Origin of the sequence: Derxia gummosa DSM 723, from assembly GCF_000482785.1 — a bacterium.
GTDB lineage: Bacteria > Pseudomonadota > Gammaproteobacteria > Burkholderiales > Burkholderiaceae_E > Derxia > Derxia gummosa.
The window spans coordinates 58,998-116,668 of the sequence record NZ_KI519500.1; the positions used below are offsets into that span (position 1 = coordinate 58,998).

Consider the following 57,671-nt stretch of genomic DNA (forward strand, 5'->3'; position numbering starts at 1 on the left):
GCAGCCAGAACCACCAGGCCTCGCGGCGCGGAATGGCGGGGACGGTGGCGGGCGGCGGGGCGGAGGCGATCTGATGGGGTTCCATGGGCGCGACTGTAGCCAGACAGCGATGACGGGCGCCGCCGGCGCGGGATGATGGCGCCCTGCTCCACCGCCCGCCCGCCGCCATGCACCGACTCGAACTGCGCCTGCCCCCGCCCGTCGTCTGCCTGCTCGTCGCCGCCGCGATGTGGTTCGCGGCGCGCCATCCGCTCGGAGCGCCGCCGCCGACCCTCGCGGCGGTGGCGGTCCTGCAATGGCCCTGCGCGCTCGCCGGCGCCCTGCTCGACCTGAGCGCGCTGCTCGGCTTCCGGCGCGCGCGCACCACCTGGCATCCGCACCGGCCGCAGGCGGCGAGCGCCCTCGTCACCGGCGGCATCTACCGCGTCACGCGCAATCCGATGTACCTCGGCCTCGCGCTGCTGCTCGTGGCCTGGGCGCTGCGGCTGGGCCAGCTCCTGCCCTGGCTCGGGCCGCCGCTGTTCGCGGCCTGGATCACGCGCTTCCAGATCGTTCCTGAGGAGCGCGCGCTGGCCGCGAAGTTCGGCGCGGACTGGGTGGCCTACCGCATGCGGGTGCGGCGCTGGCTGTGAGGCAGCCAACCTCGCCTCGCACCCGCCTGCCCGCCTGCCCGCCTGCCCGCCCGAGCCGCGTCGCGCGCGCCGCGACGACCGGCCATGGCCATCACCCACAAGCCGCGCCCGATGCGCGACCATGACACCGGCGCCACCGCGCCCCGATCACCCGAAACACACGCAGCCCCGGGCCGGCCCGCACGCTCGGCCCCGCCCCCCGCCACCGACCATGACCGACGCCACCCAGCAAGACGCCCCGCGCGACACCATCTACAACCGCCTCGGCGGCGCCGAGGGCGTGCAGCGCCTCGTCGACCGCTTCTACGCGCTGATGGACGAACTGCCCGAAGCCTGGGACATCCGCCAGATGCATCCCGACCTGCCGCGCGCCAACGAAAGCCTGTTCAAGTTCCTGAGCGGCTGGTTCGGCGGGCCGCCACTGTTCGAGCAGGAGCGCGGCCATCCGCGACTGCGCGCGCGCCACTTCCCGTTCCGCATCGGACCGAGGGAGCGTGACCAGTGGATGCTGTGCATGCGCGGCGCGCTCGACGAACAGGTGCCCGACCAGGCCCTGCGCGCCGCCATCCACGGCGCCTTCCAGGACATGGCCACGCACATCATCAACACCGAGACGCCCAAGCCACCGCCGCCGCCCGTCATCGACAACGAGCTGGACGTGATCGACGAGCTGTGCCAGCCCGCGAAGCTGAACATCATCGAACTCGGCTGCGGCGCGGCCCGCGTCGCGCGCGACCTGCTCGACCGCTACCCCGAGGCGCGCATGACCTGCCTCGAGGTGGACGCGATCCAGCACGAGAAGAACCTCGCCAGCCCGCGCGAACGGCTGGAGTTCGTGGCGGCCGGCGCCCAGGCCATTCCCTTTCCGGACGCCGGCTTCGACCTCGCGCTGATGCTCAAGTCGCTGCATCACGTGCCGATGCCGCTGATGGCGCAAGCGCTTGCGGAAGTGGCGCGGGTGCTCAGGCCGGGCGGCATGCTGTACGTGTCGGAGCCGATGTACGAAGGCGCCTTCAACGACATCATCAAGCTCTACAACGACGAGGGTGAAGTGCGCGCCGCCGCCCAGGCCGCGCTCGACGCGGCGCTCGAGGCCGGGCTGTTCACCGAGGTGATCTCGGGCCGCTTCGACGCGCCGCGCGGCTACCGCGACTTCGCCGAGTTCGAGGCGCGGATGATGCGGCCGAGCTTCGCCGACCACCGCATCGACGACGCCAAGCTGGCCGAGGTGCGCGCCGCCTTCGAGCCGCATCTCAAGGACGACGGCGCGAAGTTCCTGCAACCGATGCTGGTGCGGCAGTTCCGCCGCGCCGGTGGCGAGGAGGTGAAGTCATGAAGGCCCGCACCCGCCGCCAGCCGGCGCCGCAAGCCCGCGCGCGCGCCGCGCGCCATGCCGCCGCCCTCGCGCTGCTCGGCGCGCTCGCCGGTGCGCCGCAAGCGTTTGCACAAGCCTCCGGCGAGCACGCAACGGCCGGGGCGACGCCCGCCGCGACGACCGCGCCGGCAGCGGTCGCCACCACATCGGGGCCCGCGTCGGGCACCACGCCCGGCACGGCGCCGGGCGGCAGTGCCGGCCATGGCGCGCCCGTGCTCCAGATCTCGCGCATCGCGTCGAGCGACCCAGACCGCGAGCCGGACGAGGTGATCGCCGCGCGCGCCGCCGCCGCGCGCCGCACCGCCGAATCGTCGATCGCCTGCGCCCAGATCCGGCCCTTCTACTGGGAGATCGGCGACCGCGGCAAGGTGCTGGCCTCGGGCCAGATCGGCCGGCTGTTCAGTGCCGAGACCTCGATGCCCGTCGCCTCGGCGTCCAAGCTCGTCTATGCCGCCTTCGTCGCGCAGGAACGCGACGGCCTGCTGAACGCGACCGACATCGCCGCGCTCAGCCTGCGCAGCGGACAGGTGGGTTTTCGCACCTGCCGCCGCGACGACACGGTGCACAGCTGCGCCGCCCGGCCCGACAACGGCCGGCTCGACGAAGCGGCGGTCGGCAAGTTCGCCTACGGTGGCGGCCACATGCAGGTGCATGCCGACAAGACCATGCATCTGGGCGAACTGGACGGCCCGGCGCTCGCGCGCCTCGTGTCCGACTCGCTCGGCCTGCACACGACGCAGAGTGATTTCAACTACGTCCAGCCCCAGCTCGCGGGCGGCCTGCGCACCAGCCCGCGCGTGTACGGCGAATTCCTGCGCCGCGTGCTCGACGGCAGCCTGGCCATTGGCCGCTGGCTCGACCGGCCGTCGTTCTGCACCAGCCCCGCGCTGTGCCCGACCGAGACGCTGCACAGCCCCTACGGCGGCGACGAGGCGCCGCGCTACTCGATCGGCCACTGGATCGAGGACCGCGAGCACGGCGACGGCGCCTTCAGTAGTCCGGGCGCCTTCGGCTTCTATCCGTGGATCGACGCGACGCGCACCTGGTACGGCATCGTCGGGCGCGCGGCGCTCGGCGGATTGCAGTCGGCGGACGAAGACCAGCGCCCGGCGCGCGCGTCGATGGCCTGCGGCCGGGCGCTGCGGCGGGCCTGGGCGACGAAGGAGGCGGAGCTGTAGCGGTCGGCCGTGTGTCGGCGCGCCGCCGGCTGGCGCGCTTGCCCGGAATGACGACCGCGCACGCCCGGCCGCGCCTGGTCGGGCTCGAGGCCGCGTCAGGCCCGATGGCCGGGCGTGAGGCCGGTCCACCACCCCGGCCTCTCAGCCGCGCCGCCCCAGCACATACCCCCGCACCACCAGATACAGCACCCCGCCGTTGAGCAGATGCCACGCCCAGTGCGTGCCCACCGGCCATCTCTCGCACCAGGCGTTGTCCACGGTGCGCAGCGCAAGCGACAGCAGGAACAGCCCCGCCGCCGCCAGCAGCAGCGCCGGCTCGGGCCGTCGCGCGCGCCAGTGCTCCCACCCCAGCCAGCCCACGAAGGCCACCGCCGACGCATAGCCGAGCGAGCCGTTGAGCCAATGCGCCGGCAGGCTCTCGGCCAGCGCCGACGCGGCCACGAACAGCCCGAGCAGCCCCATCACCGCCACGCGCCGCCAGCCCATCACGTCGCGCGCATACGCGCCCAGGAACACGAACTGGAACAGCGCGATCGGGATCACGTCGGCGAGCAGCGTCGCCCGGTTGGCGAACACGTGGAATGCCGCGCTGCCCACGCCGATCACGGCCACCAGCGCGATCAGCAGCGCCGGCATCGGCCCGCCCGCGCGCTCGCGCCGCGCGAGCCGCCACAGCGCGACGGCGGCGATCAGGAAGGCGAGGTTGGACAGCGCGTTGAGCGGCTCGGCCAGCAGGCCGGGCGCGCTGCGCTCGCAATAGAGGTCGATGGCGGTGGTCGGGTCCATGCCGCCATGCTGCCTGCGGCGCGTGACGCCCGCGCCGGCCGGTCAGCGCTCGCCTTCCACCTTCTTCAGCTCGTCCTTGCGGTCGCGCGACTGGTCGGCCCTGGCGAAATCGTCGGTGCCGGGCAGTTGCACTTCGAGCCGGTCGACCGGCGCCATGCGGGCCTCGGCGCGGTCGATGCGGAGCGTGAGCAGATGGCCGCCGCGCTTGCGGTCGGCGGTCAGCAGATGCCAGTGCCAGCCGGGCACGCTCACGCCCTTGGTGAAGGCGGGACTGCGCAGGCCGACGAGCGTGCCTTCCACGTTCTCGAAGCGGAATACCGATTGCGTCTTCACCAGCTCGGCCAGCGGCTTGTAGGGCCGCGTCTGCGGCGCGATGGCGCGCGCCGTCGCCGCGCTGAAGCGCCCGTCGATGCGCACCGCCTGGAAGTGGTTGAGGTTGCCCAGCTTCGCGTCGAGCAGCGTCTCCAGCTCGGTGAGGCTGGCGATGCCTTCGAGCGGCAGGCTGGCGGTCGGGCGGAAGGGCACGACATAGGCGAGCGGCGTGCGGTCGCTGGCGGGCGCGATCTCGACCGTGTCGTCGGAATGCACGTGGTAGGCGCGGCCGTCGAGCACCACGAGTTCGCCGTCGAGCCGGTTGAAGGTGCCGAGGCCGAAGTCGCCCTTGCCCAGCAGCTCGCCGATGCTCAGCTCGCCGTCGTAGGTGCCGGCAAGCAGCGCGTCGATCGTCGAATAGGCGTAGACGGCCGGCGGCTGGCAGTCGCGGCAGGGCGCCGCCATGCCGGCATGGTCGGCGTCGTGCGCATGGCCGGCGTGGTCATGGCCCGGATGGAAGGCACCGCAGCCGGCCAGGCCGAGGCCGAGCGCGACGGCGAGGCCGAGGGCGCGGAGACGGCCGGCGAACGCCGGGCCGGCGGATCGCGGGTTGGTGGCTCGCGGGTTGGTGGCTCGCGGGTTGGTGGCGGGGCGGGACGGGGCCGGATGGGTCATGCGATGTCTCCTCTCGTGGATGGCTGGCGCGCAAGTGTCGGCACGGGAAGCGCGGCGCGTGGTTGAGCGCCGTCACACCCGCCGCGCATCTGCCCCGTTCGCGCGAGGCCGGACTGACGCGCCCGCGCCACGTCGTCCGTCGCGGGCGTCCCGGCGGGGCTGGCCTCAGGCCGCCGCGTGGCGACGCCGGCGCGCCAGCAGGCCCGTCAGACCAAGGCCGATCGGGCCCAGCAGCAGGATTCCGGGCTCGGGCACCGGCGTGGCGAACACCCCGGTCGTGCCGACGGCGGTCCAGCTCGCGCCGCCGTGCACGACCACCTCGACATAGCGCCCGGTCACCGCGCCGAGGTCGAAGGACAGCTGCTGCCAGGCCGAGGTGTAGCCCTCGTACGAAACCACGGGCGTCAGACCGGACCAGTCATTGGCGATGGGCGTGTCGCTCACGTAGATGCCGCGCCAGCTCCAGCCGTCGGGGGCCTGGTCGATGTGCATCGTCAGGGAGGCCAGCGAATGGCTGCTGCCGAGATCGACCTGCATCCAGCCGTAGCCCCAGTTGCCGCTGTTCCAGTCGCCGCCGTTGAAGGCGCTCTGGGCGGTATGGGTCGCGCCGCCCACGTTCCAATAGGAGCTTTGCGAATAGCTGTCCGCGGACAGGCCGCTGGCGATGGACTGGGCCGCGTGGGCGGGAGCAATGGCCGCGGCGGCGGCGAGCAAGGCGGTAGCGATCAGGTTGCGCATGACTTGACGAGATGGATGGGCTGAGGGAGGGCCGCCACGCCCGGGCGGACGGTGGCGGCGCTGGCCTGCCACGCACCCGGCAGGTGGCCGCTTCCGGACGGGCCGGTGACCACTCGCGGACGGGCAGGCAGGTGCAAGTTCCGGCGCCGGCCCGGTCGGAAACGCGGTGCCGGACAAATCGGACCGCAAGCTTCGGACGTGGTCCGTGCAATCCCGCACTTCGCCGTGGCCTGGCGTCATCGCTCATCGCCACCAGCCACCGGCGTGATGACCCGCGCCACATCGCTTACAACTGCACCCTTGCCTCGCGGCCAACATCCGCGCGCGACATGGCACCTCCCTGCCCGCGCACTCCACCGAGCAACGATGAATTCCTTCCTCCGGCAATTGCTGTCCGACGCCAGCCAGCTGGCGCATTCCGCCGACCTGCAACACGCCGCCGACGCGATGCGCAAGGCCTTCGACGGCCTGCTCCACGGCCACCGCGCCGACGCCATCGACGTGACCGCGCACGAACTGCGCGACACGCCTGCCGCCGCCACGCCCCGCGACGGCGCCACGCCGCCGCGCCTCGGCCAGCTCGTCGAGGGCCGCCATGCCGAGGACGGCGGCGCGCGCCGCTACAAGCTCTTCATCCCGGCGGCCGCCGGCACGCGCCCGCTGCCGCTCGTGGTGATGCTGCACGGCTGCACCCAGGACGAGGACGACTTCATCACCGCCACGCGCATGAACGCCGCCGCGCTCGCCGCCGACTGCTTCGTGCTCTGGCCGCGCCAGTCGCGGCGCGCCAACGGCACGCGCTGCTGGAACTGGTACCTGCCCGCGCACCAGAAGCGCGGCGCGGGCGAGCCGGGGCTGATCGCCGGCATGACGCGCGCGGTGATGGCCGCGCAGGCGATCGACCCGACGCGCGTGTACGTGGCCGGGCTGTCGGCCGGCGGCGCGATGGCCGCCATCCTCGGCGCGGAATATCCCGAGCTGTTCGCGGCCGTGGGCGTGCATTCGGGCCTGCCGCCCGGCGCCGCCGACGACGCCACCAGCGCCTTCGCGGCGATGAGCGGCGGCACGCCGGTGCATCACCACCCGGCCCACCTGCCGCCCACGATCGTCTTCCACGGCGACCAGGACCGCACGGTCGCGCCGGTCAACGGCGAGCGCGTCGCGGCGCTCGCGGCCGGCGGTCTGCCCGCCACGCGCGATACCGCCAGCCTCGGCGGCCGCGACGTGACCCGGCGCGTCTGGCGCGACGCCGCCGGCCATGCGCGCGCCGAGCACTGGCTGGTGCATGGCGAGGGCCACACGTGGTTCGGCGGCGAGCCGCATGCGAGCTTCGCGAGCGGCGCCGGGCCGGATGCGACGCGCGAGATGCTGCGGTTCTTCGGCGAGCAGCGGCTGGCGAAGGCGACGCGCGCGGCCTGAGCCGGCGCGCGCCGGCCGGCCATCACTCCGGCACGAACTCGCGCACCTCGCCACCCATCACGAGCCCGCGATAGCGCGGCGGCGGCGCGAGCTTCCAGTCGTCCGAGCGCAGCAGCGCCGCGCCATCGGCCTTGACCACCTGGAGCCGGCCGACCCGGCGCCAGTGCCGGCCCGGCGCAGGCTGGCCCCAGACCTCGATCGCGCCATAGCCCACCGTGACCACGAGCACCTCGTCGGCGCCGTCGCCGTCGAGGTCGGCGAGGCGCGCGACGCACCTGGGCGCCGTGTCGCCGAAGGTGTGGACGCAGGGCGCGTCCCAGCCCTTCGCGCGCAGCTGGTCGTGCCACTGGCCGAGCAGCAACGGCGGCAGCCCGGCGCCCGCCGGGCGCAGCTCGAAGCGCGCGGCGAACTGCTCGCGCGTGACCGCCGCCTGCTCGACGGGGCGGCGCTCAGGGCCGAGCAGCCGGGAGTGATCGCTCCAGGCCAGCGCGTCGGCGGCGCGCTGGTGGCCCGGATGCGCCGGATCGGCGGCGATGCGGCCGAGCGCCGCCAGCCCGTGCCGGCCCGACTCATGGCGCAGATAGCGCAGCTCGCTGTCCTCCGCCTTCGCGCCGATGCGCGCCGACTGGCTCGCGGCCGTCATGCGCTTGAGGTCGAGCAGCGGGCTGTGCACCGCGAGCGCCAGCGCCACCATCGCCGCCGCGCCGCCCAGGTTCACGCGGCGCCGCCACGCGAGCCGCGCCTCGGCATCGGCTGGCAGCGTGGCGAAGGCATAGCCGCCCGCGTAGCCCGCGAGCAGCAGGCAGGCGATGAGGCCGAAGGCGCGGTCCTCGGTCAGCCCGTACTGGCCGATGCGCAGCGCGAAGGCCCAGGCCGCGAGCGCGGGCAACGCCGGCGCCACCCAGGTTGCAAGCCTTTGCAGCCAGGCCAGCGGCGCGGCCTGCGCCGGCTCGTGGGCGAGGTCCTGCCACACCACGTTGTCGAGCGCCACGAGCGCGAAGCCCAGGCTCAGCAGCAGCCCCGCCGCCATGCGCGTGTGCCACAGCGGCTGCACGCCCTGGAACAGCAGCGCCAGCGCGAACATCACCAGCACCGCCTGCGCCAGCGGCGCGAGCCAGCGCAGCACCAGCAGCACGATGCGCCGCACCGCCGCCACCAGCTCGGGCCGGAAGCGCCCGAGCATCAGCGCGAAGGCAAACGCCGCGCAGCTGAACGGATAGGCGAACCAGCGCCGCAACAGCCATTCGCGCGGCCAGCTCAGGCCGATCGCGCCGAACAGCCCCACGAACAGCCCCACCAGCGCCCAGGCCAGCCCGGCGAAGGCGAAGGCCAGCGCCAGCGACGCCAGATTGGCCCAGGCCTCGTCATGCAGCCGCGCATAGCCCTCGGCGCGCGTCGTGCCGCGCCAGCCTGTCACCAGGAAGGGCAGCGCCACGAACCAGGCCGCGCCCAGCGCCAGCCCGAGGAAGAACACCGAACCGCCCTGCGCCGGCCAGCGCCCGTCCAGCGGCGACACCACCCAGCCCGTGTAGGCCGCGCAGCCCGCCATCGCGAGCGCGACGCCGGCCGCGCGGGCCAGCACCGCCAGCGGCCCCACCCGTCCCGACAGCAGACCGAGCGTGACCGGCAGCACCAGCGTGACCGCATAGAGCGCGAGCAGCAGCGGCGGCCGGTTCCACGGCTCGACACCCTGCTCGACCGCGCCATGCAGCAGCGCCAGGGCCAGCCCCTGGGCCAGCGCGAGCGGCAGCAGCAGCCGCGCCGGGAGGGCCGGCGGCGGCGCGGGCGGCGACACAAACGACGGCAAGGACGGATCCGGCATGACGGCCGGCGAAGACGGGCTGGGCAGCAAGGCGGCACTCCGGCAAGGCAAAGCCGCGATGATCGGCGACCGCGCCGCCGCGCGGCGGACTTTCCCGATCGCCCGCGCGCGGCGCCGACATCGCATCGAACCCCTCGCCTGCCGACAATCGCGCTTCCCGTCGCCCTCCCCGACCGCCATGGACATCGCCCGCGCCGTACTCGACCACAACCGCCACCGCGACCCCGAGCGCCTCGCGCTCAAGCTGCGCAAGATGCGCGGCGACGCCTTCGTCTTCCTGCGCGGCACGGCCCATCTCTTTCATGCGCGCGTGCCGCTCGAAGGGCTGTTCACGAGCGCGCCGCCGGTCTGGGCATGCGGCGACCTGCACCTCGAGAACTTCGGCAGCTACAAGGCTGACGACCGCCAGGCGCAGTTCGACATCAACGATTTCGACGAGGCCGCGCTGGCACCCGCGAGCTGGGATCTGCTGCGGCTGCTGACCAGCCTGCGCGTCGGCTCGGCCGGACTCGGCATCAAGGCCAAGGCCGCCGACGACCTGTGCGGCGCGCTGCTCGGCGCCTACGCCGCCGCGCTCGCGGCCGGCAAGGCCGGCTGGATCGACCGCGACACCGCCGACGGCCAGATCGGCCGCCTGCTCGCCGATCTGCGCGAGCGCAAGCGCGCCGACTACATCGGCAAGCGCACCGAGGCCGGCCGGAAGGGCGCGCTGCGCCTGCGCACCGACACCGGCAAGGCGCTGCCCGCGAGCGAGGCCCAGCGCGCCGCCGTGCGGCGCTTCATGGCGGGCTACGCGGCCAACCAGCCCGCCCCCCGCTTCTTCGACCTGATCGACGTGGCGCGCCGCGTCGCGGGCACCGGCAGCCTCGGCATCGAGCGCTATGTGCTGCTGGTGCGCGGCAAGGGCGAGGCGGTCGAGCAGCACTACCTGCTCGATCTGAAGCAGGCGCTGCCGTCATCGCTGGCCGAGCGGCTCGCGGCGCGCGGCGGGCCGGCGCTCGCGCAACCCGCGTGGCCGGACGAGGCGGCGCGCGTGGTGGGCGTGATGCGGCGCATGCAGGCCGCGTCGATGGCCTTTCTGGAAGCGGTCGATTTCGAGGGCCGGCCCTTCGTGCTGCGCGGCCTGCAACCGGCCGAGGACCGCGTGACGCTCGACCGCAAGGCGCAGACCGCCGACGAGCTGCGCGCGACGCTGGTCACGCTCGGCCGCCTGCTCGCCTGGGCCCAGCTGCGCAGCGGCGGACGCCAGGGCTCGGCCTGCGCCGACACGCTCATCGCCTGGGGCGAGGACGCGAGCTGGCATGACGGGATGCTCGACGCGAGCGCGCTGCTGGCCGAGCAGGTGCGCGAGGACTCGGCCGCCTATGACGCGGCCTGCAAGGACGGGCGCATGCCGCTCGACGCGGAGGGGGTGGCTGCGCATTACGCATCGAGCCCGGCGAGCGCGTCGGGCAGCGCGGCATCGAGCCGCGCGAGTTCGAAGTCGAGTTCGTAGCCGCTGCCGGCAACCGGGTCGCCTGCCTTGGCCAGGATGCGGCCCAGGCGGGCGACACGCGTGCCGGTCGCGAGGCTGAGCGCGCGCGCCTGCCGCGCGGCCGCGAGCGCTTCGTCGCGCCGGCCGAGCTGGAGGCAGACCTCGGCGTGATCGCAGACGCGCCAGATGTCGAAGCGCGGCAGGCATTGCGCGGCGGCATCGAGCTCGGCTTCGGCTTGCGCCGCGCGGCCGACCCGCGCCAGCTGACGGGCCAGCTCGTGGTGCAGCCTCGCCTCGTCGGGCTGGCGCTGGACGGCCGCGCCCAGCAAGGCGATCGCCGCGTCGGGCCGGCCGGCCTGGGCGATCAGCCCGGCGGCCTGCAGCGTGATGCGGGGCGTCATCGGGGCTTGCGCATCGGCGGCGGCGGCGAAGGCTTCGACGCCGTCGGCGCGCCCGGCCGCCAGCTCGGCGCGCGCGAGCGCGAGCAGCAGGACCGGCGCCTTGCCGGCGCGCCGGGCGAGCTCGGCCAGCATCGCTTCGGCGGCGGCGCCATCACCGCAACAGCGCATGGCGTCGGCCCAGTCGAGGGCGTCATCGATGAGCTTGGGCGCGAGTTCGGCAAGCGTGTCGAGCGTCGCGCGCGCGACGGCGAAATCGCCTGCCTCGCACAGCAGGCGGGCCTGGCGGCGCAACAGCTTCAACGAATGCGGACGGCGGGCGAGCCCGGCGGTGAGCTGGTCGAGCGCGGCCCGAAAGTCGATGGTGGTGCCGATGTCGGGGGCAGCGGCACGCGGCCCGCCAACCGTCGACGTGGCCGGGCCGGCAGCGGACGCGGTGCCAGTAGCGGCCGCCTTCGCCTCGTCGCGCGCCTGTTGCGCGAGCCAGTCGGCCGCGAGCAGGAAATCATCGATCGCCTCGGGCGCCGCCTCGGTGGCCCGGGCGAGCCGGTCTAGCGCGGCGTCGAGCTCGCCCTGCTCGCGCAGCCAGCGTGCCTCGATGCGCAGCGCGGTCGAGCGGCACGACATGGGCGAGCCACTGCGCGCGGCTGCCGCCGCAAGCGCGCAGCCGGGCGCGCCATGCCGCAGCAGCAACTCGCCATGGACCTCGCCGACCCAGTCGTCACCGGGCGGAGCCGCTGCAGCTGCCGCGCGGGCTACCGCCTCGGCCTCGACGATGCGCCCGAGCGCCTCCAGCGCCCGCACGCGCTCGACGGCGCCGGTTGGATGCAGCGGAAAGCGCGCCGCGAACTCCTCGGCGCAGGCGAGCGCGGCGTCGGCCCGGCCCCATTCGCGCAGCCGCCGGCAGCAGGCACGGACGGCGCCCTCGCGCCCCGGTTCGGCGGCGAGCGCGGCGACCAGCAGGCGTTCAGCCTCGTCATGGCGGCCGAGCCGGATCAGCACGTCGGCGAGGCAGCGCCCGGCCTCGGCCCAATCATCGCGGCGCGCCTGCACCCGCTCGGCCAGCGGCAGCGCGAGATCGGGCCGGTCGAGCGCGAGCAGCCGGTCTGCAATCACGACGAGCAGATCGACGTTGTCGGGCCGGTCGCGCGCCGCCGCCTGCAGATCGGCCAGCGCGGCCTCCGTGTCGCCGAGCGCCTCCTGCACGCGGGCGCGCTCGGCGCGCGCGGCCGGCCCCGCGATCGCGTCGGCGCACCAGGGGCCGAGCAGCGCGAGCGCCTCGGCATGGCGTTCCTGCTCGCGCAGCAGCGCAGCCAGCTCGAGCGCGACTTCGCCCACCGCCGGAAAGCGCCGCGCGAGGTCGCGCAGGGCCGCTTCGGCGCCGGCCGCGTCGTCGCGCCGCAGGTGGACGTTGCGCAGCAGCCGCGCGACCTCCGGGATCAGCACGCCTTGCGCGAGCAGCACGCCGGCCTCGGCCAGCGCCCCCGCCGGGTCGCCGCGCCGATGGCACTGCCATGCGAGATCGAGCCTCAGCTGCGCGGCTTCGGGCGCGAGGTCCAGCGCGCGCCGCAGGGGCGGCCCGGCGGCACGCCAGTCGCCGGCGTCGTTCAGCAGCCGGGCCTGCGCGCGCAGCAGCTCCCAGCGCTCGTCGGCCCTCGGCATCGCGGCCAGTGCGGCGAGCGCGCCTTGCGGATCGCCGCGCCGCTGGCGCTGCCAGCCGCGATCGATCCAGGCCCAGGGGTCGGCCGGATCACAGTCGATCGCGCGCTGATAGCGGGCCTCGACGCCGTCGACGTCGCCGCGCCGCGCGGCGATCTCGGCGCCCAGGCGCCAGAGCGCGGGCAGGTTGGGCCGCAGCGCGCTCACCTCGCGCCAGACGGCCTCGGCGGCATCGGTCTGCCCCAGCCGCAGGCGAGCGCGGGCGAGGTCCATGCGCACCCAGGGATCGGCCGGGTCGACCGCGATCGCGCGCGCGGCGAGTTCCGTGGCCTCGGTCAGCCGGCCCTGGTCGAGCGCGAGCCGCGCGAGCAGGCGCCAGCCCGGCCCGAAATCGGGCGCCAGCTCGACCAGCGCCTCGGCCTCGGCGGTCGCGGCCGCCAGCAGGCCGCAGCGCTTGAGCAGCTCGGCATGGTTGAGCCGGGGCCAGCGGGCGCGCGGCGCCAGATCCACCGCGCGCGCCTGGCAGACGAGCGCGGTCGCGAGATCGCCGTCGCGCTCGGCCACCAGGCCGAGCCCGCGATGGCCGCGGCTGGAGCGCGGATGGCGCCGCAGCAGCTGCCGGAAGCGCTGCGTCGCGAGCCCGGATTGATGCCGGTCGAGCGCGACGAGGCCGAGGTTGTTGAGCGCGCCGATGTTGCGCCGGTCATGCGCGAGCGCGAGGTCGAAGGCGGTCTCGGCGGCATCGAGATCGCGGCGTTCGCGCGCGAGGCTGCCGGTGAAGTTGAGGTAGCGCGAGCCGAGGCGCGGCGGGCCGGCCGGGCGGTGGCGCGGCCGGCCCGCTTCGCGCGCGAGCGCGAGCCTTTCCTCCATGCCGACCGGATCGCCGAGGGCGCGGCAGACCGCCGCCCACAGCACATAGGCATCCTGATGGCGATGCAATCCGCCGTCCGCGAGATGCAGCCGCAGCGCCGCGAGCGTGCGCGCAAAACCGTCGGCCGGCGTGTCGAGCGCATGGAACAGGGTCGCGGCCTGGAACGGGTCGGCGATCTGCAGGCCGGCCTCGGCCGCCGCGCGCAACGCCGCCGGAAAATCGCCCGCATGCCGGAAACGCACCGGCACATCGACGGCGCGGCCCTGACTGCCGCGCAGCCGGATCGTGTACAGCCGGCCGTGCTGCACCACCTCGCCCATGAGCCGCCGCTCGCCGCGCCCCAGCGCCTGACGGAAATAGCGGATCGCACCGCGCACCGACCACGACATGCCCGGCAGCTGCAGATCGACCTGCAGGCGCGGCAGCTCGATGAAGGCCGCGTCGCCGGGGCCGTCGTCGGTGCGGGCAAGGGTCTGCAGACTCACGATCTCGTCGAACAGCTGCTGCGACAGCACCGCGCCGGTGAGTCCGGTCTCGGCCAGGCCGGCCGGCACGTCGAAGGGCTCGACCACGATCGGATCGCGGCGCCATTCGCGCCACACCAGCCAGCCGGCGAAGCCGCCCGCGAGCAGCCCGAGCGCCGACCAGAACACCGCCACGCCGCCCGTGATCGCGTCGGTCCAGCCCTTGAAGGCCGCCGTGCCCTGGGGCGCGGCGGCCGGCGGCGCGGTGACGGTCAGGCGCAGGTCGCCGGCGGCGGTCGCGGCCGATGGGCTTGCCGGGGCGGTCTTGGCCGCCAGGGGCGCGGTCGGCGGCTGCGCGCCAGCCGGCGCCGACACCGCCAGCAGCAGCACGGCAAGCCGCAGGAACACGAGACATGAGGCGCGGAGCGAGGTCATCGGCGGGCGTCCTTCCGGCACGAGGCGGCGGCAAAGGCCCGAAGCCAAGCACGGCCGTCGCGGCGCCGGCAAGGCGGGCCGGTCCGGACGTGGCAGGAGCGCATCGGCGCGCCGGCGGGCGTCACCACGACGGGCCGCCGATGTGGCGCGGACACGGCCCGCAAGGAGAATGCCCGTCCTCACGTCCTGCCCGCGCGTCATGCCCAGCCCCGTCCCCGCCCCACCCCTTCCTTCCTGGCGCGACCTCGCCGCCGGCCTGTGCGTGGCCGGCCTGCTCATCCCCGAGGCAGTGGCCTATGCCGGACTCGCGCGGCTGCCGGTCGGCCATGCGCTCGCGGCGACGCTGGCCGGGCTGCTCGTGTACGGGCTGGCCGGCGGCAGCCGCTTCGCGGTGGTGTCGCCAACGTCGTCGAGCGCGGCGCTGTCGGCCGTGGCGGTGCTGTCGCTCACGGCCGGCGCGCCCGACGGCGATTTCGCGCAAGCGCTTGCAGCGCTGGTGCTGCTGGCCGGCGCGGCGCTCGCGCTGCTCGGCATCGCGCGTCAGGGCCAGCTGTCGGGCTTCGTATCGCGGCCGGTGCTGCGCGGCTTCAGCTTCGCGCTGGCGGTGTCGATCAGCGTGCGCCAGCTGCCCGACGCGCTCGGCCTGCCGCTGCCGCACGACGCGGGCGCCGATCCGCTGCGCACGCTGCTCTACACGCTCGGCCACGGCGCGCTGTGGCACGGGCCGAGCCTGGCGATCGCGCTGGGCACGGCGGCGCTGATCGCGCTGCTGCGCCGGCTGCCGCGCCTGCCCGGCATGCTGATCGCGATGCTGGCGGCGATCGCGGTGTCCGAGGCGCTGGGGCTGCCGGCGCGCGGCGTGGAAGTGGTGGGCGCGATCGCGCCGCCGCGCTTCGCGCCCGCGCTGCCCGCGCTCGATCACGAGCAATGGCTGCGCGCGGCCGAGCTGGCCTTCGGCCTCGTGGTGCTGCTGTTTGCCGAGAGCTGGGGCAGCATCCGCGGCCTCGCGCTGGCGCATGACGACAGCGTCGATGCCGACCGCGAGCTGCGCGCGCTCGGGCTGTGCAACCTGGTTTCGGGGCTGGTCCAGGGCATGGCGGTCGGCGCCGGCTTCTCGGCCAGCAACGCGAGCGCGGCGGCCGGCGCGCAAAGCCGCGCCACCGGGCTGGTCGCGGCGGCGGCGGTGCTCGGGGCCACGCTGTTCGCGCTGCCGCTGGTGGCGCTGCTGCCCCGGCCGGTGCTGGCGGTGGCGGTGATGGGCGCGCTCTGGCATGCGCTGTCGCCGGCGCCGCTGCTGGCGGTGTGGCGCACGCGGCGCGACCGGGCGCTGGTGGCGGGCGCGGTGGCGGCGGTGCTGGCGCTGGGCGTGCTGCACGGCATGCTCGCGGCCGTGGGGCTGTCGCTGGTGGCGGCGCTGCGGCGCTTCAGCCAGCCGGTGGTGCACGAGCTGGGCCGGCTCGGCGGCACGCGCAACTACGTGGTGCTCGACGCGCACGTCGATGCGCACGCGCTGCCCGGCCTGCTGATCCTGCGGCCGGAAGAGCCGCTGTTCTTCGCCAGCGCCGAGCGCGTGGTGAACGAGGTGGCGGCGCGTGCCCGCGCCCGGCCCGGCCTGCGCCACGTGGTGCTGAGCCTGGAAGAAAGCTCCGACCTCGACAGCACCGCCGTCGAGTGCCTGCGCGAGCTGAGGCAGCGCCTCGCGCGCGACGGCCACGGGCTCATCCTCGCGCGCGCCAAGGACCGAGTGCGCGCCCTGCTCGCGCGCTGCGATCCCGAGGGCGTGGGCCGCGCCGACCACATGACCTTCAGCGTGGCCGACGCGGTACGCGTGGCGCGCGGCAACCGCGAGCCGGCGGAGTGAGGCATCAGCCGGCCGGCCGGCCGTCCTCGCGCTCGCGGCGCTGCGCCATCACGCGCCAGAGATTGGTCTCGATCCAGTCGGCCAGGCCGGCGACGCGCTCGGCCGCCTCCATGCCGAGCGGCGTGAGCCGGTAGTCGACGCGCGGCGGCACCACGCCGTGATCGCTGCGCTCGACGATGCCGTCGGCCTCCAGGCCCTGGAGGGTCTGGGCCAGCATCTTCTCGCTCACCCCGCCGATGCGCCGGCGCAGCTCGCTGAAGCGCTGCACGCCGTGGGTGAGCAAGGCGACCAGCACCAGCACGCCCCAGCGGCTGGTCATGTGCTGGAGCACCTCGCGCGAGGGGCAGGCGGCGGCCATCAGCTCGCCGCGAAGCATGCGGGCGCTGAGGGCGGGGTCAGCGGGCGCCGAAGCGGCGACGCCGGCCGGCGCGCCGGAGGACGCGGCCAGCGGCTCGGCCCCTGGCTCGAACGTCGGCTCGGACGCGGTAATGGCGGCGCCGGCCGCGGAGTCGGCGGAGCGGACGGATCGGGACGGGGATCGGGACATGGCGGCGGGCGGAGCGGCTGGAATCCGGCGATGGTAAGTGGCCATGGCGGGTTCAACACTTACCTTTTTGTACGTACTTACGATTGGTAAGCGCAAAGACTAAGCTGCGCCCACCTCAACCGACGGAAGAACCCCATGACCACGATCGCCATCACCGGCGCCACCGGCCAGCTCGGCCGCCTCGTCATCGACGCCCTGCTCGCGCGCGGCGTGCCCGCCGCCAGCCTCGTCGCCGCCGTGCGCGACACCGCCAAGGCCGCCGACCTCGCCGCCCAGGGAGTCGCCGTGCGCGCCGCCGACTACGACCAGCCCGCCACGCTCGACGCCGCCTTCGCGGGCGTGGAGCGGCTGCTGCTCATCTCATCCAACGCCGTCGGCCAGCGCTTCGCCCAGCACTCGGCCGTGATCGAGGCCGCCAAGCGCGCGGGCGTGAAGCTCGTCGCCTACACCAGCCTGCTGCATGCCGACACCTCGCCGCTCGCGCTCGCCGCCGAGCATGTGGCGACCGAGCAGGCGCTGGCCGCCTCCGGCCTGCCGCATGTGCTGCTGCGCAACGGCTGGTACGTCGAGAACTACCTGCTGTCGGTGCCGACCGCGCTTCAACACGGCGCCCTGCTCGGCAGCGCCGGCACCGGCCGCATCTCCTGCGCGAGCCGCGCCGATTACGCCGACGCGGCCGCCGCCGTGCTCGCCGGCGCCGCCGACCCGGCCGGCCAGGTGCACGAACTCGCGGGCGACGACAGCTATTCGCTGGCCGAACTCGCTGCCGAGATCGCCGCCCAGGCCGGCAAGCCCGTCGCCTACAACGACCTGCCCGAAGCCGCGTACAAGGACGTGCTGGTGAGCGTCGGGCTGCCCGAAGGCTTCGCCGGGCTGCTCGCTGATTCGGACGCGGGCGCGGCCAAGGGCGCGCTGTACGACGGCGGCAAGGGCATCAGCGCGCTGACCGGCAAGCCGACCATCACGCTCACGGCGGCGGTGGCGGGCGCGCTCAAGGGCTGAGCATGGCGGCGCGGGCGGCCGGCGCGATGGGCGATCACCCGCGCCAACCGTGCGCCGATCCGCTCAATATCGGCCGGCAAATGCCGTATTCCCGGCGAACGCCCGCGTTCCCGCGCTCCTAGCATGGGTGCATCGGGGGACGGTGCGCGCACGGCCGCATCCGCCCTTGCCTGCCCTTCGCCTGCCGGGAGCGCCCGCATGAGCATCGACATCAAGACCCAGACCACCGGCGCCGGCATGGCCGCGCTGCTCAAGCAGTCGCAGGCCGCCGCCGACGCGACCACGCAGAACCTGCTCGCCACCGCCGCCGGCGCGACCAAGGACAACGCCTCGGTCGCATCGACGCTCGTCAGCCTCGGCAAGTCGGCCGCGAGCGCCGCCAGCCTCACCTACGACATGAGCGGCAGCCTGACGGGCAGCGCGTCGGACGGCGACAGCGGCGTCGCGAGCCTGTTGCAGGGGATGGTGGCGAGCACCGGCAACAGCAGCCTGCCGACGACGGCGGGCGGCTGGGTGGATCTGATCAAGAACCATCCGGACGAGGCGAAGGCGAGCCTCGCGCAGGTGTCGCGTCAGAGCGTGCTGGATCTGCTGAACGCGGAGTGACCAGCAAGCAGCAGTGACGGCGTCACCCGGCAAGCGGGTGACAGGAGGCCGCCTCGGCCTTCATTGCCAGATGTCGCGCATCGCGCCAACGGATTGCGCGAGCGCGCGCAGGCGTTTCCACGCATCGGCCCGCTCGCGGCCGGATTCGGCGTGCAGCTGCTCGACGAGGTTGGCGAGCAGGCTCGTCGGCGCTTCATCGGTCGGAATGTCAAATTCATTCGACACTCACGCCGCCTGCTCCTCCGCCTCCTCCCCCAGAAACCCCCCGCTCTGCCGAGCCCACAACCGCGCGTAGATCCCCCCGCGCGCCAGCAGCTCGGCATGACTGCCCTCCTCCACGATCCGCCCGTGGTCGAGCACCACCAGCCGGTCCATCGCGGCAATCGTGCTCAGCCGATGCGCGATCGCCACCACCGTCTTGCCCTCCATCAGCTTGTAGAGGCTGGCCTGGATCGCCGCCTCGACCTCGCTGTCGAGCGCGCTCGTGGCTTCGTCCAGCAGCAGGATCGGCGCGTCCTTGAGCATCACGCGCGCGATCGCGATGCGCTGGCGCTGGCCGCCCGACAGCTTCACGCCGCGCTCGCCCACATGCGCGTCGTAGCCGGTGCGGCCCTTGGCGTCGGCCAGTTCGGCGATGAAGCCCTCGGCCTCGGCGCGGCGCGCGGCGGCCACCAGCTCGGCCTCGCTCGCGTCGGGCCGGCCGTAGAGGATGTTGTCGCGCACCGAGCGGTGCAGCAGCGAGGTGTCCTGCGTGACCATGCCGATCTGCGCGCGCAGGCTTTCCTGCGTGACGGCGCCCACGTCCTGGCCGTCGATGAGCACCCGCCCCTGCTCGGCGTCGTAGAAGCGCAGCAGCAGGTTGACGATCGTGCTCTTGCCCGCGCCCGAGCGGCCGACCAGGCCGATCTTCTCGCCCGGGCGGATCGTCAGGTCGAGCCCGTCGATCACGCGGCGCGCGCCGCCGTAGCTGAAATTGACGTGCTCGAAACGCACCTCGCCGCGCGTCACCTTCAGCTCGGGCGCGCCCGGCCGGTCGGTGATCGCATGCGGCCGCGACAGCGTGTTGAGCCCGTCCTGCACCGTGCCGATCTGCTCGAACAGCATCGTCATCTCCCACATCACCCAGTGCGAGATGCCGTTGAGCCGCACCGCCATCGCGGTGGCGGCCGCGAGCGCGCCGGTGCCGATGCTGCCGGCGCTCCACAGCCAGATGCCGAGGCCCGCCGTGCCCGCCACCAGCAGCACGCTCAGGCTGTGGTTCACCACCTCCACCGCCGTCACGAGCCGCATCTGGCCATGCACCGTCTGCATGAATTCCTTCATCGCCGAGCGCGCGTACAGCGCCTCGCGCCGGCCGTGGGAGAACAGCTTGACCGTGGCGATGTTGGTGTAGGCGTCGGTCACGCGGCCGGTCATGAGCGAGCGCGCGTCGGCCTGCCTTTCGGACGCGCGCGCGAGGCGCGGGATGAAGAAGCGCAGCGAGGCGAGGTAGCCGAGCGCCCAGAGCGCGAAGGGCAGGCCGAGCCAGAGGTCGAAGCTCGCCGCCACGCTCGTGATCGTGGTGAAGAACACCAGCGCGAACACGAGGATGTCGCAGCTCGTGAAGACGGTGTCGCGCACCGCGAGCGCGGTCTGCATCACCTTGGCCGAGACGCGGCCGGCGAACTCGTCCTGATAGAAGCTCATGCTCTGGTCGAGCATCAGGCGGTGGAAGTTCCAGCGCAGCCGCATCGGGAAGTTGCCGGCGAGCGTCTGGTGCTTGAACGTCGATTGCAGCATCACCGCCACCACGCTCGCGCCCAGCATCGCGCCGAGCCAGCCGAGCGTGTTGCCGTGCGCCTGCCAGAAGCCGGCGGGCGTGGTGCCGGTGGTCCAGTCCACGAGCTTGCCGAGGATGGCGAACAGGATGGCCTCGAACACGCCGATGACCGCGCTGAGCAGCGCCATGCCGGCGATCCACGGCCGCATGCCCTCGGTGCCGGCCCACAAAAAACGCAGCAGGCTGCGCGGTGGCGTGGCCGGCAGCGCGGACGGATAGGGATCGACGAGGCGTTCGAAGAAGGAGGCGACCTTCACGCGGGACTCCGGTGGCGGTTGGCGAAAAGCCCGGCAGCGTAAGCGCGCGGGGATGGCGGAGTCTGCAACAACCCTTTGACGCGGGCCGGCGCGCCGCGTGAGGCTGCGGTTTCGCACCGGCGGCTCCCGGTGCTGGACCGGCGGCATTGGCTCCGTCGCCAGGGCGGCGGGCGGCTCCGCTGCCGCCATGCGCGCTTGACCTGCTGCAACGGCGCCGCCATCGCGCCGCAGCATGCTGGAGCCAAGACCAACAGGCGCACACACCACCATGACCTCCTCCGCCCATCCGCTTCGCCGCGCACTGGTACTGCTCGTTCTTCTCGCCGTCGCGGCGGGCGGCGGCTGGTACTGGTGGAAGTCGCAACCCGCGCCGCTGCCGCCGGGCATCGTGCAGACCAACGGCCGCATCGAGGCGGTGCAGATCGACGTGGCGACCAAGGCCGCCGGCCGCGTGGCCGAGGTGCTGGTGCGCGAGGGCGATCTGGTCGAGGCCGGCAAGGTGGTGGCGAAGATGGACACCGCCGCGCTCGACGCCCAGCTCGCCCAGGCCGAGGCCCAGGTGGCGCAGGCGCGCGACGCGGTCGCGGCGGCGCAGGCGGTGGTCGATCAGCGCAACGGCGAACTCACCCTCGCGCAGAACAACTTCGCGCGCTCCGAAGATCTCGTCGCGCGCAACTTCATCAGCCCGCAGAAGCTCGACCAGGACCGCGCCGCGATGCTCACCTCGCGCGCCGCGCTCGCGGCGGCGAAGGCGCAGGTGGTGGGCGCGCAATCGGCGGTGAAGGCGGCGCAGGCGGCGGTCGAGCGCGTGCGCACCGATCTGGCCGATTGCGTGCTGAAGGCGCCGCGCACCGGCCGCGTGCAGTACCGGCTGGCCGAGCCGGGCGAGGTGCTGGGCGCGGGCGGCAAGGTGGTGAGCCTGCTCGACCTGGCCGACGTGTACATGACCGTCTTCCTGCCCGAAGGCACGGCCGGGCGCGCGGCCGTGGGCGGCGAGGCGCGGCTGGTGTTCGACGCCGCGCCGCAGTACGTGGTGCCGGCGCGCGTGAGCTTCGTCGCGGCCGACGCGCAGTTCACGCCCAAGACGGTGGAGACGAAGCAGGAGCGGCAGAAGCTCGTGTTCCGCGTCAAGCTCTCGCTCGACCCCGAGCTGCTGCGCAAGTACGAGACGCGCGTGAAGGCGGGCGTGCCGGGGCTGGCCTATGTGCGCGTCGATGATGCGACCGCATGGCCGGCGAGCCTTGAAGTAAAGCTGCCCGAGCAATGAATCTTCAGGCGGGCATGAAGAACGCGGCCGACGGGCGCGGCACGAACGCGACGGCCGGGCACGACTCCGGCGCGGCACCGACCGGCGCGCCGCCCGACGCCGTCGCCACCCTCGCCGCCGTCGAGCACCGCTACGGCGCCACGCTCGCGCTCGCGGGCGTCGATCTGGCCATCCCGGCGCGGCGCATGGTCGGCTTCATCGGGCCGGACGGCGTCGGCAAGTCGAGCCTGCTCGCGCTGGTGGCGGGCGCGCGCGTGGTGCAGGCCGGCAGCGTGACTGTGCTCGGCGGCGACATCGCCGATCGCGCCCACCGCGCCGTCACCTGCCCGCGCATCGCCTACATGCCGCAAGGCCTCGGCAAGAACCTCTACCCGACGCTGTCGGTGCGCGAGAACCTCGACTTCTTCGCGCGGCTGTTCGGCCTCGGCGGCGCGGCGCGCGACGCCAAGATCGCCGAGCTGCTCGCCGCCACCGGCCTTGATCCCTTCCCCGACCGGCCGGCCGGCAAGCTGTCGGGCGGCATGAAGCAGAAGCTCTCGCTGTGCTGCTCGCTCATCCACGACCCCGACCTGCTCATCCTCGACGAGCCGACCACCGGCGTGGACCCGCTGTCGCGGCGCCAGTTCTGGGAGCTGATCGACCGCATGCGCGCGCGCCGGCCGCAGATGAGCGTGCTCGTCGCCACCGCCTACTTCGACGAGGCCGAGCGCTTCGACGAACTCGTCGCGATGGACGCCGGCCGCATCCTCGCCCAGGCCACGCCGGCCGAACTCAAGGCGCGTACCGGCGCGTCCTCGCTCGAACAGGCCTTCGTGCAACTGCTGCCGCCCGAGCGGCGCGGACGCGGCGGCGTGTTCACCGTGCCGCCGCGCGCGGCCGGCGCCGATGACGCGGTCGCGATCGAAGCCGAGGGGCTGACACGGCGCTTCGGCGATTTCACGGCGGTCGATCACGTCAGCTTCCGCATCCCGCGCGGCGAGATCTTCGGCTTCCTCGGCTCGAACGGCTGCGGCAAGACGACGACGATGAAGATGCTCACCGGCCTGCTGCCCGCGACCGAAGGCAGCGCGCGGCTGTTCGGCCGCGAGGTCGATGCCAACGACCTCGCGACGCGCAAGCGGGTGGGCTTCATGTCGCAGGCGTTCTCGCTCTACAGCGAGCTGACGGTGCGGCAGAACCTCGCGCTGCATGCGCGGCTGTTCGCGCTGCCGCGCGCGCGCGTCGCGTCGCGGCTGGCCGAGCTTGAAGCCGGCTTCGGCCTCGGGCCCTACATGGATCAGGTGGCCGAGGCGCTGCCGCTCGGCGTGCGCCAGCGGCTGTCGCTCGCGGTCGCGGTCATCCACGAGCCCGAGCTGCTCATCCTCGACGAGCCGACCTCGGGCGTGGACCCGGTCGCGCGCGACGGCTTCTGGGAGCTGCTCGTCGAGCTGTCGCGCGAGCGCGGCACGACCATCTTCATCAGCACCCACTTCATGAACGAGGCCGAGCGCTGCGACCGCATCTCGCTCATGCATGCAGGCCGCGTGCTGACGCAAGGCACGCCGGCCGGCATCGTGCGCGCGAGCGGCCAGGCAACGCTGGAGGATGCGTTCATCGCCGCGCTCGAAGCGGCGGCGGGCGGCGCCGACAAGTCCACCGCGCGGACGGCCACCGGCGCGACGGACACGCCGGCGCCCGCCGGCCGCGAGGCCGCGACGACGACCAGCGCCGCGCCGCCCGCCAGCACCACCAGCACCACCGACGCCGGCCGCGCCACCGCCACGGCCGATTCGGCCCCGCCCGACACCCACACCCGCCCCGCCGCCTTCAGCCCGCGCCGCCTCTGGGCCTACGCCCGGCGCGAGGCCACCGAGCTGCGCCGCGACACCATCCGCCTCGCCTTCGCGCTGCTCGGTCCGCTGCTGCTGATGACGGTGTTCGGCTACGGCATCACCTTCGACGTGGAAGGCCTGAGCTACGCCACGCTCGACCGCGACGGCTCGCCGGAAAGCCGGCTCTATCTCGAAGGCTTCGCCAGCTCGCGCTACTTCCGCGACGCGGGCGCCGTGCCCGATGCCGGCGCGCTCGACGACGCGCTGCGGCGCGGCCGCGTCAAGCTCACGATCGAGATTGCGCCTGGTTTCGGGCGCGAGCTGCGCCAGGGCCGCGCGCCCGAGGTGCAGGTGGCGATCGACGGCTCGATGCCCTTCCGCGCCGAGACGAGCCGCGGCTATGTGGAAGGCGTGCATCGAGCCTTCATCCAGCGCATCGCCGCCGACAACGGCATCTCCACCGCCCAGCCCTTCAGCGTGGAGGAACGCTTCCGCTACAACCAGGACTTCCGCAGCGTGTACGCGATGGTCCCGGGCATCGTGATGCTGCTGCTCATGCTCATCCCGCCGATGATGACGGCGCTCGGCATCGTGCGCGAGAAGGAGCTGGGCTCGATCATCAACTTCTACGTCACGCCCACGAGCGGCATCGAGTTTCTCGTCGGCAAGCAGCTGCCCTACATCGGGCTGGCGCTGCTCAACTTCGCGAGCCTGTCGGCGCTCGCGCTGCTGCTGTTCCAGGTGCCGTTCAAGGGCGATCCGCTCGCCTATGTGCTCGGCGGCCTGCTGTACGTGACCGCGACCACCGCCTTCGGCATGTTCGTGAGCTGCTTCGTCGGCAGCCAGATCGCGGCCATCTTCGCCACCGCCATCCTCGCGGTGATGCCGACGGTGCAGTTCTCGGGCTTCCTCATGCCGGTGGCCTCGCTCTCGCCCGACGGCTGGCTCATCGGCCGCGTGTTCCCGAGCACCTGGTTCCAGCACATCAGCGTCGGCAGCTTCACGAAGGCGCTGGAGCCGCGCGCGCTGCTGCTCGACTTCGCGATGCTGGCGCTGCTCGCGCTCGGCTACATCGGCGCCGCGCGGCTCGCGCTGCGCACGCAGGAGAAATGACGATGCGCGCCCTGCCCGCCCGCGCCATGACCGTCGCAGCCGCAACGACCGCCTGCGCCGCCAACCGACGCCACGGAGGCCGCCCGTGATCCAGTCCCTGCGCGCCATCCTCTGGCTCGGCTGGAAGGAAATCCTCAGCCTCGCGCGCGACGCGGCGATGGTGGGGCTCATCCTCTACGCCTTCAGCTATGCCGTCATCGGCCCGGCCAAGGGCGCGCGCATGGAACTGCGCGACGCCTCGATCGCCGTGGTGGACGAGGACCGCTCGCCGCTGTCGGCGCGCCTCACCGACGCGCTGCTGCCGCCCTACTTCCTGCCCGCCGTGCCGCTCGACGCGCGCGAACTCGACGCCGCCCTCGACGCGAGCCGCACGACCTTCGTGCTCGACATTCCGCCGCGCTTCCAGGCCGACGTCGAAGCCGGCCGCGCGCCGGTGCTGCAACTGCATGTGGACGCGACCGCGATGTCGCAGGCCGGGCGCGGCAACGCCTATCTGCAAACGATTGCAGCGCAGGAGGTGGCGAGCTTTCTGGGCCGCAGCACGCCGGTGCCCGTCAGCCTCGTGACCCACGCCCGCTACAACCCCAACCTCGACGAGTCGTGGTTCATGGGCATCTCGCAGATCATCTCCAACATCACGATGCTGGCGATCATCCTGTCGGGCGCGGCGGTGGTGCGCGAGCGCGAGCACGGCACGCTGGAGCATCTGCTCGTCATGCCGCTGCGGCCGTCGGAAATCATGCTGGCCAAGGTGTGGTCGAGCGCGCTGGTGATCGTCGCGGTGGGCACGCTGTCGCTCAAGTTCGCGGTGCAGGGCGCGCTCGGCGTGCCGGTCGCGGGCTCGGTGCCGCTGTTCATGCTCGGCAGCGCGCTCTACATGTTCAGCATGACGTCGCTGGGCATCTTCCTCGCCACGCTCGCGCGCTCGATGCCGCAGTTCGGCCTGCTCGCCTTCCCGACCTTCATCGTGCTCAACCTGCTGTCGGGCGCGATGACGCCGCTCGACAGCATGCCCACGTGGCTCCAGAACGCGATGCTCGCCTCGCCCACGCGGCATTACGTCGATTTCGCGGCGGCGATTTTGTTCCGCGGCGCGGGGCTGGAGACGGTGTGGCCGAGCTTCGCGGCCGTCGTCGGCATCGGGGCGGTGTGCTTCGGCGCGGCGCTGACGCGGTTCAGGAGCACGCTGGCGGCGGCGCAGGGCTGAAAACGCCGGCAGATTCCCGGCTTGCGCAGCCGATCCCTATTCGCCAGCCCCGACGGAATTGCGCCATCGATTCCGGCAATCCATCGAATCGCACGCGAGCAATTGAATTGCGCAAATGCAGGCAAAGTGACCGGCAAGCCGACAATTCACCTCAGGCAGCGCAGCCGGCTCATTTACACCCAAATCCCGGGAATGATTCCGGAAATCACATACGATTCATTGAATGACAATGACGCCGGCCATCCTGGAATGACCGGCGCTCATTTGTGGCGATTAATGATCGCCAGATGCCGTCACGGCGTGACGGGAACGATGCTCGTCACCGACGGCGTGCCTTCCAGCGGCACGTACACGCGGATCACGCTGATGAAGTTCTTGCCGTTCGGAACCACCACCGTGCCCTCGACGAGGAAGGCGTAGTTGGTGCCGGCGACGATCTGGGTCGCGTAGGCCACGAGCTTGTACTTGACGCCGAGCAGCTTGGTGGTGACGTCCTCGAACAAGGCCTGCACATTGGGCGTGGCGACGAATTGCCATTCGGTCCAGCCGCCGGGGATCGTTTCATTGCTCATTTCATTTCCTTTCCTGATGGATTCTGATCCACCCATCACGTCATTGTGACGGACCACGATCCGGTCGATCGCGGAAAGAATAATGCCCGGCGATTCACGTCCATTACAGCGCAGCGAGGTAACGACAGAACCAATCCCGGTAACAACTGGCCCACCCTTTCCGGATGATCCGGAAATGCATTTCGTAATTACCGAAATTCATTCAATTCCGGCAATGCGCAATTCGGGCCGCCGGCAGGACCGTTCCCGCGGCGGATTGCGGCCGACTGAAGGCACCGCCAGGCCTGGTCGCATCCGTCCAAGCGCGCCTGCCGGGTCATTCACGGCCATGACGCGTGGAATGCTGGCCAGGAAGCCGTCGGCGACTTGAGGCGGACGTCGGGCAACCCGTTACATATTTCGATGCATCGCCATTTCCCGATATGCCAATATCCCGATCCACCGCAACACCCCGCTCCGTCATGGACCTCGACGACATCCTCAAGGCCCTCGCCAACCCCGTCCGCCGCGACATCCTCGGCTGGCTCAAGGACCCCGAAACCCACTTCACCGAGCAGAACCACGCCTGGGAGGACGGCGTGTGCGTCGGCCGCATCTGGGAGCGCGCCGGGCTGTCGCAATCGACCGTGTCGGCGCACATGGCGGTGCTCGAACGCGCCGGCCTCGTCACCTCGCAGCGCGCCGGCCAGTGGGTGCTCTACAAGCGCGACGAGAAGGCGATCGCCGCCTTCCTCGCAGCGATGAAGACCGATCTCTGACCCGCAAACGCGCGCCGCAGCCGCCCGCAGAGGCGGCGCGGCGCGCCGACCCGAAAGCTCCTCCATGTCCCCAGCCCTTCTCGCGCTCGCGATCAGTACCTTCGCCATCGGCACGACCGAGTTCGTCGTCATGGGCCTGCTGCCCGAGGTGGCGCGCGACCTCGCCGTGTCCATTCCCGTCGCGGGCTGGCTCGTCGGCGGCTATGCGCTCGGCGTGGCCTTCGGCGCGCCGCTCATGGCGATCGCCACGCGCAAGCTCGAACGCAAGGCGGCGCTCGTGCTGCTGATGGCCATCTTCATCGCCGGCAACGTGATGTGCGCAACCGCCGGCAACTACTGGCTGCTGATGGCGGCGCGCGTCGTGACCTCGCTGTGCCACGGCGCCTTCTTCGGCATCGGCTCGGTGGTGGCGGCCACGCTCGCGGCGCCGGGGCGGCAGGCATCGGCGGTGTCGCTGGTGTTCGCCGGGCTGACCATCTCCAACATCATCGGCGTGCCGCTCGGCACCGCGCTCGGCCAGCACGAAGGCTGGCGCGCGACCTTCTGGGCCGTGAGCGGCCTGGGCGTGATAGCGCTTGCATCGCTGCTCGCACTGCTGCCGCGCCAGACGCCGCCAGCCGGCGACAGCATCGGCCGCGAACTGCGCGGACTGGCCGACCGCGGCCTGCTGCTCGCGCTCGCCACCACCGTCATGTCGAGCGCGGCGATGTTCACGCTGTTCACCTACATCGCGCCGCTGCTGCTCGACGTGACGAAGCTGTCGCCCGAGGGCGTGACCGGCACGCTGCTCGTGGCGGGCGTGGGCGCGACTGTCGGCAACCTCGTCGGCGGGCGCATGGCCGACGCCGGCATCCGGCGCTCGCTCGCCATCACCTTCATCTCGACGGCGGTGATCGCCGCCGCCTTCGCCCTCACCGCGCGCAGCTTCGTGCTGGCCGAGATCACCGTCTTTCTGTGGTCGGCCGCGAGCTTCACCGCCGGGCCGGCGCTGCAACTGAACGTGGTGAACCACGGCCACCGCGCGCCCAACCTCGTCGCGACGCTCAACATCGGCGCCTTCAACCTCGGCAACGCGATCGGCGCCTGGCTCGGCGGCGTGACGATCGACGCCGGACTCGGCCTGGGCGCCGTGCCGATCGTGTCGGCGCTTGCCGCGCTGGTCGGGCTGGCGGTGTCGCGGCTGGCGACGGCGCCGGCGCTGATGCCGAAGCCCGCGCATGACGCGACGCAGGCCGGCGCCGAGACGCACGCCCATCCGGCATCGACGACCGCCGCGCCGCACGGTCATGCCGCGCCGGCACCGGCCGGCCTGCAAGCCCTTGCAAGCGACTGCGCCGCGCGCCGCTGAATCCCGCCGGCGCCAGCCTCCCGACCCTTTACCCGCGCCCGCCGGGCGCACTCCCCCACCGGCACACCAAGGAGAAGACATGCCCTCGTTGTTCGAACCCATCCGCGTCGGCGATCTCGACCTGCCGAACCGCATCTTCATGGCGCCGCTCACGCGCTGCCGCGCGAGCGAAGGCCGCGTGCCCAACGCCCTCATGGCCGAGTACTACGCCCAGCGCGCCGGCGCCGGCCTGATCCTGTCGGAAGCCGTGGCGGTCACGCCCGACGGCGTCGGCTATCCCGACACCCCGGGCCTGTGGAGCGATGCCCAGGTCGAGGGCTGGAAGCTGGTCACGCAGGCCGTGCACGACAAGGGCGGGCGCATCTTCGCCCAGCTCTGGCATGTGGGCCGCATCAGCGATCCGCACTATCTCGACGGCAAGCTGCCCGTGGCGCCGAGCGCGATCGCGGCCCAGGGCCATGTGAGCCTGCTGCGCCCCGAGCGTCCCTTCGTCACGCCGCGCGCGCTCGAAACCGCCGAGGTGAAAGCGCTTGCAGCCATCTACGGCAAGGCGGCCGAGAACGCGAAGCGCGCCGGCTTCGACGGCGTGGAGATCCACGGCGCCAACGGCTATCTGCTCGACCAGTTCCTGCAAAGCAGCACCAACCTGCGCACCGACGAATACGGCGGCAGCATCGAGAACCGCGCCCGCCTGATGCTCGAAGTGACGGACGCCTGCATCGCCGTGTTCGGCGCCGGCCGTGTGGGCATGCATCTGGCCCCGCGCCGCGACGTGCACACGATGGGCGACGCGACGCCGGCCGAGACCTTCGGCTACGTGGCGCGCGAGCTGGGCAAGCGCGGCATCGCCTTCATCTGCGCGCGCGAAGCCGTGGCCGAGGACAGCCTCGGGCCGCTGCTGAAGAAGGCTTTCGGGGGCATCTACGTGGCGAACGAGAAGCTGACGAAGGCGTCGGCGCAGGCGCTGCTGGACGCGGGCACGGCGGATGCGGTGGCCTTCGGCAAGGACTTCATCGGCACGCCGGACCTGGTGACACGGCTGGAGCGCGGAGCGGAGCTGAATGCGCTCCAGGACATGTCCACGTTCTACTTCGGCGGGGCGACGGGCTACACGGACTATCCGGTGCTCGCTGGCTGACGGACGCCTGCTTCTCAGGCCGCGTTCTTTAATTGCCCGCCGGGGCGCGCGGGGGTGGGGCCGGGGCGCCGACTGGCCGCGCCCGCCTGCGGCGGGTGCCCTCGCCGTGATGCGCGGATCGGGCCCGGTCCGCCAACTCGGGGCTTCGCCCCTCAGACATGCGGACCTGAGCGGCTGCGCCGCTCACCCGATCCACGCATCACGACTCGGCGCGCCAGAAGGCGCCCCGGCCCCACCCCCGCGCACCCCGGCGGGCTCATGCGCTCTGCCTGATCAGGGGCTGCTCGACGGGTGGAGCTCGGGCTTGGCCTGAGCGTGGCTTCCGGTCGGTCAGCGAAACTCGGTCAGCGAAGCGGAAGCGCAGTCCAGCTCAACTGACAGTCGGACGAACGAGCGAGCGTCGTTGAGGCACAGCTTCAAGTCCTTTTCGCCGGCTCCGCGCCCCTGCCCACGGCCTCACCGCGCTCACGAGGCGCCGCGCGCGAGGGAGCCGGGTTGCGGCGCCTTCTGGCAAGCCGGGCGGTGATGCGAGGCCCGGGCGAGCGGCGCAGCCGCTCAGGTCCGCATGTCTGAGGGGCGCAGCCCCGAGTTTGCGGACCGGCCCGGGCCTCGCATCACCGCCCGGGAACCCTGCCGCGACGCGGCGGGGCGCAGCCAGTCGGCGCCGCAACCCGGCCCCCTCGCGCGCGGCGCCGCTGCCTGCAAACACATGCAGCCCAAGCGCAGCGCGCTGCAACCGCCGTCAGTCCGTCAGCAGCCGCACCTTCACCCGCCGCCCCTTCACCGCCCCCGCCGCCAGCTTGCTCAGCACCTTCTCGGCAATCCCACGCTCCACCGCCACATAGGTATTCCAGTCCGTCACGTTGATCTTCCCGATCTGCGCGCCGGCAAAGCCCATGTCCTTCGTGAGCGCGCCCAGCACGTCGCCGGGGCGCATCTTTTCCTTCTTGCCGCCGAGGATCTGCACCGTGACCATCGGCGCGACCAGCGGCTCGGCGCTCGCGGGCTTGAGCGTGTCGGGCGAGGCCCATTCCATCTCGCGGCCGAGTTCGCGCTCGATCGCGGTGGCGCGGTGCATCTCGCGCCGACTCACGAGGCTGAAGGCATGGCCCTCGGCGTCGGCACGGCCGGTGCGGCCGATGCGGTGCACATGCACCTCGGGGTCGGGCGTCACGTCCACGTTGATGACCGCGTCGAGCTTGGCGATGTCGAGCCCGCGCGCGGCCACGTCGGTCGCGACAAGCACCGAGCAGCTGCGGTTGGCGAAGCGGATCAGCACCTGGTCGCGCTCGCGCTGCTCCAGGTCGCCGTGCAGTTCGAGCGCCGAGTAGCCCTCGGCGCGCAGCACGTCGGTCAGGTCGCGGCATTGCTGCTTGGTGTTGCAGAAGGCGATCGTGCCGACCGGGCGCCAGTGGTCGAGCAGGCGGCCGACGGTGTGCAGGCGCTCGTTGTCCTCGATCTCGTAGAACACCTGGCGGATCTTGGCCGGCGCATGCTGGCCCGCGACCGTCACCTGCTCGGGGTTGCGCATGAACTGGCGCGCGAGCTTCTGGATGCCCTCGGGATAGGTGGCCGAGAACAGCAGCGTCAGCCGCTCGGGCGGGCACAGCTTGGCCACGGCGGTGATGTCGTCGACGAAGCCCATGTCGAGCATGCGGTCGGCCTCGTCGAGCACGAGGCAGTTGATGGCGTCGAGGCTCAGCGTGCCGCGATCGAGGTGGTCCATCACGCGGCCCGGCGTGCCGATGATGACGTGGGCGCCGTGTTCGAGGCTCGCGATCTGCGGGCCGATGGTGGTGCCGCCGCACAGGGTCAGCACCTTGATGTTGTCTTCGGCGCGGGCGAGGCGGCGCACTTCCTGCGCGACCTGGTCGGCCAGTTCGCGCGTCGGGCAGAGCACGAGCGCCTGGGGCGCGAACCAGCGCTGGTTGAGCCGTTGCAGCAGCGGGATGCCGAAGGCGGCGGTCTTGCCGCTGCCGGTGCGGGCCTGGGCGATGAGGTCGCGGCCGGCGAGCGCGAGCGGCAGGCTCGCGGCCTGGATCGGCGTCATCGCGTCGTAGCCGAGCGCGGCGAGGTTGGCGAGCACGGCCGCGGGCAGCGGCAGCGTGGCAAAGGAGGTGGTGGCTTCAGTCATCGGCGGATTGTGCGGGAGACGGCGCGGGTACCGGCGGGTGTTGCCCGTGCCGGCCGGCGGCAGGCGCCGCGCGATGGGGCGGACGGGTAACGCGCGCGAGGTGGCGGGATACGTCAGCCGGCGACGCGCACGATCGGCGGCTGGCCGGCGTCGGCCTGCGCCATCAGCCCGCGCAGCTCACGCTCGATGCCGGCCACCATCTCCTCCAGCCCGATCGCGTTGATCGACTCGCCGAAGGGGTCCTCGATCTCCTGCGCCAGCGCTTCCAGCGCGAAGAAGGGATAGGCGACGAAGGTGGTGACCACGGGCGTCAGCAGCCCGACGGTCTGCGCAAGGCCGAAGGGCAGCGCGATGCAATAGAGGTGGACCGTGCGGTGGATGATGACCGCGTAGGTGAAGGGCATCGGCGTGAAGGCAAGCCGCTCGCAGCTGCCGAGCGCGAATTCGAGCTGGCCGATGCGCTCTTCCATCGCGGGCAGCAGCACCGGGTTCACCTCGCCCGCGCGCCGCGCCTCGGCCAGCTCGCGCGAGAGCAGGCCGAGCACGGCCTGGGGCGGCGAACGCACGGCGAGCACCGCGTCGATGTCGGCCGGCGCGAGCCAGGGTGCGAGCGCCATGCGCGCGTCGGTCTCCTGCAGGCGATGGCGCATCGCATGCGCGAAGGCGATCGACAGGCCGATGAGCCGCCGCGCGCGCGCCGGCGAATCGACGAGGCTCAGCGCCTCGCGCCCGAGGCTGCGCGTGTTGATGACCACCAGCCCCCAGAGCTTGCGCGCCTCCCACCAGCGGTCATAGGCCGCGCTGTTGCGAAAGCCCAGGAACACCGCGAGCGACACGCCCAGGAAACCGAAGGGCGCAGGCGTGTAGCCGAGGTTCCACGGCCAGGGCAGCGTCGAGGCGTACATCGCCCAGCAGCCCATCGCGAAGGTGAGGAAGAGCTGGAGCGCGATGCGCGGCAGCACGGAGCCGCGCACGGCGAACAGCATTCGGAACCAGTGCGGATGGGGCTGGCGGGGCATGGCGGAGAGCTGCGCGGGAAAAAGGAGCGCGATGCTAGCCGCGCGCGGCCCTCAAGTCTCGTTCGGCGTGGCGGCCGCGCCCAGCACACGCCGCCGCATCCAGCCCTCGCCGCGAAAGCGCCACCAGTACAGCCCGGCGCGCAGGAACCAGTCGGCATACATGCCGGCCCACACGCCCACCATGCCGAAGCCGAGCCAGACGCCCAGCGTCCAGCCGATCACCACGCGCCCGGCCCACATCGTGCCGACCGCCACCAGCATCGTGTGACGCGCGTCGCCCGCGCCGCGCAGGCCGGCCGGCAGCACGAAGGACAGGGGCCAGATCACGAGGCTGGCGCAACTGCCCCATACGGCCGGCAGCGCCATCGCGCGCACCGCCGGCTCGGCGCGATAGACATCGGCGATGAAGCCCGCGCCCAGCGCCACCGTGACCGCCAGCGGCAGCAGCACCGCGCCGGCCGCGCGCAGCACGGCGGCCAGGGTCGCGCGCGCCGCCGCGCGGTCGCCGCGCCCGAGCGCCTGCCCCACCAGCGTCGACGCCGCCGTGCCGAGCGCGTTGCCCGGGATGAACAGCAGGCTGACGATCGCCGCCGCGATCGCGTTGGCCGCGACCGCCGCCGTGCCCATGCCCGCGACGAAGGTCTGACCGAGCAGCTTGCCGACCGCGAACAGCAGCGATTCGAGCGCGGTCGGCAGGCTGATCGCTACGAGGGCGCGGAACAGATTGCCGTCGGCGGCGCCTGACCCGGCGGCGCCAGCGGCGGATCGCGGGAGGCCGCCGGCACCGGCCCGTCCACTCCGCCACGCCTGCCAGCGCAGGCTGCCCCATCCGCGCCGCCACGCCGGCCAGCGCAGGCTGCCGCGCAGCACCACCAGCACCGCCACCGCGCCGGCGCAGCGCGCGATGAACTGCGCCAGCCCCGCGCCCGTCACGCCCAGCGGCGCGAAGCCCGCCGCGCCCTCGATCCACAGCCAGGCGAGCAGCAGGTTGAGCGCCGACATCAGCAGGTTGACCAGCATCGCGAAGCGGGTCTGGCCGCGCCCGCGCAGCGCGCCCGAGCCAACCAACTCGACCGCCGCCGGCAGGAAGCCGAGCACGATCCAGCGCTGGTAGCGCATCGCCTCGTCCACCACCTCGGCCGAAGTGCCCGGAAACAGCCGCAGGAAGAGCGCATGGCGGCCGATCTCCAGCGCCAGCGCGCAGGCGGCGCCCGCGCCGAGGCCGAGCAGCAGCCCGGCGCGCGCCGCGCCCTCGACCAGGTCGGTCCGCCCCGCGCCGACCGCATGCGCGGTCATGACCGCGGTGCCGACCGCGAGCGAGGTGAGCGTGATCGTGACCGCGAAGGAGATGGTGTCGACAAGGCCGACCGCCGCGATCGACACGCTGCCGAGCCGCGCCGCCATGAGCAGCACGACGAACTGCGTGAGGATGAGCGCGAAGTCCTGGAAGGCGACCGGCCATGCAAGGCCGAAGCTGCGCCGCAGCGCGGGGGACAGACCGGGCAGGCGCCGGCGAGACGGCGTGCCGACGGCGGAATCTGGGCAGGACATGGCGGTGGGAGAGAGTATTTTCCGCATGTTGCCACGCCATCAACATGCGGTCAGAGCATCTTCAGCGCCAGCCGTCACTCCACCGCCTGAAGACGGCGGCAGCGGACCGCACCGGTGCCGCGCGGGCGTCAGGCCCGCCCGTCCTCCTCGGCGAAGTCGTCGTCGCCCTCGATCACCTCCTCTTCCGGCGCGAGGAAGAACAGGTTGAAGCCGTAGCGCAGCCAGCCTTCCTCGGCGGCGAGCCAGTCGAGCGGCAGCGTGGCGAGGTCGTCGGCCACGGGATCGACCGCCGGATCGCGTTCGAGCGAGACGATCTTGGTGGCGGCATGGCAGTTGTCGCAGCACTCCAGCTCGACAGCCGGGCGCCTGTGCTTCGGCGCGCCGCTGGCTTCGTCGGCGCCGGCCGGCGTGGCGACGGCGCCCGCGACGCTGGCGGCCGTGGCGTCGGCAACGCTTGCATCGCCGTCGGCCACCAGCGCCTGATAGCTGATGCCCTCGTGTCCGCCGCAGGCGAGGCAGCGGATGCGCGACACATGCCATTCGCTCGCGCACACGCCGCACACGGCATGGCGCTCGGCCTGGCCCGATTCGCCGCGCCTGAGCACGGACGCGACCGGCGCGCCGCCGCAGACCGGACAGGCCAGCACTTCATGGTCGGGCAGTTCAGCCGTGGCGGCGTTGACGAGCGCCGAGCGCACCGCGCCCACCTGCAAGGCCGCGCCCAGCACCGGCAGCGCCGCGAAGGCCGCGCCGGCCTCGGGCAGGCGGCCGCCCGCGAGGTTGACGCCGAGCAGGCCGAGGCTGGTGTCGTCGCGCGCCTGGAGATCGGCCACCGCCGCCGCGATGCCGGGCGTGAAGCGCGGACGCAGGCCGGCGACGATCGCGTCGAGGTTCACGCGCAGGCCGCCGAGGGCGCAATGGCCATCGTCGCTGTCGAGCAGGCGCTGCTGCTCGTCGCAGAGCGCGGCGCAGAACAGCAGGAAGTCGGCGAGCGCATGGCCGTCGGCGAGCTGGCGCAGGCGCGCGGCGCGGCGCGCGAACACAGTGCGCGACGGCGCGCGCACGCGCGCGGCGGGGTCGGGGCGCCAGTCGGAGGCGCCGGGCGGATCGAACACCGGCGGCGTGATCGCGTCGGGCGCGGCGGCGCTGCCGTCGGCGGCGGGCGTGCCGCCCATGCCGAGCGCGTCGCGGATGATGCTGATGGGCTTGAAGCTCATGGGAAACCTTCAGGAGAAACAGGAGCGCGCCGGGGCCGGACGCGGTCGGCACGCGCCGGGGCCGGCGCGAGGCGCGTTCGGGTCATCCCCGCGCGGGACGATCGGCCGCGCGCGGCGGGCACGCGTCGCGCCGCGTGCCGATGGATCGGCCGGCGCGGCCGTGCGGACGCGGATGGACGCTCAGTCTGCCAGCAGCCGCGCCGGATGGCTCGCAACCACGAGCCGCCCCGGCCGCGCGAAACCGCAGAGCGTGACGCCGAGCCGCTCGGCCAGCGCGGCGGCGCGCGCCGTCGGCGCCGACATCGCCACGAGGCAGCCGATGCCGGCGGCGGCCGTCTTCTGGACCATCTCGTAGCTCGCGCGGCTCGACACCAGCACGAAGCCGTCCGCCGGGTCGGGATCGGCGCGGCGCGCGCAATGGCCGACGAGCTTGTCGAGCGCGTTGTGCCGGCCGACGTCCTCGCGCACGGCGACGAGGCTGCCGTCGGCCAGCGCGCGCGCGGCGGCATGCACGGCGCCCGTCGCCGCGAACAGCGGCTGCCGCGCGGGCAGCGCCGCGAGCGCCGCCTCGATCGCCGAGCGCCGCAGCGGCACGCCGCGCGGCACCGGCGCGAGGTTGAGGTCCAGCGCGTCGAGGCTGTCCACGCCGCACAGGCCGCAGCCGGTCTTGCCGGCGAGGCTGCGGCGGCGCTCCTTCAGCGCCATGAAGCGCGCCGGGGCCAGCTCGATTTCCAGCGCAATGCCGTCGCAGCCTTCCACCGCCTCGATGCCGCGAATGTCGCGCGGCGTCGCGGCGATGCCTTCCACCAGGCTGAAGCCGAGCGCGAAGTCGTCGAGGTCGGCCGGCGTCGCGAGCATCACCGCATGCGAGATGCCGTTGAACACCAGCGCCACCGGCACTTCCTCGGCGAGCCGGTCGGTGGTCTCGACCGCGCCGTCGCGGCCATGGCGGGTGACGGCGCGGACGCGGAAGCCGGCACCCGCAAGCGCTTGCAGATCGGCGTCGGCGCGCGCCGGCATACGCGCCGCGACGCCATCGCCCAGGCCCGGCGCCGCGCCCGCAGCCGGCGCGCGCGGCAGGCCCGCGAGGCTGTCGATCCCGTCCATCGCCGCCGCCTCGCTCAATGGCCCTGCTGCCTGCCTTGCGTCACCTCGCGATACCAGCGCGGGTGATGCTTCTTCGCCCAGGCATGGGTGACGACGCCTTCCACCATCGCGCGGATCGTGCCCTTGACCCACAAGGCCGCGTACACGTGCACGATGATCCCGGCGATCAGCGCCAGCGCGCTCATCGAATGCACGAGCAGCGCCGCGCGGATGACCGGGATCGGGAAGTGGATCGAGAAGTACTCGCGCCAGATCACGATGCCCGTCAGCATCAGCAGGCCCATGCACAGGCTCATGTGCCAGAACATGCCCTTCTGGCCGCCGTTGTACTTGCCCGTGTCGCCCACCTCGTGGCCCTTCAGCACCGTGCCGACCGACTTCATCCATTCCACGTCCTGCGCGGTGATGAAGTTGTGGTGCCAGTAGCGGAAGAACTGCCGCACGAAGCCCGCGAACATCACCACGCCCACGAACGGGTGGACGATGCGCGCGAGCTGAGGCGTGCCGAACACGCCCGTCAGCCAGAAGAAGGCCGGGTAGAAGAAGGCCAGCCCCGAGATCGCCAGCAGCACGAAGCAGATCGCGACGATCCAGTGGTTGATGCGCTCCGGCGCGCTGTAGCGCTGGATCAGCTTTTCCTTGCTCATGCCTTGTCTCCCGTCGTGTTCTGCTGGCCGCTCACGCGCACCACGACCTTGCTCAGGTCGGGCTGCGGATCGATGGAGTCCTCCTCCTCATCCGCCCGGTTCGGGCCGACGGTGATGTAGTGGAAGAAGCCGAACAGCCCCGCCGCCGCGATGCCCACCGAGGCCAGCGGCTTGAGCAGCCCCTTCCAGAAGCTCACGGTGGTGCTGATCTGCGGGTTCTTCGGCAGGTTGCTGTACAGCTCGGGCTTGTCGGCGTGATGCAGCACGTACATCACATGGGTGCCGCCGACGCCGGCCGGGTCGTAGAGGCCGGCCTGCTCGTAGCCGCGCGTCTTCAGGTCGGTGATGCGCTCGGCGGCGACTTCCTTCATGTCCTCCTTCGAGCCGAACTGGATCGCGCCGGTCGGGCAGGTCTTCACGCAGGCCGGCTCCAGCCCGACGCTCACGCGGTCCGAGCACAGCGAGCACTTGTAGGCCTTGTTGTCCTTCTGATTGATGCGCGGCACGTTGAACGGGCAGCCCGAGATGCAGTAGCCGCAGCCGATGCAGTTCTCTTCGTGAAAGTCCACGATGCCGTTCGCGTACTGGATGATCGCGCCCGGCGACGGGCAGGCCTTGAGGCAGCCGGGGTCGGCGCAATGCATGCAGCCGTCCTTGCGGATCAGCCATTCGAGCTTGCCGGCCTCGTCCTCATGCTCGTTGAAGCGCATGACCGTCCAGGCCTTGGCGCTCAGGTCGGTGGGGTTGTCGTACACGCCGATGTTCGTGCCGACCTCCTCGCGGATGTCGTTCCACTCCGAGCAGGCGACCTGGCAGGCCTTGCAGCCGATGCAGGTCGTCACGTCGATGAGCTTGGCCACCTCGGTGGTCTGGCGCACTTGCGGGGTCGCGGTCGGCGTGGCCGAGCGCTTCAGGATGTCGAGTGATTGCAATGCCATGTCGCTGCCTCAGACCTTGGCGATGTTGACGAGGAAGGCCTTGTATTCGGGCGTCTGCGTGTTGCAGTCGCCGACGAAGGGCGCGAGCGTGTTGGCGATGAAGCCCTTGCGCGTCTGGCCCTCGAAGCCCCAGTGCAGCGGGATGCCGATCTGGTGCACGGTCCTGCCGTCCACCGTGAGCGGCTTGATCCGCTTGGTGACGACGGCCTTCGCCTTGATGAAGCCGCGTTTGGAATCCAGCTTTACCGTGTCGCCCTGGACGATGCCCTTCTCCTTCGCGAGCGCCTCGCCGATCTCGACGAACTGCTCGGGCTGGGCGATGGCGTTGAGCTTCGAGTTCTTGGTCCAGAACAGGAAGTGCTCGGTCAGGCGGTAGGTGGTGCCGACATACGGGTAGTCGGCGCTGGTGCCGAGCCGTTCGCGGTCGCCCTTGAAGATGCGCACCGCCGGGCTGCTCACCACCTTGGGGTGGAGCGGGTTGGTGCCGATCGGGCTTTCCATCGGCTCGTAATGCTCGGGGAAGGGGCCGTCGCTGCAACGGTCCACGGCAAACAGCCGGCCCACGCCCTCGTGATTCATGATGAAGGGGCTCATGCCGCTGTTGGGCGGGCTGTCGATCTTGTAGTCGGGCACGTCGGCGCCGACCCATTTCTCGCCGTTCCAGCTGATGAGCTTGCGCTTCGGGTCCCAGGGCTTGCCGGCCGGATCGGCCGAGGCGCGGTTGTAGAGGATGCGGCGGTTGGCCGGCCAGGCCCAGGCCCAGCCCGGCGTGTTGCCGTGGCCGGTGTCGGTGTTGTCGCGGCGGGCCATCTGGTTGCCGGCCTGAGTCCAGCTGCCGGCAAAGATCCAGCAGGCGCTCATCGTGCTGCCGTCGTCCTGCAGCACCGCGAAGCCCGGAATCTGCTCGCCCTTCTTCACGAGCGTCTTGCCCGGCTCCTTGGGGTCGGGAATGTCGGCGAGCGCGCGGCCGTTGAGTTCCTTGGCCAGTTCCTCGGGCAGCGGGTTCTTCGGGTCGCGGTAGGGCCAGGCGAGGTTGAGGATGGGCTCGGGCGCGGTGCCGCCGTCGGCCTTGTACAGCTCGCGCAGGCGCACGAACAGCTCGGCGATGATCTCGGTGTCGGCCTTGGCTTCGCCCGGCGCGTCGGCGCCCTTCCAGTGCCATTGCAGCCAGCGGCTGGAGTTGACGATGGCGCCGTCCTCTTCGGCAAAGCAGGTGCTCGGCAGGCGGAACACGGTGGTCCGGATGTCGGCCGGGTTCACGTCGTTGCTCTCGCCGTGGTTCTGCCAGAACGACGCGGTCTCGGTGGCGAGCGGGTCGATCGTCACCATCCACTTGAGCTTGGCGAGCGCGCCCGACATCTTGTTCTTGTCGGGGAAGGCGGCGAGCGGGTTGAAGCCCTGGCAGACGAGGCCGTTCATCCTGCCCTGATGCATCAGCTCGGCGCTTTGCAGGACGTCGTACATCCTGTCCCACTTGGGCAGCCAGTCGTAGCCCCAGTCGTTGTCCTTGGTGGCCTTGTCGCCCCAGAACCATTTCATGAGGCTCACGAAGAACTTCGGCGTGTTGCCCCAGTAGTTGAGCTGGTCGGGCCGCGCGGCCTTGGGCGTGGTCTTGTCGAGATAGGTCTTGAGATCGACATGCGCCTCGCTCGGCAGCGTGAGATAGCCGGGCAGCGAGGTGCTGAGCAGGCCGAGGTCCGACAGGCCCTGGATATTGGAATGGCCGCGCAGCGCATTCACGCCGCCGCCGGGCATGCCGATGTTGCCGAGCAGCAGCTGGATCATCGCCATGGTGCGGATGTTCTGCGTGCCGACGGTGTGCTGGGTCCAGCCGAGCGCGTAGAGGATGGTGCCGACCTTCTCGGGCACGGCCAGCTCGCCGAGCCAGCCCGCGAGCTTGAGGAAGTCGGCCTTCGGCGTGCCGCAGATCTGCTCGACCATCTCGGGCGTGTAGCGCGCGTAATGGGCCTTCATGAGCTGCCAGACGCAGCGCGGGTGTTGCAGCGTCTCGTCCACCTTCGCGTTGCCGCTCGCGTCGAACTCGTAGTTCCAGCTGCTGCGGTCGTACTTGCCCTTGGCCTCGTCATAGCCCGAGAACAGGCCCTCGTCGAAGTGGAAGCCCTCGGCGACGATGAAGCTCGCGTTGGTGTAGGCCTTGACGTATTCCCAATGAATCTTTTCGTTGGCGATGAGCCAGTTGACGACGCCGCCGAGGAAGGCGATGTCGGTGCCGACGCGGATCGGCATGTAGTAGTCGGCCACCGCCGCCGTGCGGTTGAAGCGCGGGTCCACCACCACCAGCTTGGCGCCGCGCGTCTTCTTGGCCTCGATCGCCCACTTGAAGCCGACCGGATGCGCCTCGGCCGCGTTGCCGCCCATCACGAGGATGAAGTCGGCGTTCTTGATGTCGACCCAGGTGTTGGTCATGCCGCCGCGGCCGAAGGTCGTCGCAAGCGCTTGCACGGTCGGGCCATGGCACACGCGCGCCTGGGCGTCGAAGGCGACGAGGCCCATCGAGCGCGCGAACTTCTGCGTCAGGATGCCGGCCTCGTTGCTCGACGCCGACGCGGCCAGGAAGGTGGTCGTGTTCCAGCGGTTGACCGGCACGCCCTTGTCGTTGGCCTTGATGAAGTTGGCGTCGCGGTCTTCCTTCATCAGCCTGGCGATGCGGTCGATCGCCTCGTGCCAGCCGATGCGCTTCCATTCGTTGCTGCCGGCCTCGCGCACCTCGGGGTACTTGAGGCGGTTGGGGCTGTGCACGAAGTCGAGCAGGCCCGCACCCTTCGGGCAGAGCGAGCCGCGCGAGACCGGATGGTCGGGGTCGCCCTCGATGTGGAAGATCTCGGCCCTGGCGTTCTTCGCCTTGTCGCCGAGGCTGTACATGATGATTCCGCAACCGACCGAGCAGTACGGACAGTTGTTGCGCGTCTCGCTCGCCCGCGCGAGCTTGAACTGGCGGACTTCGGCGAGCGCGGTGGCGGGCGAGAATCCCATCGCCACGAGGCTCGTCGCCGCCACCTGTGCCGCGCCGATCTTGAAGAACTGGCGTCGCGTTACCTGCATGAGCTGCATCCCCCCTGATGTTCTGCGCGCATCTGCCGACCGGCGCGCGCCTTGCGTGGGGAAGCCCGATAGCGAAAGCCGGACCACAGGCGCTTCGGCTTTGCGCTCAACGAGTTAGCGACAATCGCGAATAACGCCCGCTGGCCTCGCGGACAGAATGTCCGAGCCAGCACGACCCGCACTGAGACTTTTTGTCCAAGCCGCATGAGCAGTCTTCCGCCCCCGCCCGCCGCCGCCGACAACCGCTGGCCGGGCTTTTCCGTGCTCGTCGTCGATGACGAGCCGGGCGTCCTCAACTTCACCCGCCGCGCGCTCGAAAGCCGCTGCGACGAGGTGCTGACCGCCGGCAGCGTCGAGGAGGCGATCCCGCTCGTCGCGCGCCGCCGCTTCGACCTGATCGTGCTCGACATCTCCCTGCCCGGGCAGGACGGCGTGAGCTGGTTGCAAGCGCTGCGCCAGCAGGGCTGCACCAGTGAGGTGGTGCTCATGACCGCCTATGCCGATGTGGAAACCGCCGTCGAGGCGCTGCGCGCGGGCGCGGCCGACTTTCTCGTCAAGCCCTTCTCGCTCGCGCAGCTGTTCAACTCGGTACGGCGCAGTTTCGAGCGCTCGCGGCTCATCGCCGAGAACTTCGTGCTGCGGCGCGAAGTGCAGGCGCGCGCGCCGCACGAGACGGTCGGGCCGGTCGGGCTGGTGGGGCATTCGGCGCTGATGGCCGAGGTGCGCAAGCTCGTCGCGCGCTTCGCGCCGATGCCGAGCACGGTGCTGATCCAGGGCGAATCGGGCACCGGCAAGGAGGTGGTGGCGCGCGCGCTGCACAAGCAGAGCTCGCGCGCGGCGGCGCCCTTCGTGCCCGTGAATTGCGCGGCGATCGCGCCCGAACTCATCGAGAGCGAGCTGTTCGGCCATGTGCGCGGCGCCTATACCGGCGCGGTCGGCGCGCGCGAAGGGCTGTTCTATTACGCGCGCGGCGGCACGCTCTTCCTCGACGAGGTGGCCGAGCTGCCGCTGCCGATCCAGGCCAAGCTGCTGCGCGTGCTGGAGGAGCGCCGGCTGCGGCCGGTGGGCTCGGAGCAGGAGGTGAACGTGGACGTGCGCGTGATCGCCGCCACCAACCGGCCGCTCGCGCAGGCGGTGGCCGACGGGCGCTTTCGCGCCGACCTCTACTACCGGCTCCAGGTACTGGAGATCGCGCTGCCGCCGCTGCGCTCGCGGCGCGGCGACATCCCCGACCTCGTGCGCCACTTCATGCTGCAACTCGCGCCGATGCTCGGCCTGCCGCCGGTCGAGGTGGACGCGGCGACGATGAAGCGGCTCGGCGCCTACGACTGGCCGGGCAATGTGCGCGAGCTGAAGAACCTGGTCGAACGCTCGCTCATCCTCGGCCAGGTGCCGCTCGCGGCGGATGACGATGACGACGATGCCGACGGCGGTGGTCGCGCGGCAACGGCGGCGGCCGACGCGGGCGCGGCCGGCGGCACCGGCCCGGCGGCTGGCGGTGGCCTGTGCGGCGCCGCCGACGCTGGCGCCTCGACCGATGCCGGCACGCCGGCCGCCGGCCCGTCATCGGCCGATGCCGCCGATCCCGCGCCCGACCTGCTCTCCGCGATCGAGGAGCGCCACATCCGCGCCGTGCTCGCGGCGGCCGGCGGCAACAAGTCGGAAGCCGCGCGGCGCCTGGGCATCTCGCGCAAGACGCTCGAACGCAAGTGCTTCGCATGGGGGCTGTGAATCCGCGCCGGCGCGGCGGCATCGTCGGCCGCGCCATCGCGCTGACCGACGCCGGCATCGATTTAGCGCGCCGCCTGTTGCCCGCGCCGCTCGACCGGCGCATCGCGCAATCGCTGCGCGCGCGCTTCGTCGCGCTCGCGCTGCTGCCGCTGTTCGCGGGCTTCCCGATCCTGGTCGCGCTGCTGCTCGGCTGGGGTGGCGAGGCCTACACGCGGCTCACGAACCAGAAGGTCCGCAGTGATCTGGCGGTGGCCGACGGATTCTTCACGCGGGTGCGCGACGAGGCGCGGCGCGATGTCGAGGCGCTGGCCGGTTCGCAGGCGCTGGCCGATGTGCGCCACGATCCGCAAGCGCTTGCAATCCTGCTGCGCGAGCGCGCGGCGGCGGCCGGGCTCGACTATCTCGTGCTGGTCGATCGCAACCGCCATGTGCGCGCCGGTTCCGAACCGGCGCTCGGCCCCGAACCGCCGCCGCGCTACGACGACGGCCCGGTACTGCGCCGCGCGCTCGACGGCCAGGCGGCGGTGGCGGTGGAAGTGCTGAGCGCCGAATCGCTCGCGCAGATCGCGCCCGAGTTCGCGCTGCGCTCGCGCACGCTGCTGCGGCCCTCGCCCGATGCCGGCACCGTCATGCGCGTGGCCGACGACGAGGGGCTGCTGCTGCACGCGGCCGCGCCGCTGCCGGGCCGGCAGGCAGTGCTCGTGGGCGGCTTGCTGCTCAACCGCAACTACGCGCTGGTCGATCGCATCGAGCACATGGTTTATCCGGCCGGTTCGCTGCCCGACGGCAGCCGGGGCAGCGCCACGCTTTTTCACGGCGATGTGCGCATTGCCACCACGCTCACCACGAGCGAGGGCGAGCGCGCGACCGGCACGCGCGTGTCGGCGGCGGTGCGCGAGCGCGTGCTCGATCGCGGCGAGGTCTGGCTCGGGCGCGCCTTCGTGGTCGATGCCTGGGCGGTGTCGGGCTACGAGCCGCTGCTCGACGGCGATGGCCGGCGCGTGGGCATGCTCTACGTCGGGTTTCTGGAGGCGCCGTTCGTGCGCATGAAATGGATCGCGCTCGCGGTGCTGGTCGCGCTCTTCTTCGCGACGATGGCGGCGGCGGCGCTCGTGAGCTGGCGCTTCACGCGCGGCGTGGTCGAGCCGATCGAACGCATGCGCGCGACGATGGACCGCGTGGCGCTCGGCGCGCTCGACGCGCGCGTCGGCAGCCTCGGCCAGAGCGACGAACTGGCCGGCCTCGCGCGCCATTTCGACACCCTGCTGGACCGCCTCGAAGCCCAGAACGCCGCGCTGCGCGAATGGGCCGACGCGCTCGATGCCAAGGTGGCCGAACGCACGCGCGACCTCGCCGCCGCCAACGCCCGGCTGCTCGAAACCCAGCGTCAGCTGGCCCAGGCCGACAAGCTCGCGACGATCGGCCAGCTCGCGGCCGGCGTGGCGCACGAGGTGAACAATCCGATGGCGGTCATCCAGGGCAATCTCGATCTCATGGTCGAGCTGCTGGGCGAGGCGGCCCAGCCGGTGGATACCGAGGTGAAGCTCATCCGCGAGCAGGTGCGGCGCATCCGCCAGATCGTCGCGCGGCTGTTGCAGTATGCGAAGCCCGGTCAGTACGCGGGCGCGCTGGCGCCGGTCGATCTCGCGCGCGAGGTGCAGGAAGCGCTGATGCTCGCGAGCCACCAGATCGGCGGCAGCCGCGTGACGGTCGAGCAGGCGCTGGGCGCCACCGCGCGCCCGCTGGCCGATCGGCGCGAGCTGCTTCAGGTACTGGTGAATCTCGTCATCAACGCCTTGCAGGCGATGCCCGACGGCGGCCGGCTCATGATCGCGAGCCGCGACGAGGCATCGATGGGCGCGGCCGGCGTGCGCGTCGCGGTGACCGACTCCGGCGCCGGCATCGCGCTCGACGACCGTGACCGGCTGTTCACGCCCTTCTTCACGCGCAAGAGCGGCGGCAACGGGCTCGGGCTGTGGATGTGCCGCAATCTGGTCGAACGCATGGGCGGCACGATGGGAGCCGACAGCGCCCCTGGCGGCGGCGCCGAACTGTGGCTGTGGCTGCCGGCCGAACGCGGGGCCGGCGCGAAATGACAGCGGGCGCCAGCTCAGACTCTGGCGTGGCGGCGCGTGCCGCCCGACTCACTCGTCTTCGCAGCGGAACTGATCCGGCTTGATCTGATGCTTGCGCATCAGCTCGAAGAAGGCACGGCGGTTCTTTCGCGCCAGCCGCGCGGCGGCCGAGATGTTGCCGCCCGAGCGCACCAGCAGGCTCTCGATGTAGCCGCGCTCGAACGAGGCCACGATGCGCGTCTTGATCTGCCGCAGCGACTCGCCGCGGCCTTCGGCCGGCGCACCGCCGAACAGCGAGGCGAAGCTCGGCGCCGCGCCGCTCATGGCGCGCTCGATTCGCCCTGCCACGAGATCGACGCGCGCCGCGTACTCGGCGGCACTGGCGCGGGCCGAGATGAAGTCGTTGACGCCGGCCGAGAACAGTTCGGCCACTTGCGCACGGTTCAGGCCGTCGGCGACCGCGAGCACGCTGCTGTTCGGATACGCCATGCGACGACCGGTGATCTGCGCCGCCAGCGTGCCGATGTCATCCGCATCGACGAACAGCAGCACCACCTGCCCCTGAGCCGAGCCGAAGCTGTCGGCATGCAGCTCGACGCGCAGCGAACTTTCGCCGGCGAGGCGCGCCGCCAGTTCCGCCGCCTGGGCCGCGAACGCCGCGCTCGCGACGATCGAGCACTGCACGCGCGGCGGGCCGCCTTCCACGATCCGGCCGAGACTGATGCCGCGTCCGCGTTCGCCACCAGTGGTCGCACCAACCGTGGTGTCGGACGCATTGATCATGCGCAGCGCCTGGGCGACAAAAGCCGTGGTCCTCATTTCCATGTGCATCTCCCTTGATGTGTCAGTGATGACCCCGGAAGTCCGAGGCAGCGGCACGCCCAACCTCGCGGTCGATAGAATCCGCGCGCCCTTGAGAAACCTGCTGATGAACCGCCACGCCACCGAAGACCGCCCGCTGATCGCCCTGATGGGCCCGACCGCGTCGGGCAAGACCGCCGCCGCGCTGGATCTCGCGGACTGGCTGGGCGCAGCGGGAATTGCCGGTTTGACGGGCGCCGAGGTGATCTCGGTCGACTCCGCCCTCGTGTACCGGGGCATGGACATCGGCACGGCCAAACCCGGCCGCGATGAACTCGCGCGGGTGCCGCACCACCTGATCGATATCTGCGAGCCCGACCAGCCCTACTCGGCCGCGCGCTTCGCGACCGATGCGCGCGCCGCCATCGAGGCGATCCGCGCGCGCGGCAGGCTGCCGCTGCTGGTGGGCGGGACGATGCTGTACTTCAAGGCCCTGCTCGACGGCATCGACGCCCTGCCCGAAGCCGACCCCGACCTGCGCGCCATCCTCGACGCCGAAGCCGCCGAACGCGGCTGGCCCGCGATGCATGCCGAGCTGGCACGCGTCGATCCGGTCACGGCCGCGCGACTCAAGCCCAACGACTCGCAGCGCATCCAGCGGGCGCTGGAGGTGTACCGCGCGAGCGGCCGGGCGCTGTCGGAGTGGTTCGAGCAGGCGCGCCGCGAGCGCGAGGTGGAGGGCGACGCCGGGCTTGGCCGTGTCGTGCGCATCGCACTTGAACCGGGGGACCGAGCCCTGCTGCACCGGCGCATCGCCGAACGCTTCGACGCGATGCTCGCCGCCGGCTTCGTCGATGAAGTGCGCACCCTGCGTCTGCGCCCCGAGCTGCATCCCGACCTGCCGGCGATCCGCGCGGTCGGCTACCGGCAGGCCTGGGCCTACCTCGACGGCGAATGCGGCTACGACGAGTTCAGGGAGAAGGGCATCGCCGCGACGCGCCAGCTGGCCAAGCGCCAGCTGACCTGGCTGCGCGGGATGAAGGAGGTGCTGCGCATCGACACGCTTGCATCCGATGCGGGCCGGACGCTGCGCGAGACCGTCGCGAGTCAGCTGCGAAGCGAGTGACGACAGGGGCTTCGCGCCCGCTTTCGTCTGCTTCCAGGATGCCCGCTTGTCCACACGCCGCTCCGTTCCGGGATGTCGCGACGGACTGTCGCGACCACGGAATGCATGCTGTGGTGGAGGCTCTCACCGATGACTAACTTATCCGTTAAGTCTGGCCGGCAAGGCCTGTTGCGGGGTTTTGAGAGGCACAATCGCGGGCTTTGCCCGCGATTTGCAGAAGGAAAATTTCGGCGCGGACGAGGAAGAATTCCTCAAATTGCAGTCGATGAGCGCGTCGTCAGGTATCAGCGTACGACCGTGGGCGCCTCGCCCCCGACGGCGGGTTCGATTCGTCCGATGGTGAACACCTGTTCGCCCTGAGCCGCGAGCGTCGCGCTCACGGCAGCCGCCTGTTCAGGCGCGACCACCACGACCATGCCGATGCCGCAGTTGAAGACACGGTGCATTTCATCATCGGTGACGTTTCCGTTCGATTGCAGCCAGTCGAACACCGGCGGGCGCGACCAAGAAGCCTTGTCGAGTACCGCGCGGGTGGTGTCGGGCAGCACGCGCGGCACGTTCTCGGTCAGGCCGCCGCCGGTGATGTGGGCGAGCCCCTTGATGGCGGTGCCGTGCGCTTCGAGCGCCGCGAGCACCTGCTTGACGTAGATGCGCGTCGGCGCGAGCAGCGCATGGCCGAGCGGCTGGCCATGGAAGTCGGCCGACAGATCGGCGCCGCTGCGCTCGATGATCTTGCGGATGAGCGAGTAGCCGTTGCTGTGCGGACCGCTCGATGCGAGGCCGAGCACCACGTCGCCGGCGACGATGCTCTTGCCGTCGATGATCTTGCTCTTCTCCACCGCGCCGACCGCGAAGCCGGCAAGGTCGTATTCGCCGTCGGGATACATGCTCGGCATCTCGGCCGTCTCGCCGCCGATCAGCGCGCAGCCCGACAGCTCGCAGCCCTTGGCAATGCCGCCGACCACGCTCGCGGCGGTGTCCACATCGAGCTTGCCGCAGGCGAAGTAGTCGAGGAAGAACAGCGGCTCGGCGCCCTGCACGAGGATGTCGTTGACGCTCATCGCCACCAGATCCTGGCCGACGGTGTCGTGCTTGTTGAGATGGAAGGCGAGCTTGAGCTTGGTGCCGACGCCGTCGGTGCCGCTGACGAGTACCGGCTCCTTGTAGCGCTTGGGCACCTCGAACAGCGCGCCGAAGCCGCCGATGCCGGCGAGCACGCCTTCGCGCATCGTGCGTTTCGCCATCGGCTTGATGCGCTCGACCAGCGCGTCGCCGGCGTCGATGTCGACGCCCGCGTCCTTGTACGACAGCGATTCGGTGGCGGGGATGGCGGGCTGGGTCGGTTCGGACATGGGCGGATGAAATCTGGAGCTGGGGAAGGGCGATGGCGCCGGTCGGGCCGACGCGCTGGGAGTAACCGGGTCTGGCGGCGGGGGCCTTCAGTAGAATCGGCCGCGCCGTCCGGCGCTGTCACGCGGGGGCCGGTCGGCGGCATCGCCGGTTCGTGACGGATGCGCCGACCGCCGCCTTGCGGTCCGGGCCGGGCGCCGAAGTTTACCAACGCCCGCCGGCCTTCCCGCCGCTGACGCTTGCCGCCGGTCTGCCGGGGCATGACGGGCAGTCGTCGGCTCACGTGGCCCGCCCCCACCCTGCCGACGTCGGCCAGCTACTCCGCGCCGGCTCGCATCCGATTCAAGACAACAACTCGCTCCCGCCCATGCCCGACGCCCGACTCAGCGCCCGCCACATCCTGCCCTGGGGCGCGGCCGCGCTCGGCACGCTTGTCCTGCTCTGGGTGCTGGGGCCGATCCTCACGCCCTTCGTGATGGCGGCGGTGCTCGGCTACATGCTGGAGCCAGGCGTGACCTGGCTGGTACGCCGGCGGCTGCCTCGGCCGCTCGCGGTGCTGCTCATGATCCTGGCGCTGGTGCTCGTGGTCGTGGCGCTGGCGCTGGTGGTGGTGCCGATCGTGGTGAAGGAAGGCGCGGCCCTCTCGGGCAAGCTGCCGCTGCTGCTCGACCGGCTCAACTCGCATGTGGCGCCGCGCCTTGGCGAATGGCTCAACACCGAGATCCGCTTCGACTTCGAGAGCGCGCGCAGCCTCCTCACCGAAAAGCTGGCCGAAAGCGGCGACGGCATCTACCGCAGCGTGTTCGATTCGCTGCGCATCGGCACCGGCAAGGTGATGGGCGTGGTCGGCCTGCTGGCGCTGGTGCCGGTGGTGCTGTTCTACCTGCTGCTCGACTGGAACCTGATCGTGAGCAAGATCGCGCGGCTCATCCCGCTGCCGCTGCGCCCGCGCGTGACGCGGCTCGTGGGAGAGGTGGACGCGGTGCTCGCGCAATTCCTGCGCGGGCAGATCGTGGTGATGCTGGCGTTGGCCGCGTTCTACAGCGTGGGGCTGGTGTTCACCGGGCTGGATGTGGCGCTGCCGGTGGGCATCATCACCGGGCTGCTGGTGTTCGTGCCCTACATCGGCTACTCGCTCGGGCTGGTGCTGGCGGTGCTGTCGGGGTTGCTGCAGTTCGGCAGCTGGGGCGGGCTGGTGGGCATCGCGATCGTGTATTCGCTCGGGCAGGCACTGGAGAGCTTCGTGCTCACGCCGCGTCTCGTGGGCGAGCGCATCGGCCTGCATCCGATCACGGTCATCTTCGCGCTGATGGCCTTTGGCCAGCTGTTCGGCTTCGTCGGCGTGCTGGTCGCGCTGCCGGTGTCGGCGGTGCTCGCGGTCGGCGTGCAGCATCTGCTGCGGCATTACTTCGACAGCCCGCTCTACCATGGCGGGGATCGCATCGTGCTGGCAAAACCCCAGGACGGCGCCCCGGACTGAACATGCAACCCCGCCAATACGCCCTAGAACTCCTGCCCGAGCGCGAACCGACGCTCGACAACTTCCTGCCCGGCGCCAATGCCGAGCTGATCGACCGCCTGCGCCGGCTCGACTTCCCGCGCGTGCTCTACGTGTGGGGCCCGGCCGGCTCGGGCAAGAGCCATCTCATCGCCGCGCTCAAGCGCGCCCATCCCGATCTGGTGACGGCTGACGACGTCGATCGCGCCGGCAAGCGCGAGCAGAACCGCCTGTTCGACGCCTACAACGAGGCTGTCATCGGCGGGCCGGCGCTGGTGGTGGCGGGCAACTGCCCGCCGCGCTCGCTGGGCGGGCCGACCGGCAAGTCGATGCGCGAAGACCTGCGCACGCGGCTCGCGGCCGGGCTCGTGTACCAGCTCCATCCGCTCGACGACGCCGACAAGCGCCGCGCCCTGGCCGAGGCGGCCCGCGCGCGCGGCGTCGAGATCAACGATGACGTGGTCGGCTATCTGCTCAACCACTTCGCGCGCGACCTTGGCTCGCTGATGCGGGTGTACGAGGCGATCGACCGCCATGCGCTCGAAAGCCGGCGCGCGATCACGATGGCGCTGGTGCGCGACTGGGTCGCGCGCAGCGAGGACGGCGCCGCCGACGACGGAGCGGCCTGAAGCGGCACCGCGGGCCGACGCGCGTTCGCGCATCACACGCCCCCGCCGCCACGCCGCGCGGCCGCACGGTCCGGCAACGGGCCTGCGGCGTTCGCCGATGCCCCCGCGCACCCGCATGCGCGCAAACCGCGCCGACGGCTCAACCCGGCGCCAGGAAAGCCGCCGCCCGCCCCTCGCCGATCGCGCGCAGCAGCCGATCGCGCAGCGCGAGTGCCCGCGCCAGTCGCGCGGTGTCGCCGTCGAGCATGCGTTGCGCCACCACCGCCTCGCGCGTCGGCAGGCAGTCGCCGCCGGTGAGGCAGGCGTTCTCGACCAGCGGATCGCGCTCGTCGCAAGGGCTGCCGAGGCCGCAGCCGACCAGCATCAGCGCCGCCTGCATCAGTTCGAAGTCCTCGCCGCCGTGGCGCCGACCCTCGAACCACACGGCGCCCGTGCGTGCGCCGAGCAGGGCCGGCAGCGCATCGGCATCCCACAGCAGCGGATCGGCGCCCGCGAGGAGCGTGGCGAGCGCGCGCGGCGCCTCGGACGCGAGGCCGCCGGCCGCCTGACCTCCGTCCGGCATGCGCCCGGCGGCGGGCCAGTCCGCGTCGGCGACCCGCGCTCCCGTCCCGGCTGCCGCCGGCTCGGCGCCCTGCCCGACCACCCCCAACGCCGTCCCGAGCCGCGCCAGCGGCCCGAGCAGCGCGTCACCCGCGCGCGCCGCCTCCGCATCGATGCCTGCCAGCGCGGCCGCGGCCTCGCCTGGCAGGAAGTCGGCGCAGCGCTGCTCGAATCGCTCGATCGCGCGCATTCGCCGCGAATAGGCAGCGGGATTCTCGCCATGCACATATCGGCGCGAATCGGCGCCGCTCATGCCTTCGGGCAGATTCTGGAACGCGCACTGCCGCAATGCCTGCCGCGCATAGAAATAGCCGCCCATTTCGGGATGCCGTTTCGCCTCGGCGACAAATGCCCGCCAATTGCCCGAAGCCAGCATTGCGCGATAGAGCGCGGCCGAATTGCCGGCCTGCGGCATGGAATTGGGGCGGATGGGCGCCAGGCCGCCGCCGGCCGGCTCGAGCGGCGCGGCAACGGGCGCCGGCAACAGCGCCGCGACCGATGCCGCCTCGGGCGCGCGCGCCATCGAATAGCCTAGCGCGAAGCCGATCGTGACCGTCGCGATCACGCCCAGCACCCCGCGCGCCGGCAGCCCCAGGCGGCGACGCCCTGCGGACGCGGCCATCGGAGCGGTTCCGATCGTGGATTTCATGTTCAGGGATGGAGATTTGCTGCCGGCGGAATTGCCGAGGTCTCCTCCCCCGCTCCCGCGCCAGCCCGGCCGTCTGGAATGCGGCCTTCGGTGCCTTACAATCCGCGCTTCCGCTTATCCAGCGATTACGTCCCGTGCGGCGGCGATGAACCTTACGCTATTCGATCTCGACAACACCCTTCTGCCCATCGACAGCGATTACGAATGGGGCCAATTCCTGGTACGAACGGGAATCGTCGATGCCGAGGAATACCGCGTCGCCAACGAAAGATTCTTCGAGCAATACAACGACGGCACGCTCGACATCTTCGAGTTCCTGCACTTTGTATTGCGTCCGCTGGTGAAGCTGGACAGGGCCGAACTCGACGCGCTGCATGCGCGCTACATGACCGAGGTCATCGCGCCCAACCTCAGGCCCGCCGCGCTCGATCTGGTGCGGCGCCACCGGGACGCCGGCGATCTCTGCGCCATCGTCACCGCCACCAACAGCTTCATCACCCGACCGATCGCGCGCGCCTTCGGCATCACCGAACTCATTGCCACGGAGTTCGACGAGGTCGACGGCCGCTTCACCGGGGAAATCAGCGTTGCGCCCTGCTTCAAGGACGGCAAGATCGCCCGCACCGAAGCTTGGCTCGCGGCGCGCGGGCTCGACTGGTCGAGCTTCGGCAACACCACCTTCTACAGCGACTCCGCCAACGACCTGCCGCTGATGCAGCGCGTCAAGCAGCCGGTCGCCGTCAATCCGTCCGGTCGCCTGCGCGACCACGCACTGGCCGAGGGCTGGCCGGTGATCGAACTGTTCCGATGATCAAGAAGCTTCTTCCCACCGGTTTCCTCGGCGGCCTCATCCGCCGGCTGTCCGGTCGCAGCGGCGCCCCGTCGGCGCCCCCCCAGCCGCCCCGCGAAACGGCTCCCGACCTCGACGCGACGCTCGCGCCGCCGGCCGACGACCCGCTCGCAGAATCCCCCGCGCGCACCGCCTGGCGCCGCAGCCACGGCAATGCCGAGCCGCCCACCGTGCCCGGCAGCGTCCGCCGCGCCCCGGCCCGCGATGCCGGCCGTCCGGCCGGCAACGATCGCGCCGACGGCCTCGCGCCGCGCCAGCGTGACGGCGCCGACGCGCGCCGCACCGACGACCGCCGCGATACCGACGACCCGCGCCGCGCCGCCGACGGCCGCCGCGCCGATCCGTGCGACGAGCAGCGCCCCGCCGAGCGCCCGCGCCGCGAAGCCAGCGCCGCCTCGCGCCGCCACCGCCCCGCGCCCGGCCGCGAACCCCTCGTCGGCCCCGACGGCATCCCGCGCGAGCCGCGCGTGTATCCGGCGCGCGACCTCGGCATCGACACCCGCCTGATCCCGTCCTACGCCACCCGCGTCGCGCTCACGCTGCAGGACGCCGGCTACGCCGCCTACATCGTCGGCGGCGCGGTGCGCGACCTGCTGTCGGGCGCCAATCCCAAGGACTTCGACGTCGCCACCGACGCCACGCCCGAGCAGGTGCACGCCGTGTTCCGGCGCTCGCGCATCATCGGCCGGCGCTTCCAGATCGTGCATGTGGGCTTCGGCCGCGAGATCGTCGAGGTGTCCACCTTCCGCGCCCTCACCCCGCCTGCCGAGGCCGACGACCCGACCGGCGAGATCGCCGAGGCCGAACCCGCCGCGCAATCAACCGGCGCGCACGAGCACGACGCCCCGTCCGGCCGACGCCGCGAACGCCGCCAGGCGCCCGTCGCGCAGACCCGCGCCGTCGACGAGCACGGCCGCCTCACGCGCGACAACGTCTTCGGCGAGCAATGGGAAGACGCCACCCGGCGCGACTTCACCGTCAACGCGATGTTCTACGACCCGTCCGACGAGACGGTGCTCGACTACCACGGCGGCGTCGACGACAGCCGCGCGCGCCGCCTGCGCATCATCGGCGACGCCACCACCCGCTACCGCGAAGACCCGGTGCGCATGCTGCGTGCCGTGCGCTTCGCCGCGAAGCTCGGCTTCGAACTCGACAGCCGCACCGCCGCTCCCATCGCCGGCCTCGCCGACCTGATCGGCAACGTGCCCCAGGCCCGGCTGTTCGACGAAATCCTCAAGCTGCTGTTCTGCGGCAACGCGGGCGAAGCCATCCGCCGCCTGCGCGCCGCCGGCCTGCATCGCGGCCTGCTGCCGCTGCTCGACAGCACCGACGCCTCGCCCGAGGCCGAACGCTTCGTCAGCCTCGCGCTCGCCAGCACCGACGCCCGCGTCAAGGCCGACAAGCCCACCTCGCCCGGCTTCCTGTTCGCCGCCCTGCTCTGGCCCGACGTCAACGCCGCCTGGAAGGCACACATGGACGGCAGCCGGGGCGAGGCGCAGGCCTCGCTGCCGGCGCTGTTCGCCGCCGCCGACGAAGTGCTCGCCACCCAGTTCGAGCGCATCGCGATCCAGCGCCGCTTCGTCGCCGACATGAAGGAAATCTGGTCGCTCCAGCCGCGCTTCGACCGCCGCAACGGCCGCAATCCCTTCCGCCTGCTGGAGCAGCCGCGTTTCCGCGCCGGCTACGACTTCTACCTGCTGCGCGCCGAGGCCGGCGAACTGCCGCTCGCGCTGGCCGAGTGGTGGACCGCCTTCGCCGAGGCCGACAACCCCACGCGCGAAGACCTCATCGAGCAGGCCGTCGCCGAGGAACGCGCCGGCGGCGGCCCGGCTACGCCGGCCGCCAAGAAGAAGCGCCGCCGCAAGTCGCCCGCCCAGCGCGCCGCCGAGACCGACGACATCACCGACACCGCCGGCGACGAGGAGGACGTGCGCTTCACGCGACCGGCGCCGGATGACGACTTCCGCACCGGCGGCGCCGATGCCGCCGAACAGCCGGACTCGGGCCGGCCATCCGCCGACCCGGCCGCCGATGACGCCACCGCTCCCGCGCCGCGCCGCAGCCGCGCCCCGCGCCGCGCCGCCACCGAAAGCGATACGGCCACCGCGTCGGCCGACGCGTCCGAGAGTGCCGACCCCGACGACGAGTTCGCCCTGCCCCCCGACGCCAGCGACGCGCCCACACCGCGCAAGCGCCGCCGCCGTCGCGGTCCGCGCAAGACCGGCGCACTGCTCGACGGCGGCGCCGACGGCGACCCGAACGACGGCGGTCAGGACACCGCGCCCCCTGCCGCCGCGCGCGACGCCGACTGAGCGACGCCCGTCATGAGCCCGGCCCCATCCGCTCCAGCCCGGCGCCGTGCCGTCATCGGCCTCGGCGCCAACCTCGGTGACGCGGACGGCGCGCTGCGCCACGCCGCGGCCGCACTCCTCGCCGACGCGGGCAGCCGGCTCGTCGCCGCGTCCTGCATCTGGACCTCGGCGCCAATCGATTCCTCCGGCCCCGACTACCGCAACGCCGTCCTCATCCTCGACACGCCGCTCGCGCCCCATGACCTGCTCGCGCGGCTGCAACTGATCGAGCTCGACCACGGCCGCGAGCGCCCTTACCGCAACGCGCCGCGTACGCTCGACCTCGACCTGCTGCTGAGCTGGACGGCAGCGCCGGCCAGCACCGCAGCCGCGGCGCCGCCGGGCAGCCAGACCGGCACCCTCTGGCTGCCCGAACTCGTCACCGACGCGCCCGTACTGCTCGTCCCCCACCCGCGCGCCCACGAGCGCCGTTTCGTGCTCGGCCCGCTGGCCGAGATCGCGCCCGACACCGTCATCCCCGGCCACGGCCGCACCGCCGACCTGCTCGCCGCCCTCCACGGCCAGCCTGCCGCGCCCACCGGTCTGCCGCTCGTCGTCGCCGATTCGCCGTCGGGCGAGGTGACGACGCACTAGCGCGACGCTCCGCGTCCGTTCGCGCGACGTCCGGCGCGCGCGCCGGCTCGGCCGGCAAAATCCCGGCCTTTCCCGGCGACAAGCCATCCGCCAGCGCCGTCCGCAACCGCCTCTGCCGAAAGCCCTGCCCATGGAACTCGCCAAGCTGCGCCGCGTCGTCGTCGAAGGCCCGATCGGCGTGGGCAAGACCACGCTCGCGCGCCGCCTCGCCGACCTCATCGGCGCCGACGTCCTGCTCGAAACGCCCGAGACCAATCCCTTCCTCGAACGCTTCTACCGCGACGCCGGCCGCTATGCCCTGGCCACCCAGCTCAGCTTCCTGTTCCAGCGCCTGAAGCAGCTCGCCGACATGGAAGCGGACCTGCTCCAGCGCCCGGTCGTGAGCGACTTCCTGCTCGACAAGGACCCGCTGTTCGCCCGCCTCACGCTGGAAGACGACGAGTTCCAGCTCTACCGCCAGGTGTTCGACAGCCTGCGCGCCCAGGCCGCACCGCCCGATCTCGTGGTGTATCTGCAAGCCAGCCCCGAAGCGCTGCTCGCGCGCGTCAACCGGCGCGGCATCCCGATGGAAGCGGCCATCACCGACGGCTATCTGCGCGCGCTGTCGGATGCCTACGGCAACTTCTTCCACCACTACGATGCCGCGCCGCTGCTGATGATCAACACCGAGCACCTCAACCCGGTCGATTCGGAAGACGACTTCAAGCTGCTCATCAGCCGCATCGGCTCGATGCGCGGCCAGCGCGAGTTCTTCAACCTCGCCGGGTAGAAACCCCCAGGCCGCGTTGCTGCACCGCAAGATACGGGCGTGTATCCTGCGCGGCCCGCTTCAGTAGGGAGTTCGCGATGAGCGCCCATCCCCAGCCGTCCCCCGCTCCGGAACGCAAGCCCGTAACCCTGCCCCGCCTGCTCGACATGCATGCGCGCGGCGAGCCGATCACCGTCCTCACCGCCTACGACGCCAGCTTCGGCGCCGTGCTCGACGCGGCCGGCATCGAGGTCATCCTCATCGGCGATTCGCTCGGCATGGTGGTGCAGGGCCGCGACTCGACCCTGCCCGTCACGGTCGATGAAGTCGCGTATCACACGGCCTGCGTCGCGCGCGGCAGCAAGACCGCCTGGATCGTCGCCGACCTGCCCTTCGGCAGCTATCACGGCGGCATCGATCTGGCGCTCGCCAACGCGGTCAAGCTGATGCAGGCCGGCGCGCACATGGTCAAGGTCGAGGGCGGCGAATGGCTCGCGCCCACCATCCGCGCCTTCGTGCGCGCGGGCATCCCGGTATGCGCCCACCTCGGCCTCACGCCGCAGTCGGTGCATGTGCTCGGCGGCTACCGCGTGCAGGGCCGCAACGACGCGAGCGCCGCGCAGCTGCGCGCCGACGCCTTCGCGCTGCAGGACGCCGGCGCCACGATGCTCGTGCTGGAGATGGTGCCGGCGGCGCTCGCCGGCCGCGTCACCGCCGAGCTGCGCATTCCCACCATCGGCATCGGCGCCGGCGCGCAATGCAGCGGCCAGGTGCTCGTGCTGCACGACATGCTCAACGTCTTCCCGGGCCGCAAGCCGCGCTTCGTCCGCAATTTCATGGACGGCGCCAGCAGCATCGCCGACGCCGTGGCGCGCTATCGCGACGCCGTAAAATCCCGCGCCTTTCCGGCCGCCGAACACTCCTTCTGACATCCGATGAAAGTCGTCCGCACCATCGAGGAACTGCGCTCGCAGCTCCAGGGCCAGAACCGCACCTCGTTCGTTCCCACCATGGGCAACCTGCACGCGGGTCACATGAGCCTGATGCGCATCGCGCGCCAGTACGGCGACCCGGTCGTCGCCAGCGTGTTCGTCAACCGTCTGCAATTCGGCCCCAACGAAGACTTCGACAAATACCCGCGCACCCTCGACGACGACCTCGAAAAGCTGCAGCGCGAAGGCGTCTACGTGTGCTTCGCGCCCGACGAGAGCGTGATGTACCCCGAGCCGCAGGAATACCGCGTGCAGCCGCCGCACGACCTCGCCGACATCCTCGAAGGCGAGTTCCGGCCCGGCTTCTTCGGCGGCGTGTGCACCGTCGTGCTCAAGCTGTTCAACTGCGTGCAGCCGCGCGCGGCGGTGTTCGGCAAGAAGGACTACCAGCAGCTCATGATCGTGCGACGCATGGCGCGGCAGTTCGCGCTGCCCACCGAGATCGTCGCCGCCG

45 protein-coding genes and 1 pseudogene (2 of these 46 cut by a window edge) are annotated in these 57,671 nt (G+C 72.0%); 25 read left to right on the top strand and 21 right to left on the bottom strand.

Annotation, left to right across the window (positions count from 1 at the left end; translation table 11 throughout):
* Positions 1–85, bottom strand: the 5' end (the start) of a protein-coding gene (locus H566_RS0121380; RefSeq protein ID WP_051379126.1) for a chromate transporter. The gene continues 1,346 nt to the left of window position 1, outside the view; only the first 85 of its 1,431 coding nucleotides appear in the window; the start codon lies at positions 83–85; the stop codon falls past the left edge of the window.
* 82 nt (positions 86–167) lie between these two features.
* On the opposite strand from H566_RS0121380, the gene H566_RS0121385 reads away from it, so the two are divergent.
* The 3 genes from H566_RS0121385 to H566_RS26905 all read left to right on the top strand — a co-directional run bounded on the left by H566_RS0121385 (position 168) and on the right by H566_RS26905 (position 3,185).
* Entirely contained in the window at positions 168–632 is a 465-nt protein-coding gene (locus H566_RS0121385) for a methyltransferase family protein (protein ID WP_028313044.1), read from the top strand.
* A 211-nt stretch (positions 633–843) separates the two neighbouring features.
* On the top strand, positions 844–1,968 hold the full coding sequence (locus H566_RS0121390; protein ID WP_342668740.1) for a globin domain-containing protein: 1,125 nt from the start codon (positions 844–846) through the stop codon (positions 1,966–1,968).
* Positions 1,965–3,185: a hypothetical protein gene (locus tag H566_RS26905; protein ID WP_051379127.1), complete on the top strand. Its 1,221-nt coding sequence runs from the start codon at positions 1,965–1,967 to the stop codon at positions 3,183–3,185. The genes H566_RS0121390 and H566_RS26905 overlap by 4 nt, the downstream gene beginning before the upstream one ends.
* Before the next feature lie 141 nt (positions 3,186–3,326).
* Here H566_RS26905 and H566_RS0121400 read toward each other — a convergent pair whose 3' ends face one another.
* From H566_RS0121400 to H566_RS0121410, 3 genes are all read right to left on the bottom strand, one after another.
* Positions 3,327–3,971 (bottom strand): ceramidase domain-containing protein, encoded by a 645-nt coding sequence (locus tag H566_RS0121400; RefSeq protein ID WP_028313046.1) that lies wholly within the window; start codon positions 3,969–3,971, stop codon positions 3,327–3,329.
* Positions 3,972–4,013: 42 nt separating this feature from the next.
* Complete coding sequence (gene budA / locus H566_RS26910) at positions 4,014–4,958, bottom strand: acetolactate decarboxylase (protein ID WP_051379128.1); 945 nt, start codon at positions 4,956–4,958, stop codon at positions 4,014–4,016.
* A gap of 165 nt (positions 4,959–5,123) precedes the next feature.
* Positions 5,124–5,696: a hypothetical protein gene (locus tag H566_RS0121410; protein ID WP_028313047.1), complete on the bottom strand. Its 573-nt coding sequence runs from the start codon at positions 5,694–5,696 to the stop codon at positions 5,124–5,126.
* Between the two features lie 366 nt (positions 5,697–6,062).
* Between H566_RS0121410 and H566_RS0121415 the strand changes: the two genes are divergently transcribed.
* On the top strand, positions 6,063–7,115 hold the full coding sequence (locus H566_RS0121415; protein ID WP_028313048.1) for an extracellular catalytic domain type 1 short-chain-length polyhydroxyalkanoate depolymerase: 1,053 nt from the start codon (positions 6,063–6,065) through the stop codon (positions 7,113–7,115).
* Positions 7,116–7,137: 22 nt separating this feature from the next.
* Here H566_RS0121415 and H566_RS0121420 read toward each other — a convergent pair whose 3' ends face one another.
* Positions 7,138–8,922 carry a DUF4153 domain-containing protein gene (locus H566_RS0121420; protein WP_169732570.1) on the bottom strand — a complete coding sequence of 595 codons (1,785 nt, stop codon included), beginning with the start codon at positions 8,920–8,922 and terminating at the stop codon, positions 7,138–7,140.
* A gap of 193 nt (positions 8,923–9,115) precedes the next feature.
* On the opposite strand from H566_RS0121420, the gene H566_RS26915 reads away from it, so the two are divergent.
* Positions 9,116–10,432 carry a DUF2252 domain-containing protein gene (locus H566_RS26915; RefSeq protein ID WP_084545396.1) on the top strand — a complete coding sequence of 439 codons (1,317 nt, stop codon included), beginning with the start codon at positions 9,116–9,118 and terminating at the stop codon, positions 10,430–10,432.
* Here the strand turns inward: H566_RS26915 and H566_RS26920 are convergent.
* Positions 10,360–14,238, bottom strand: a complete 3,879-nt coding sequence (locus H566_RS26920; RefSeq protein ID WP_034412748.1) for a tetratricopeptide repeat protein — start codon at positions 14,236–14,238, stop codon at positions 10,360–10,362. The genes H566_RS26915 and H566_RS26920 overlap by 73 nt on opposite strands.
* 199 nt (positions 14,239–14,437) lie before the next feature.
* Here H566_RS26920 and H566_RS26925 point away from each other — a divergent pair, with 199 nt between their 5' ends.
* Positions 14,438–16,099, top strand: coding sequence for a SulP family inorganic anion transporter (locus tag H566_RS26925; RefSeq protein WP_034412749.1), 1,662 nt, complete (start codon positions 14,438–14,440; stop codon positions 16,097–16,099).
* A gap of 4 nt (positions 16,100–16,103) precedes the next feature.
* On the opposite strand, the gene H566_RS0121440 is transcribed toward H566_RS26925, so the two are convergent.
* Positions 16,104–16,457 (bottom strand): winged helix-turn-helix transcriptional regulator, encoded by a 354-nt coding sequence (locus tag H566_RS0121440; RefSeq protein WP_425387965.1) that lies wholly within the window; start codon positions 16,455–16,457, stop codon positions 16,104–16,106.
* A 324-nt stretch (positions 16,458–16,781) separates the two neighbouring features.
* Between H566_RS0121440 and H566_RS0121450 the strand changes: the two genes are divergently transcribed.
* Together H566_RS0121450 and H566_RS0121455 are read left to right on the top strand one after the other, a co-directional pair.
* Positions 16,782–17,648, top strand: a complete 867-nt coding sequence (locus H566_RS0121450; RefSeq protein WP_028313052.1) for an NmrA family NAD(P)-binding protein — start codon at positions 16,782–16,784, stop codon at positions 17,646–17,648.
* Positions 17,649–17,846: 198 nt separating this feature from the next.
* The gene (locus H566_RS0121455) at positions 17,847–18,254 is read left to right on the top strand and encodes a hypothetical protein (protein WP_028313053.1); all 408 of its coding nucleotides are present in this window, start codon (positions 17,847–17,849) and stop codon (positions 18,252–18,254) included.
* Between the two features lie 60 nt (positions 18,255–18,314).
* Here the strand turns inward: H566_RS0121455 and H566_RS29285 are convergent, their stop codons facing one another.
* The gene (locus H566_RS29285) at positions 18,315–18,479 is read right to left on the bottom strand and encodes a hypothetical protein (protein ID WP_156924541.1); all 165 of its coding nucleotides are present in this window, start codon (positions 18,477–18,479) and stop codon (positions 18,315–18,317) included.
* A complete protein-coding gene (locus tag H566_RS0121465; protein WP_028313054.1) occupies positions 18,480–20,330 on the bottom strand; it encodes an ABC transporter ATP-binding protein in 1,851 nt (616 codons plus the stop codon).
* 268 nt (positions 20,331–20,598) lie between these two features.
* Between H566_RS0121465 and H566_RS0121470 the strand changes: the two genes are divergently transcribed.
* From H566_RS0121470 to H566_RS0121480, 3 genes are all read left to right on the top strand, one after another.
* On the top strand, positions 20,599–21,597 hold the full coding sequence (locus H566_RS0121470) for an HlyD family secretion protein (protein ID WP_028313055.1): 999 nt from the start codon (positions 20,599–20,601) through the stop codon (positions 21,595–21,597).
* The gene (rbbA, locus tag H566_RS26930; RefSeq protein ID WP_281173162.1) at positions 21,594–24,521 is read left to right on the top strand and encodes a ribosome-associated ATPase/putative transporter RbbA; all 2,928 of its coding nucleotides are present in this window, start codon (positions 21,594–21,596) and stop codon (positions 24,519–24,521) included. Before H566_RS0121470 ends, rbbA begins: the two co-directional genes overlap by 4 nt.
* Before the next feature lie 88 nt (positions 24,522–24,609).
* A complete protein-coding gene (locus H566_RS0121480) occupies positions 24,610–25,728 on the top strand; it encodes an ABC transporter permease (RefSeq protein ID WP_425387966.1) in 1,119 nt (372 codons plus the stop codon).
* Positions 25,729–26,021: 293 nt separating this feature from the next.
* On the opposite strand, the gene H566_RS0121485 is transcribed toward H566_RS0121480, so the two are convergent.
* On the bottom strand, positions 26,022–26,300 hold the full coding sequence (locus H566_RS0121485) for a hypothetical protein (protein ID WP_028313057.1): 279 nt from the start codon (positions 26,298–26,300) through the stop codon (positions 26,022–26,024).
* Between the two features lie 461 nt (positions 26,301–26,761).
* Here H566_RS0121485 and H566_RS0121490 point away from each other — a divergent pair, with 461 nt between their 5' ends.
* The 3 genes from H566_RS0121490 (at position 26,762) to H566_RS0121500 (ending at position 29,544) form a co-directional block, all read left to right on the top strand.
* Positions 26,762–27,058, top strand: a complete 297-nt coding sequence (locus H566_RS0121490; protein WP_028313058.1) for an ArsR/SmtB family transcription factor — start codon at positions 26,762–26,764, stop codon at positions 27,056–27,058.
* A gap of 64 nt (positions 27,059–27,122) precedes the next feature.
* Positions 27,123–28,406 carry an MFS transporter gene (locus H566_RS26935; protein ID WP_084545387.1) on the top strand — a complete coding sequence of 428 codons (1,284 nt, stop codon included), beginning with the start codon at positions 27,123–27,125 and terminating at the stop codon, positions 28,404–28,406.
* 79 nt (positions 28,407–28,485) lie between these two features.
* Positions 28,486–29,544 carry an alkene reductase gene (locus H566_RS0121500; protein WP_028313059.1) on the top strand — a complete coding sequence of 353 codons (1,059 nt, stop codon included), beginning with the start codon at positions 28,486–28,488 and terminating at the stop codon, positions 29,542–29,544.
* Between the two features lie 742 nt (positions 29,545–30,286).
* Here H566_RS0121500 and dbpA read toward each other — a convergent pair.
* The 8 genes from dbpA to fdnG form a co-directional block, all read right to left on the bottom strand.
* Positions 30,287–31,678 carry an ATP-dependent RNA helicase DbpA gene (gene dbpA, locus H566_RS0121505; RefSeq protein ID WP_028313060.1) on the bottom strand — a complete coding sequence of 464 codons (1,392 nt, stop codon included), beginning with the start codon at positions 31,676–31,678 and terminating at the stop codon, positions 30,287–30,289.
* 113 nt (positions 31,679–31,791) lie between these two features.
* Positions 31,792–32,697, bottom strand: a complete 906-nt coding sequence (locus H566_RS0121510) for a bestrophin family protein (RefSeq protein ID WP_028313061.1) — start codon at positions 32,695–32,697, stop codon at positions 31,792–31,794.
* Positions 32,698–32,748: 51 nt separating this feature from the next.
* Positions 32,749–34,248 carry an MATE family efflux transporter gene (locus H566_RS0121515; RefSeq protein ID WP_028313062.1) on the bottom strand — a complete coding sequence of 500 codons (1,500 nt, stop codon included), beginning with the start codon at positions 34,246–34,248 and terminating at the stop codon, positions 32,749–32,751.
* 128 nt (positions 34,249–34,376) lie between these two features.
* Positions 34,377–35,465, bottom strand: coding sequence for a formate dehydrogenase accessory protein FdhE (locus H566_RS0121520; protein WP_028313063.1), 1,089 nt, complete (start codon positions 35,463–35,465; stop codon positions 34,377–34,379).
* A gap of 180 nt (positions 35,466–35,645) precedes the next feature.
* The gene (gene fdhD, locus H566_RS26940) at positions 35,646–36,572 is read right to left on the bottom strand and encodes a formate dehydrogenase accessory sulfurtransferase FdhD (RefSeq protein ID WP_245591435.1); all 927 of its coding nucleotides are present in this window, start codon (positions 36,570–36,572) and stop codon (positions 35,646–35,648) included.
* Between the two features lie 14 nt (positions 36,573–36,586).
* Entirely contained in the window at positions 36,587–37,219 is a 633-nt protein-coding gene (locus H566_RS0121530) for a formate dehydrogenase subunit gamma (protein WP_028313064.1), read from the bottom strand.
* A complete protein-coding gene (gene fdxH, locus H566_RS26945) occupies positions 37,216–38,157 on the bottom strand; it encodes a formate dehydrogenase subunit beta (protein ID WP_051379130.1) in 942 nt (313 codons plus the stop codon). Before fdxH ends, H566_RS0121530 begins: the two co-directional genes overlap by 4 nt.
* Positions 38,158–38,166: 9 nt before the next feature.
* A complete protein-coding gene (gene fdnG, locus H566_RS0121540) occupies positions 38,167–41,220 on the bottom strand; it encodes a formate dehydrogenase-N subunit alpha (protein WP_084545398.1) in 3,054 nt (1,017 codons plus the stop codon).
* Positions 41,221–41,424: 204 nt separating this feature from the next.
* Between fdnG and H566_RS0121545 the strand changes: the two genes are divergently transcribed.
* Positions 41,425–42,951, top strand: coding sequence for a sigma-54-dependent transcriptional regulator (locus H566_RS0121545; protein ID WP_028313066.1), 1,527 nt, complete (start codon positions 41,425–41,427; stop codon positions 42,949–42,951).
* Positions 42,939–45,047: a sensor histidine kinase gene (locus tag H566_RS0121550; protein WP_084545389.1), complete on the top strand. Its 2,109-nt coding sequence runs from the start codon at positions 42,939–42,941 to the stop codon at positions 45,045–45,047. Before H566_RS0121545 ends, H566_RS0121550 begins: the two co-directional genes overlap by 13 nt.
* A 48-nt stretch (positions 45,048–45,095) precedes the next feature.
* On the opposite strand, the gene H566_RS0121555 is transcribed toward H566_RS0121550, so the two are convergent.
* Positions 45,096–46,019, bottom strand: a complete 924-nt coding sequence (locus tag H566_RS0121555; RefSeq protein WP_156924542.1) for a hypothetical protein — start codon at positions 46,017–46,019, stop codon at positions 45,096–45,098.
* Between H566_RS0121555 and miaA the strand changes: the two genes are divergently transcribed.
* On the top strand, positions 45,955–46,953 hold the full coding sequence (miaA, locus tag H566_RS26950) for a tRNA (adenosine(37)-N6)-dimethylallyltransferase MiaA (RefSeq protein WP_034412753.1): 999 nt from the start codon (positions 45,955–45,957) through the stop codon (positions 46,951–46,953). The genes H566_RS0121555 and miaA overlap by 65 nt on opposite strands.
* Before the next feature lie 284 nt (positions 46,954–47,237).
* Here the strand turns inward: miaA and purM are convergent, their stop codons facing one another.
* Positions 47,238–48,305, bottom strand: coding sequence for a phosphoribosylformylglycinamidine cyclo-ligase (gene purM, locus H566_RS0121565; protein WP_051379132.1), 1,068 nt, complete (start codon positions 48,303–48,305; stop codon positions 47,238–47,240).
* A 365-nt stretch (positions 48,306–48,670) separates the two neighbouring features.
* Between purM and H566_RS26955 the strand changes: the two genes are divergently transcribed.
* The gene (locus tag H566_RS26955) at positions 48,671–49,783 is read left to right on the top strand and encodes an AI-2E family transporter (protein ID WP_051379133.1); all 1,113 of its coding nucleotides are present in this window, start codon (positions 48,671–48,673) and stop codon (positions 49,781–49,783) included.
* 2 nt (positions 49,784–49,785) lie between these two features.
* Positions 49,786–50,430: an HdaA/DnaA family protein gene (locus H566_RS0121575; RefSeq protein WP_051379134.1), complete on the top strand. Its 645-nt coding sequence runs from the start codon at positions 49,786–49,788 to the stop codon at positions 50,428–50,430.
* Between the two features lie 139 nt (positions 50,431–50,569).
* On the opposite strand, the gene H566_RS0121580 is transcribed toward H566_RS0121575, so the two are convergent.
* Positions 50,570–51,652, bottom strand: coding sequence for a hypothetical protein (locus tag H566_RS0121580; protein ID WP_028313071.1), 1,083 nt, complete (start codon positions 51,650–51,652; stop codon positions 50,570–50,572).
* Between the two features lie 172 nt (positions 51,653–51,824).
* Here H566_RS0121580 and H566_RS0121585 point away from each other — a divergent pair, with 172 nt between their 5' ends.
* The 6 genes and pseudogenes from H566_RS0121585 to panC all read left to right on the top strand — a co-directional run.
* On the top strand, positions 51,825–52,490 hold the full coding sequence (locus tag H566_RS0121585) for a histidinol-phosphatase (protein ID WP_028313072.1): 666 nt from the start codon (positions 51,825–51,827) through the stop codon (positions 52,488–52,490).
* Between the two features lie 209 nt (positions 52,491–52,699).
* Positions 52,700–54,427: pseudogene (gene pcnB, locus H566_RS30300) on the top strand (polynucleotide adenylyltransferase PcnB); the annotation flags it as partial.
* 429 nt (positions 54,428–54,856) lie between these two features.
* Positions 54,857–55,477, top strand: a complete 621-nt coding sequence (folK, locus tag H566_RS26965; RefSeq protein ID WP_084545391.1) for a 2-amino-4-hydroxy-6-hydroxymethyldihydropteridine diphosphokinase — start codon at positions 54,857–54,859, stop codon at positions 55,475–55,477.
* 130 nt (positions 55,478–55,607) lie between these two features.
* A complete protein-coding gene (locus H566_RS0121600) occupies positions 55,608–56,246 on the top strand; it encodes a deoxynucleoside kinase (RefSeq protein WP_028313073.1) in 639 nt (212 codons plus the stop codon).
* Positions 56,247–56,323: 77 nt separating this feature from the next.
* On the top strand, positions 56,324–57,154 hold the full coding sequence (panB, locus tag H566_RS0121605) for a 3-methyl-2-oxobutanoate hydroxymethyltransferase (protein WP_028313074.1): 831 nt from the start codon (positions 56,324–56,326) through the stop codon (positions 57,152–57,154).
* Between the two features lie 6 nt (positions 57,155–57,160).
* Positions 57,161–57,671 carry the 5' portion of a pantoate--beta-alanine ligase gene (gene panC / locus H566_RS0121610; RefSeq protein WP_028313075.1) on the top strand. It continues 338 nt past the right edge of the window, so 511 of the gene's 849 nt are visible here — the first part of the coding sequence; the start codon lies at positions 57,161–57,163; the stop codon falls past the right edge of the window.

Excerpts from the sequence above, each read along its gene's own strand:
- H566_RS26925 (WP_034412749.1), top strand. The coding sequence starts at position 14,438 with ATGCCCAGCCCCGTCCCCGCCCCACCCCTTCCTTCCTGGCGCGACCTC.
- H566_RS0121400 (WP_028313046.1), bottom strand. The coding sequence starts at position 3,971 with ATGGACCCGACCACCGCCATCGACCTCTATTGCGAGCGCAGCGCGCCC.
- H566_RS0121530 (WP_028313064.1), bottom strand. The coding sequence starts at position 37,219 with ATGAGCAAGGAAAAGCTGATCCAGCGCTACAGCGCGCCGGAGCGCATC.
- fdnG (WP_084545398.1), bottom strand. The coding sequence starts at position 41,220 with ATGCAGGTAACGCGACGCCAGTTCTTCAAGATCGGCGCGGCACAGGTG.
- fdxH (WP_051379130.1), bottom strand. The coding sequence starts at position 38,157 with ATGGCATTGCAATCACTCGACATCCTGAAGCGCTCGGCCACGCCGACC.
- H566_RS0121440 (WP_425387965.1), bottom strand. The coding sequence starts at position 16,457 with ATGGCCGCCGCCTGCCCCTCGCGCGAGGTGCTCCAGCACATGACCAGC.
- H566_RS0121410 (WP_028313047.1), bottom strand. The coding sequence starts at position 5,696 with ATGCGCAACCTGATCGCTACCGCCTTGCTCGCCGCCGCCGCGGCCATT.
- H566_RS0121520 (WP_028313063.1), bottom strand. The coding sequence starts at position 35,465 with ATGAGCTTCAAGCCCATCAGCATCATCCGCGACGCGCTCGGCATGGGC.
- folK (WP_084545391.1), top strand. The coding sequence starts at position 54,857 with ATGAGCCCGGCCCCATCCGCTCCAGCCCGGCGCCGTGCCGTCATCGGC.
- H566_RS0121575 (WP_051379134.1), top strand. The coding sequence starts at position 49,786 with ATGCAACCCCGCCAATACGCCCTAGAACTCCTGCCCGAGCGCGAACCG.
- H566_RS0121415 (WP_028313048.1), top strand. The coding sequence starts at position 6,063 with ATGAATTCCTTCCTCCGGCAATTGCTGTCCGACGCCAGCCAGCTGGCG.
- budA (WP_051379128.1), bottom strand. The coding sequence starts at position 4,958 with ATGACCCATCCGGCCCCGTCCCGCCCCGCCACCAACCCGCGAGCCACC.
- H566_RS0121580 (WP_028313071.1), bottom strand. The coding sequence starts at position 51,652 with ATGGCCGCGTCCGCAGGGCGTCGCCGCCTGGGGCTGCCGGCGCGCGGG.
- H566_RS0121550 (WP_084545389.1), top strand. The coding sequence starts at position 42,939 with ATGGGGGCTGTGAATCCGCGCCGGCGCGGCGGCATCGTCGGCCGCGCC.
- dbpA (WP_028313060.1), bottom strand. The coding sequence starts at position 31,678 with ATGACTGAAGCCACCACCTCCTTTGCCACGCTGCCGCTGCCCGCGGCC.
- H566_RS26915 (WP_084545396.1), top strand. The coding sequence starts at position 9,116 with ATGGACATCGCCCGCGCCGTACTCGACCACAACCGCCACCGCGACCCC.
- fdhD (WP_245591435.1), bottom strand. The coding sequence starts at position 36,572 with ATGGACGGGATCGACAGCCTCGCGGGCCTGCCGCGCGCGCCGGCTGCG.
- H566_RS0121490 (WP_028313058.1), top strand. The coding sequence starts at position 26,762 with ATGGACCTCGACGACATCCTCAAGGCCCTCGCCAACCCCGTCCGCCGC.
- H566_RS0121500 (WP_028313059.1), top strand. The coding sequence starts at position 28,486 with ATGCCCTCGTTGTTCGAACCCATCCGCGTCGGCGATCTCGACCTGCCG.
- H566_RS0121455 (WP_028313053.1), top strand. The coding sequence starts at position 17,847 with ATGAGCATCGACATCAAGACCCAGACCACCGGCGCCGGCATGGCCGCG.
- H566_RS26955 (WP_051379133.1), top strand. The coding sequence starts at position 48,671 with ATGCCCGACGCCCGACTCAGCGCCCGCCACATCCTGCCCTGGGGCGCG.
- H566_RS26905 (WP_051379127.1), top strand. The coding sequence starts at position 1,965 with ATGAAGGCCCGCACCCGCCGCCAGCCGGCGCCGCAAGCCCGCGCGCGC.
- H566_RS0121385 (WP_028313044.1), top strand. The coding sequence starts at position 168 with ATGCACCGACTCGAACTGCGCCTGCCCCCGCCCGTCGTCTGCCTGCTC.
- H566_RS26920 (WP_034412748.1), bottom strand. The coding sequence starts at position 14,238 with ATGACCTCGCTCCGCGCCTCATGTCTCGTGTTCCTGCGGCTTGCCGTG.
- H566_RS0121515 (WP_028313062.1), bottom strand. The coding sequence starts at position 34,248 with ATGTCCTGCCCAGATTCCGCCGTCGGCACGCCGTCTCGCCGGCGCCTG.
- miaA (WP_034412753.1), top strand. The coding sequence starts at position 45,955 with ATGAACCGCCACGCCACCGAAGACCGCCCGCTGATCGCCCTGATGGGC.
- H566_RS26935 (WP_084545387.1), top strand. The coding sequence starts at position 27,123 with ATGTCCCCAGCCCTTCTCGCGCTCGCGATCAGTACCTTCGCCATCGGC.
- H566_RS0121600 (WP_028313073.1), top strand. The coding sequence starts at position 55,608 with ATGGAACTCGCCAAGCTGCGCCGCGTCGTCGTCGAAGGCCCGATCGGC.
- H566_RS0121450 (WP_028313052.1), top strand. The coding sequence starts at position 16,782 with ATGACCACGATCGCCATCACCGGCGCCACCGGCCAGCTCGGCCGCCTC.
- H566_RS0121545 (WP_028313066.1), top strand. The coding sequence starts at position 41,425 with ATGAGCAGTCTTCCGCCCCCGCCCGCCGCCGCCGACAACCGCTGGCCG.
- H566_RS0121390 (WP_342668740.1), top strand. The coding sequence starts at position 844 with ATGACCGACGCCACCCAGCAAGACGCCCCGCGCGACACCATCTACAAC.
- H566_RS0121485 (WP_028313057.1), bottom strand. The coding sequence starts at position 26,300 with ATGAGCAATGAAACGATCCCCGGCGGCTGGACCGAATGGCAATTCGTC.
- panB (WP_028313074.1), top strand. The coding sequence starts at position 56,324 with ATGAGCGCCCATCCCCAGCCGTCCCCCGCTCCGGAACGCAAGCCCGTA.
- purM (WP_051379132.1), bottom strand. The coding sequence starts at position 48,305 with ATGTCCGAACCGACCCAGCCCGCCATCCCCGCCACCGAATCGCTGTCG.
- H566_RS0121470 (WP_028313055.1), top strand. The coding sequence starts at position 20,599 with ATGACCTCCTCCGCCCATCCGCTTCGCCGCGCACTGGTACTGCTCGTT.
- H566_RS0121585 (WP_028313072.1), top strand. The coding sequence starts at position 51,825 with ATGAACCTTACGCTATTCGATCTCGACAACACCCTTCTGCCCATCGAC.
- rbbA (WP_281173162.1), top strand. The coding sequence starts at position 21,594 with ATGAATCTTCAGGCGGGCATGAAGAACGCGGCCGACGGGCGCGGCACG.
- H566_RS0121510 (WP_028313061.1), bottom strand. The coding sequence starts at position 32,697 with ATGCCCCGCCAGCCCCATCCGCACTGGTTCCGAATGCTGTTCGCCGTG.